General features: G+C 45.2%; 55 protein-coding genes (2 of these 55 cut by a window edge). 23 read left to right on the top strand and 32 right to left on the bottom strand.

The genetic code is table 11. The features are described 5' to 3' along the window. The 7 genes from VRU48_RS15595 to VRU48_RS15565 all read right to left on the bottom strand — a co-directional run. Nucleotides 1-263, bottom strand: partial view of a hypothetical protein gene (locus tag VRU48_RS15595; protein WP_330108853.1) — the 5' portion only. 184 nt of this gene lie to the left of the window's left edge; only the first 263 of its 447 coding nucleotides appear in the window; the start codon lies at nt 261-263; the stop codon falls past the left edge of the window. After that, on the bottom strand, nt 244-624 hold the full coding sequence (locus tag VRU48_RS15590; protein WP_330108852.1) for a phage holin family protein: 381 nt from the start codon (nt 622-624) through the stop codon (nt 244-246). The genes VRU48_RS15595 and VRU48_RS15590 overlap by 20 nt, the downstream gene beginning before the upstream one ends. 24 nt (nt 625-648) lie before the next feature. After that, entirely contained in the window at nt 649-915 is a 267-nt protein-coding gene (locus VRU48_RS15585; RefSeq protein WP_330108851.1) for a YtxH domain-containing protein, read from the bottom strand. A gap of 80 nt (nt 916-995) precedes the next feature. Then, a complete protein-coding gene (locus tag VRU48_RS15580; RefSeq protein WP_330108850.1) occupies nt 996-2048 on the bottom strand; it encodes an AI-2E family transporter in 1053 nt (350 codons plus the stop codon). Between the two features lie 91 nt (nt 2049-2139). Further along, nucleotides 2140-3567, bottom strand: coding sequence for a sigma-54-dependent transcriptional regulator (locus VRU48_RS15575; RefSeq protein WP_330108849.1), 1428 nt, complete (start codon nt 3565-3567; stop codon nt 2140-2142). 236 nt (nt 3568-3803) lie between these two features. After that, nucleotides 3804-4589, bottom strand: coding sequence for an enoyl-CoA hydratase/isomerase family protein (locus VRU48_RS15570; protein WP_330108848.1), 786 nt, complete (start codon nt 4587-4589; stop codon nt 3804-3806). A 3-nt stretch (nt 4590-4592) separates the two neighbouring features. Further along, a complete protein-coding gene (locus tag VRU48_RS15565; protein ID WP_330108847.1) occupies nt 4593-5012 on the bottom strand; it encodes a cobalamin B12-binding domain-containing protein in 420 nt (139 codons plus the stop codon). Between the two features lie 539 nt (nt 5013-5551). Here VRU48_RS15565 and VRU48_RS15560 point away from each other — a divergent pair. Together VRU48_RS15560 and VRU48_RS15555 are read left to right on the top strand one after the other, a co-directional pair. Continuing rightward, the gene (locus VRU48_RS15560) at nt 5552-7210 is read left to right on the top strand and encodes a glutamine--tRNA ligase/YqeY domain fusion protein (protein WP_330108846.1); all 1659 of its coding nucleotides are present in this window, start codon (nt 5552-5554) and stop codon (nt 7208-7210) included. A gap of 113 nt (nt 7211-7323) precedes the next feature. Next, nucleotides 7324-7788 (top strand): hypothetical protein, encoded by a 465-nt coding sequence (locus VRU48_RS15555; RefSeq protein ID WP_330108845.1) that lies wholly within the window; start codon nt 7324-7326, stop codon nt 7786-7788. Between the two features lie 42 nt (nt 7789-7830). Here the strand turns inward: VRU48_RS15555 and VRU48_RS15550 are convergent, their stop codons facing one another. From VRU48_RS15550 to VRU48_RS15540, 3 genes are all read right to left on the bottom strand, one after another. Continuing rightward, nucleotides 7831-8424 (bottom strand): hypothetical protein, encoded by a 594-nt coding sequence (locus VRU48_RS15550; RefSeq protein ID WP_330108844.1) that lies wholly within the window; start codon nt 8422-8424, stop codon nt 7831-7833. 24 nt (nt 8425-8448) lie between these two features. Next, a complete protein-coding gene (locus VRU48_RS15545) occupies nt 8449-9204 on the bottom strand; it encodes a hypothetical protein (RefSeq protein ID WP_330108843.1) in 756 nt (251 codons plus the stop codon). A gap of 77 nt (nt 9205-9281) precedes the next feature. Beyond that, nucleotides 9282-10118, bottom strand: a complete 837-nt coding sequence (locus VRU48_RS15540; protein WP_330108842.1) for an N-acetylmuramoyl-L-alanine amidase — start codon at nt 10116-10118, stop codon at nt 9282-9284. A gap of 131 nt (nt 10119-10249) precedes the next feature. On the opposite strand from VRU48_RS15540, the gene VRU48_RS15535 reads away from it, so the two are divergent. Then, on the top strand, nt 10250-11929 hold the full coding sequence (locus VRU48_RS15535) for a dipeptidyl-peptidase 3 family protein (RefSeq protein WP_330108841.1): 1680 nt from the start codon (nt 10250-10252) through the stop codon (nt 11927-11929). A 256-nt stretch (nt 11930-12185) separates the two neighbouring features. Further along, nucleotides 12186-14624 (top strand): TonB-dependent receptor domain-containing protein, encoded by a 2439-nt coding sequence (locus VRU48_RS15530; RefSeq protein ID WP_330108840.1) that lies wholly within the window; start codon nt 12186-12188, stop codon nt 14622-14624. A gap of 228 nt (nt 14625-14852) precedes the next feature. Here the strand turns inward: VRU48_RS15530 and VRU48_RS15525 are convergent, their stop codons facing one another. The 8 genes from VRU48_RS15525 to gltX form a co-directional block, all read right to left on the bottom strand. Next, entirely contained in the window at nt 14853-15215 is a 363-nt protein-coding gene (locus tag VRU48_RS15525) for a response regulator (protein WP_330108839.1), read from the bottom strand. Between the two features lie 13 nt (nt 15216-15228). After that, entirely contained in the window at nt 15229-15792 is a 564-nt protein-coding gene (locus VRU48_RS15520) for a chemotaxis protein CheB (RefSeq protein ID WP_330108838.1), read from the bottom strand. A gap of 18 nt (nt 15793-15810) precedes the next feature. Next, nucleotides 15811-16635: a CheR family methyltransferase gene (locus tag VRU48_RS15515; protein ID WP_330108837.1), complete on the bottom strand. Its 825-nt coding sequence runs from the start codon at nt 16633-16635 to the stop codon at nt 15811-15813. Beyond that, entirely contained in the window at nt 16635-17009 is a 375-nt protein-coding gene (locus tag VRU48_RS15510; RefSeq protein ID WP_330108836.1) for a response regulator, read from the bottom strand. Before VRU48_RS15510 ends, VRU48_RS15515 begins: the two co-directional genes overlap by 1 nt. 19 nt (nt 17010-17028) lie before the next feature. After that, entirely contained in the window at nt 17029-20622 is a 3594-nt protein-coding gene (locus tag VRU48_RS15505) for a response regulator (RefSeq protein ID WP_330108835.1), read from the bottom strand. 18 nt (nt 20623-20640) lie between these two features. Continuing rightward, nucleotides 20641-21762, bottom strand: a complete 1122-nt coding sequence (locus tag VRU48_RS15500; RefSeq protein ID WP_330108834.1) for an ATP-binding response regulator — start codon at nt 21760-21762, stop codon at nt 20641-20643. A 185-nt stretch (nt 21763-21947) separates the two neighbouring features. After that, a complete protein-coding gene (gene ypfJ, locus VRU48_RS15495) occupies nt 21948-22778 on the bottom strand; it encodes a KPN_02809 family neutral zinc metallopeptidase (protein WP_330108833.1) in 831 nt (276 codons plus the stop codon). Nucleotides 22779-22995: 217 nt separating this feature from the next. Then, on the bottom strand, nt 22996-24504 hold the full coding sequence (gltX, locus tag VRU48_RS15490; RefSeq protein WP_330108832.1) for a glutamate--tRNA ligase: 1509 nt from the start codon (nt 24502-24504) through the stop codon (nt 22996-22998). An 87-nt stretch (nt 24505-24591) separates the two neighbouring features. On the opposite strand from gltX, the gene VRU48_RS15485 reads away from it, so the two are divergent. Genes VRU48_RS15485 through VRU48_RS15475 form a run of 3 tightly spaced genes read left to right on the top strand, consistent with a single transcriptional unit; the run spans nt 24592 to nt 26706 of the window. Continuing rightward, nucleotides 24592-25821 (top strand): sensor histidine kinase, encoded by a 1230-nt coding sequence (locus VRU48_RS15485; RefSeq protein ID WP_330108831.1) that lies wholly within the window; start codon nt 24592-24594, stop codon nt 25819-25821. Next, on the top strand, nt 25781-26284 hold the full coding sequence (locus VRU48_RS15480; RefSeq protein WP_330108830.1) for a DinB family protein: 504 nt from the start codon (nt 25781-25783) through the stop codon (nt 26282-26284). Before VRU48_RS15485 ends, VRU48_RS15480 begins: the two co-directional genes overlap by 41 nt. Further along, nucleotides 26281-26706, top strand: coding sequence for a hotdog fold thioesterase (locus VRU48_RS15475; protein WP_330108829.1), 426 nt, complete (start codon nt 26281-26283; stop codon nt 26704-26706). The genes VRU48_RS15480 and VRU48_RS15475 overlap by 4 nt, the downstream gene beginning before the upstream one ends. 91 nt (nt 26707-26797) lie before the next feature. On the opposite strand, the gene VRU48_RS15470 is transcribed toward VRU48_RS15475, so the two are convergent. Both VRU48_RS15470 and VRU48_RS15465 read right to left on the bottom strand, forming a co-directional pair. Next, nucleotides 26798-27871 (bottom strand): serine hydrolase domain-containing protein, encoded by a 1074-nt coding sequence (locus VRU48_RS15470; protein WP_330108828.1) that lies wholly within the window; start codon nt 27869-27871, stop codon nt 26798-26800. A gap of 71 nt (nt 27872-27942) precedes the next feature. Continuing rightward, nucleotides 27943-28299 carry a DUF6249 domain-containing protein gene (locus VRU48_RS15465; protein ID WP_330108827.1) on the bottom strand — a complete coding sequence of 119 codons (357 nt, stop codon included), beginning with the start codon at nt 28297-28299 and terminating at the stop codon, nt 27943-27945. Between the two features lie 129 nt (nt 28300-28428). Here VRU48_RS15465 and VRU48_RS15460 point away from each other — a divergent pair, with 129 nt between their 5' ends. The 4 genes from VRU48_RS15460 to VRU48_RS15445 all read left to right on the top strand — a co-directional run bounded on the left by VRU48_RS15460 (nt 28429) and on the right by VRU48_RS15445 (nt 30527). Further along, on the top strand, nt 28429-29004 hold the full coding sequence (locus tag VRU48_RS15460) for a Crp/Fnr family transcriptional regulator (RefSeq protein WP_330108826.1): 576 nt from the start codon (nt 28429-28431) through the stop codon (nt 29002-29004). A 69-nt stretch (nt 29005-29073) separates the two neighbouring features. After that, nucleotides 29074-29400, top strand: a complete 327-nt coding sequence (locus VRU48_RS15455) for a DMT family transporter (protein ID WP_199137209.1) — start codon at nt 29074-29076, stop codon at nt 29398-29400. A gap of 57 nt (nt 29401-29457) precedes the next feature. Further along, nucleotides 29458-30039, top strand: a complete 582-nt coding sequence (locus tag VRU48_RS15450; protein WP_330108825.1) for an RNA polymerase sigma factor — start codon at nt 29458-29460, stop codon at nt 30037-30039. Then, complete coding sequence (locus tag VRU48_RS15445; RefSeq protein ID WP_330108824.1) at nt 30036-30527, top strand: anti-sigma factor family protein; 492 nt, start codon at nt 30036-30038, stop codon at nt 30525-30527. Before VRU48_RS15450 ends, VRU48_RS15445 begins: the two co-directional genes overlap by 4 nt. A gap of 34 nt (nt 30528-30561) precedes the next feature. On the opposite strand, the gene VRU48_RS15440 is transcribed toward VRU48_RS15445, so the two are convergent. Genes VRU48_RS15440 through VRU48_RS15430 form a run of 3 tightly spaced genes read right to left on the bottom strand, consistent with a single transcriptional unit; the run spans nt 30562 to nt 33953 of the window. Further along, the gene (locus VRU48_RS15440) at nt 30562-31131 is read right to left on the bottom strand and encodes a DUF2911 domain-containing protein (RefSeq protein WP_330108823.1); all 570 of its coding nucleotides are present in this window, start codon (nt 31129-31131) and stop codon (nt 30562-30564) included. A 23-nt stretch (nt 31132-31154) separates the two neighbouring features. Next, nucleotides 31155-31337: a hypothetical protein gene (locus VRU48_RS15435; RefSeq protein WP_199137217.1), complete on the bottom strand. Its 183-nt coding sequence runs from the start codon at nt 31335-31337 to the stop codon at nt 31155-31157. Nucleotides 31338-31394: 57 nt separating this feature from the next. Further along, a complete protein-coding gene (locus VRU48_RS15430; protein WP_330108822.1) occupies nt 31395-33953 on the bottom strand; it encodes a bifunctional glycoside hydrolase family 9 protein/polysaccharide deacetylase in 2559 nt (852 codons plus the stop codon). A 126-nt stretch (nt 33954-34079) separates the two neighbouring features. On the opposite strand from VRU48_RS15430, the gene VRU48_RS15425 reads away from it, so the two are divergent. The 7 genes from VRU48_RS15425 (at nt 34080) to VRU48_RS15395 (ending at nt 42761) form a co-directional block, all read left to right on the top strand. Further along, entirely contained in the window at nt 34080-34712 is a 633-nt protein-coding gene (locus tag VRU48_RS15425; protein ID WP_330108821.1) for a TetR/AcrR family transcriptional regulator, read from the top strand. Continuing rightward, entirely contained in the window at nt 34699-36015 is a 1317-nt protein-coding gene (locus VRU48_RS15420) for a TolC family protein (protein WP_330108820.1), read from the top strand. The genes VRU48_RS15425 and VRU48_RS15420 overlap by 14 nt, the downstream gene beginning before the upstream one ends. A 19-nt stretch (nt 36016-36034) precedes the next feature. Then, a complete protein-coding gene (locus tag VRU48_RS15415; RefSeq protein ID WP_330108819.1) occupies nt 36035-37072 on the top strand; it encodes an HlyD family secretion protein in 1038 nt (345 codons plus the stop codon). A gap of 11 nt (nt 37073-37083) precedes the next feature. After that, nucleotides 37084-38631: a DHA2 family efflux MFS transporter permease subunit gene (locus VRU48_RS15410; protein WP_330108818.1), complete on the top strand. Its 1548-nt coding sequence runs from the start codon at nt 37084-37086 to the stop codon at nt 38629-38631. Between the two features lie 227 nt (nt 38632-38858). Then, on the top strand, nt 38859-41444 hold the full coding sequence (locus VRU48_RS15405) for a phosphoenolpyruvate carboxylase (protein ID WP_330108817.1): 2586 nt from the start codon (nt 38859-38861) through the stop codon (nt 41442-41444). 522 nt (nt 41445-41966) lie between these two features. Next, complete coding sequence (locus VRU48_RS15400) at nt 41967-42272, top strand: hypothetical protein (RefSeq protein WP_330108816.1); 306 nt, start codon at nt 41967-41969, stop codon at nt 42270-42272. A gap of 36 nt (nt 42273-42308) precedes the next feature. Further along, on the top strand, nt 42309-42761 hold the full coding sequence (locus tag VRU48_RS15395) for a GNAT family N-acetyltransferase (RefSeq protein WP_330108815.1): 453 nt from the start codon (nt 42309-42311) through the stop codon (nt 42759-42761). Nucleotides 42762-43187: 426 nt separating this feature from the next. Here the strand turns inward: VRU48_RS15395 and VRU48_RS15390 are convergent, their stop codons facing one another. The 7 genes from VRU48_RS15390 to VRU48_RS15360 form a co-directional block, all read right to left on the bottom strand. Then, nucleotides 43188-43436, bottom strand: coding sequence for a DUF6952 family protein (locus VRU48_RS15390; RefSeq protein WP_330108814.1), 249 nt, complete (start codon nt 43434-43436; stop codon nt 43188-43190). Between the two features lies 1 nt (nt 43437). After that, nucleotides 43438-43746 (bottom strand): thioredoxin family protein, encoded by a 309-nt coding sequence (locus VRU48_RS15385; RefSeq protein WP_199137237.1) that lies wholly within the window; start codon nt 43744-43746, stop codon nt 43438-43440. A gap of 15 nt (nt 43747-43761) precedes the next feature. After that, entirely contained in the window at nt 43762-44394 is a 633-nt protein-coding gene (locus VRU48_RS15380; protein WP_330108813.1) for a peroxiredoxin, read from the bottom strand. A 192-nt stretch (nt 44395-44586) separates the two neighbouring features. Beyond that, nucleotides 44587-46983, bottom strand: coding sequence for a S9 family peptidase (locus VRU48_RS15375; protein WP_330108812.1), 2397 nt, complete (start codon nt 46981-46983; stop codon nt 44587-44589). A gap of 48 nt (nt 46984-47031) precedes the next feature. Beyond that, nucleotides 47032-48768, bottom strand: coding sequence for a M14 family metallopeptidase (locus VRU48_RS15370; RefSeq protein WP_330108811.1), 1737 nt, complete (start codon nt 48766-48768; stop codon nt 47032-47034). A gap of 10 nt (nt 48769-48778) precedes the next feature. After that, the gene (locus tag VRU48_RS15365) at nt 48779-50419 is read right to left on the bottom strand and encodes a M14 family metallopeptidase (protein ID WP_330108810.1); all 1641 of its coding nucleotides are present in this window, start codon (nt 50417-50419) and stop codon (nt 48779-48781) included. A gap of 94 nt (nt 50420-50513) precedes the next feature. Next, nucleotides 50514-51713, bottom strand: a complete 1200-nt coding sequence (locus VRU48_RS15360; RefSeq protein WP_330108809.1) for a hypothetical protein — start codon at nt 51711-51713, stop codon at nt 50514-50516. 110 nt (nt 51714-51823) lie between these two features. Here VRU48_RS15360 and VRU48_RS15355 point away from each other — a divergent pair, with 110 nt between their 5' ends. The 5 genes from VRU48_RS15355 to VRU48_RS19685 are packed head-to-tail and all read left to right on the top strand — an operon-like array spanning nt 51824 to nt 54741. Continuing rightward, nucleotides 51824-53227: an aldehyde dehydrogenase family protein gene (locus VRU48_RS15355; protein ID WP_330108808.1), complete on the top strand. Its 1404-nt coding sequence runs from the start codon at nt 51824-51826 to the stop codon at nt 53225-53227. 9 nt (nt 53228-53236) lie between these two features. After that, nucleotides 53237-53764 (top strand): YfiT family bacillithiol transferase, encoded by a 528-nt coding sequence (locus tag VRU48_RS15350; protein WP_330108807.1) that lies wholly within the window; start codon nt 53237-53239, stop codon nt 53762-53764. 21 nt (nt 53765-53785) lie between these two features. After that, nucleotides 53786-54265 (top strand): DUF6265 family protein, encoded by a 480-nt coding sequence (locus tag VRU48_RS15345; RefSeq protein ID WP_330108806.1) that lies wholly within the window; start codon nt 53786-53788, stop codon nt 54263-54265. After that, nucleotides 54234-54503 (top strand): DUF6265 family protein, encoded by a 270-nt coding sequence (locus VRU48_RS19690; RefSeq protein WP_488803459.1) that lies wholly within the window; start codon nt 54234-54236, stop codon nt 54501-54503. The genes VRU48_RS15345 and VRU48_RS19690 overlap by 32 nt, the downstream gene beginning before the upstream one ends. After that, the gene (locus VRU48_RS19685) at nt 54472-54741 is read left to right on the top strand and encodes a DUF6265 family protein (RefSeq protein WP_488803458.1); all 270 of its coding nucleotides are present in this window, start codon (nt 54472-54474) and stop codon (nt 54739-54741) included. Before VRU48_RS19690 ends, VRU48_RS19685 begins: the two co-directional genes overlap by 32 nt. A gap of 147 nt (nt 54742-54888) precedes the next feature. Here the strand turns inward: VRU48_RS19685 and VRU48_RS15340 are convergent, their stop codons facing one another. Then, on the bottom strand, nt 54889-57246 hold the full coding sequence (locus VRU48_RS15340; protein WP_330108805.1) for a multicopper oxidase domain-containing protein: 2358 nt from the start codon (nt 57244-57246) through the stop codon (nt 54889-54891). Nucleotides 57247-57288: 42 nt separating this feature from the next. Continuing rightward, a protein-coding gene (locus tag VRU48_RS15335) for a DUF3347 domain-containing protein (RefSeq protein WP_330108804.1) crosses the window boundary here: on the bottom strand, nt 57289-57671 show its 3' portion. It continues 106 nt past the right edge of the window; 383 of the gene's 489 nt are visible here — the last part of the coding sequence; its start codon lies off the right edge, out of view; its stop codon occupies nt 57289-57291.

Here is a 57671-nt window from a genome sequence, read left to right as displayed (position 1 = left end):
GAGCCCTTAAAAAAAGTACTGTTCATCAGCATCGGCAATACAATAGACATGATCTTGCTGCTGAAATGGGTTTTTTCGTCTAATTTGAGAAAACCGCTTGGGGTTGCATATTTTTTAATCAAGTTGCCAATAGAAAACCGAGCCACATACGCTTTCGAATCATGCTTTAGCATTTCGCCCCTTTGTTTGTAATCGGCCTTGAGGCGTTTGATTTCGCTCTGCAGGTCGTTCAGGTTCTGTATGTTACTTCTCTTCTTCATCATCGTCTTTATCGGCTACTTTATCGAAATATTTTTTGATGAACATGTTGATCAAATGTTTTTCGATGTATTTGTCCTTGGTTAAATAAACAATAATAGACAGGAACAGGTAAATTCCTGCCACGCACCCAAATCCAGCCGCATAGCTTCCCAAAACGGTTGACAGGTAGAGCGCCAATGTAAACGAAGCAAACAAAAATGCCAGTACAAAGCAAATAATTACTGCACCGCTTGTAATCAGGTCTGCAAATATTTTAGAACCTTTTTCTACCGCCGACAACCGGGTATATTCGATACGCGTATCAATATACTCCTTGGCATCTAAAAAGATATCCTCTAAGCCTTTTTCTTTGTTTTCTTCCATTATTTGTTCGTTTTGTTAAATCGCTCAAACGTTTTCTACTTCCGATGAGTACTCATCTTCCACATCTCTTAGTTTGCTTTTGATAGAGTTTACCACTTTATCTTTCAGCGAGGTGAGGTTGTTGATCTCATCGGCTGCTTTTTCCTTGATCGAATCGCCAAAATCTTTCAACGACTGTCCTAATTTATCGCGAGTTTCGCTTCCTTTTTCTGGGGCAAACAATAAACCTAATGCTGCTCCTGCAGCCAAACCGGCTAATAGCGCTACAACTACTTTTGAATTATCGCTCATGATCTTAAAATTTTATGTTTAACAATTTGTTTGTTTCAAATATAGCAGAAGAGATGTTATTGCATTGTTAAAACTCGTTTTTATAACTCCTCATGCTCCCGAATTGTTTTAATTCTTTCCAATCTTTCGGAAGCCAGCGAGCTGGTTTCGTAGATTTTGACGAGCAGCATAAAGTACGAGAGCAACAATGGTCCAAACACCAGTCCCAATATACCAAATAAAGGAATACCAATAACCACGCCAATTACAGTAATTATCGGATGAATATTTCCAACTTTTTTGGCAATCATGAAGCGCAGCACGTTATCGATGTTGATGATCACCACAAAACCGAAGATGAGCATGGCCCAGGCGGCAAAATTATTACCATTGGCCATTTGCAACAGGGCAGCCGGCACAAACACCACCGGTGGACCCAAAACAGGCACAAAAGAAATAAAAGTGGTAACCACGCCCCAAAACAGCGGGTCTTTGTAGCCCAGCACATAAAACGACAAGCTGACCAGCGAGCCCTGCACCAAACAGATAAAGCCCTGTCCTACTACATTGGCATAGGTGGTATTGCGCATTTCTTCGGCAAAGCGTTGCGCATTCTGTTCCCTAAACGGGGCATATTTGATGAGCGCCCGTTCAAAGGTTATGCGCTCTACCAACATGAAATAAAGGATAAAGTACATGAGCAACAAGCCCAGCACCGTATTAAAAATACTCGAAATAAGAGATGGGAAAAGCCCTGTTGCCCAAGCTCCGGCTTTTTTGAGGCCGTCTTCAATAATCACCTGCACGTTTTCCTCTACCGGCAAAAGATGCTTTACCTTGTACAGGATGTTCTTGAAATAAAGCTCGTCGTTTCGCAGCTCCGTTATTTTCTCGATCACCATGCTGCTTAAGGCGTAAAAAGGCAACACCAGCACCACCAGCGACAAAAACAGCAGGAGAATGGCCGTAAAGCTCTTGTTCCAGCCCCTTACCTCGGCCAAATAGATGTAGCCGGGCCGCAAGATGGTATAAAGTACCAATGCGCTTAACAAAGAACTAAAAATGCCGAGCAGGGAATAGGCAATTAAACAGCCCAGGGCAATAATAATGACCAGGTTGATGTTATTGCGCTGTTTGTAGTTAAATAAAGACATATAGAGCTTTAGCGATTAAAAGCAATAATAGCAAAAGCCCCCAAAATGTTTTTAGAATCTTTAAATTTAATAAGCTAAAGCCACAATTAGCCTAGCTGCCCAAATCTATCGCCTTCATTTTATTGTAAAGCGTTTTGCGGTCGATATTTAAAAGCTTGGCGGCTTTGGTTTTGTTAAAATTCACTTCGCGCAGCACATTTAAAATGGTTTCATATTCTGCTTCGAGTGCGGCATTTTTTAAATCGCGGGGCCTGTTGGTGCCTGCCGAACGGATAATGGTATTCTCTACGGCATTTTCGATAGCGGTTGCCTTGGCATAGGTAGAAATCTCCAAAGGCAAAGCTTTAAGCTGGATTTCTTCGCTTTCGGTAAGCAAGGTGGCTCTTCTAACCACATTCTTCAGCTCACGTACATTGCCCGGCCAGTTATAGGTTAAAATACATTCTTCTACCTCTTCAGAGAAGCGCTGCACGTTGCGGTTAAGCTCGGCATTGGCCTGTGCCAAAAACGTGTTGGCAAACACCATAATATCATTGCCCCTAAGGTGCAACGGTGGCAAATGGATAGAAAATTCGTTAAACCTGTGGTACAAATCTTCCCTAAACCTGCCCTTTTGAATAGCATCGCCCAGGTTTTCGTTGGTTGCCACAATAATGCGAACATCAAGGTCGATTTCCTTGGTGCTGCCAATACGCTTGATTTTGCGTTCCTGCACTGTTCTGAGCAAGGCCGCCTGGATATCGTAAGAAAGGTTCCCTACCTCATCCAAAAACAACGTACCGCCGTTGGCCATCTCAAAATGGCCTATTTTGGTGTAAAGCGCACCGGTAAAAGAGCCTTTCTCGTGACCGAAAAACTCGCTTCCTGCCAATTCCTTGGTTAGCGAACCGCAGTCCATGGCAATAAAGGGCTTGTCTTTTCGCGGACTGTTCATGTGGATGGTTTTGGCCACCGATTCTTTTCCAGTACCGCTTTCGCCGGTTAGGATAACGCTATAGGAAGTTGGGGCTACCAATAGGATCTGACGCATCAGATCTCTGGAAGCCGTGCCTTGGCCAACTACAAATTCGCCGGTTTCGGCTTGAACTTGTTTATTGTTGCTTTTGTCTTTTTTATTGCCGGTTTCAACAGGATCGTTGGCTGTTGCATTCAAGGCAATCTGTGTTTCGATAGCCTTGTTAATCGTATTGAGGATCTCATCGGGGTAGAGTGGCTTGGTAATGTAGTCGTAAGCGCCCAGCTTGATCAGCTCTACGGCCAGCTTGATATCAGAGTAGCCGGTAATGATAATCACCCCGGTTGTTGGGTATTTTTCCTTGATTTTGATGAGCATTTCTTTGCCATCGGTATCTTCCAAGCGATAATCGCACAATACCAGGTCAAAACTTTGCTTAGAAAGATAGTCCATGGCAGAGGCACCACTGGTAGCAGTTTCTACGGCAAATGAATTTCTGGTTAAGAATTTAGATAGCAAAAGACCTATATTCACCTCATCATCAACAATTAATATTTTTTTCATACGAAATATGCGCCAGTCAAATAATAGCTAAATATAGCTAAAAATTTACTGTGGGAAATATTTTCTACACCTTTTTTAAGTTTTTTTACAATTAATTCACCGCGGGAATTTTTTCTCGTTTAAATTAATCCTATTTTTCCTTTAGATTAAAAATCAGGCATTTGCAAAAGAATCTTACCCAAAAAAGAAAGCCCGTCTACATTTCTTGCAGACAGGCCATAATCTTTCAGTAAGTCTTATTTACCGCTAAAAACAGGTTTTCTTTTTTCTAAAAACGCCGTTACGCCTTCTTTAAAATCGGCCGTACCAAAGCATTTGCTAAATTCTTCTATTTCTACCTGAAAGCCATTGCCCGTTTTGTCGCCCCCTGCAGCATTGATGGCTTTAATGGCGCTGGCCACGGCCAATGGAGCCCTCAGTTTGATTTTGCCTAGAATTTCTTCGGCCTTGGCTAGCAGCATGGCTTGAGGCACCACTTCGTTTACCAAGCCCATTTGCGCTGCTTTTTCGGCGGTAACCATATCGGCAGTGGTAATCATTTCTATTGCCCTGCCCTTGCCTACCAGTTGTGTCAATCGTTGCGTACCGCCATAGCCCGGAATAAGGCCCAAGGTAACTTCAGGCAGACCCAATTTGGCATTTTCGCTGGCAATACGGATATGGCATGCCATGGCCAGTTCCAAGCCACCGCCCAGCGCGAAGCCGTTGATGGCCGCCACTACTGGTTTCGGACAGTTTTCGATGGCATTAAACACATTTTCCTGTCCTTTTTGAGCCAGTTCTTTGCCTTCGGCCAGGTTATAGTTTTGAAATTCGGAGATATCGGCTCCAGCCACAAAGGCCTTTTCGCCAGCACCCGTTAACAAAATACCACGCACTTCTGGATTAGCAACCGCTTGGGCAACTACATCGGCCAGTTCCGTCAGCACTTCCTTGTTTAAGGCATTGAGCTTTTGTTCGCGGTTAATGGTAATGTAGAGGATGTTTTCCTTGATCTCGGTTAACAGTTGTTGATAGGCCATAACTTAAAAATTTCGATTTGTAACTACCCAGTTTTCAATATATGCTACGATGCTTGTCATGGGAGTGCCCGGCGCAAAAAGCTCGCCCACACCTATTTCCTGGAGTTTTTTCATATCGGCTTCCGGAATAATGCCTCCACCGGTGAGCAACACATCGTTCAGTTCTTTCTTTTTCATGATTTCTACAATCTTCGGAAAAACGGTCATGTGCGCACCCGAAAGGATCGAAATTCCGATGGCATCCACGTCTTCCTGCAGGGCCGTATTCACTACCATTTCGGGAGTTTGGCGCAAGCCGGTGTAAATCACTTCCATTCCGGCATCGCGCAGGGAAGTAGCAATAACCTTGGCGCCACGGTCGTGCCCGTCTAAGCCTACCTTCGCCACTAAAACACGGATGGGCCTATTCAATATCTTGTTCATATTTGATTGTAAAATAGGATGTAAATGTAAAGAAATTAGCCGTTTTATCCGAAACTGTTTAAAAATGTGACTTTATCTCTTGCGATCAACTTATATATCTTATATGGTTATAAGGTTACCATTTAAGACATATAAGAGCATTTAAGAATGTTTCCGCTTGCCTGGTTCTGATTGGAAAGGCTAAACTAATTCTTTCAACCTGTGAAATTCTATATGCTATATTCTTTCGAAAAACCGGAGCAGGCTCTCCAAATGCATCCATAGCATAATCAAAAACCATATATTCTTAGACGAACTTAAATGTCTTATATGGTTATCTAACTACCATTTAAGACATAGAAGAGCATTTAAGGATGTTTTGTATTTGCTCCATCGCGGATATTTTAGATTGTTAGATTGCTATAGTAAAAACAGGGCCATTATCATGTCTGGTTTTAATTAGAAAGTCTTGTCTCATTCTTCAACCAACGAAACTGTTTAAAAACTGTAAGAAATCGCCTCATTCTTCGTAACTTTGATGTTTTAACACAGCTAATTTTATGAGTGAAGAGAAATCATTAAACTTTATTGAAGAGCTAATAGAGAATGATTTAAGCAGCGGCAAATACAAAACGTTGGTTACACGTTTTCCGCCCGAGCCTAATGGATACCTGCATATTGGCCATGCGAAAGCCATCTGCCTTAATTTTGGGTTAACCCAGAAATATGGTGGCTATACGAATTTGCGTTTCGACGATACCAACCCGGTAACCGAGAAAACCGAATACGTAAACAGTCAGCAGGAAGACATCCAGTGGTTAGGCTTCCAGTGGAAAAACGAACTGTATGCTTCTGATTATTTTGACCAGTTGCATGGCTTCGCCGTAAAATTGATAGAAAAAGGTTTGGCTTATGTAGACCATAGCACAGCCGAAGAAATTGCCATGCAGAAAGGCACACCTACCGAACCGGGTACGCCAAGTACTTACCGCGACCGCAGCGTGGCCGAAAATATCGATTGGTTTGCCCGTATGAAAAACGGCGAACTGCCCGATGGCGCCTGTACCTTGCGCGCAAAGATTGATTTGGCCAGTTCGAATATGCTGATGCGCGATCCGATTATTTACCGCATTAAGCATGCCCACCATCACCGTACCGGCGATGCCTGGTGCATTTACCCGATGTACGATTTCGCCCACGGCCAAAGCGACAGCATCGAGCACATTACGCATTCGATCTGTACCTTAGAATATGTGGCGCACCGTGAGTTGTACGATTGGTTTATTGAGAAACTGGAGATTTTCCCTTCTAAACAATACGAATTTGCACGTTTGAACCTTACCTACACCGTGATGAGCAAACGCAAGCTGCTACAATTGGTAAACGAAGGTTTTGTAAGCGGCTGGGACGATCCGCGTATGCCTACCATCAGTGGTTTACGCCGTCGTGGCTACACACCTGAGAGCATCCGCGAGTTTTGCGAACGTATCGGCATTGCGAAACGCGAGAATTTGATTGAGCTGAGTTTATTGGAATTTTGCATCCGCGAGGACCTGAACAAGCGCGCTAATCGTGTAATGGCGGTATTAGATCCGATTAAATTGGTGATTACGAACTATCCGGAAGGACAGGAAGAAATATTGATTGGCGAAAACAATCCGGAGGCCGATGACAAAGGCGGCACCCGCGAAATCCCTTTCAGCAACGAGCTGTGGATAGAGCGCGAAGACTTTATGGAAGAGCCTGCCAAAAAATGGTTCAGATTAGCTCCAGGAGCTACCGTAAGGCTTAAACATGCTTACATTGTACAGTGCCATGACTTTAAGAAAGACGAAAACGGTAATGTAACCGAAGTGCACTGTACTTACATCCCAGAATCGAAAAGCGGTTCTGATACCAGTGGCATCCATGTAAAAGGAACCATCCATTGGGTGAGCACCAAGCACGCACATACGGCAGAGGTTCGTTTATACGACAGGTTGTTTACCGTAGAATCGCCAGATGCAGAAGAAGGCGACTTTAAGGATTACCTGAACCCGAACAGTGTGGAAGTAATCAAAACAGCTTACATCGAGCCTTATTTGGCCAACGCAACCACAGGATTGGGTTATCAGTTTATCCGCAAAGGTTACTTTAGCTTGGACAAAGATTCGACCCCAGGCAAGCTGATTTTTAACCGTACAGTTGGCTTGAAGGATTCGTTTAAGGTGAAAGCGTAGTGCGCATGGAATAATGCGAATTGCGATGGGCTTCAGCCTCAGATTATCATATAAAAAAGCCCTCAAAATTTGAGGGCTTTTATGCTAGCACGCCATTTAAAGCAAAACAGTATATGTCAACAAAGCAAACCTATCAAGATAAGGCGAACGAATTAATCAAAATCATCGACATAGCCATTGAATCATTCAGAATTTATCCTCCGAGCAACACTCAACAGGGCAATGAGCAATTTATCAATGGTTACCTAGGCTTTAAACAAGATATATCAAATGCCGAAAATCGTTTTAAAAATCTTCAAAGCTTAGCTTATAAATGGAATGATGTTTTATTTTTTTTCCAAGAAGGTTCAGGAAAAACAGTTGAACTTTTTTGGAAAAAAATTGACGAAGAGAATATAGATTGTAAACGAGAGAATAAAATGGCAAAAATTCTTAAGCGCAGAAAAATCAAAAATCAAATTGAGTATGATTTTGTAATCGACTGTATTGTACCTTATCAGCAACAAGGTTTAATCAATGAAGAGGAAGCTTCGATTTTAAACCAGTTAATTGACGCTTACGAAAGCCGGGGGAAGTAGCTTCGTTTCATTCGGCTAGCCCAGCTGGTTGCTGAAATTAAATCATAGAAAGGTGCCCCTATAAGGCCTTAAGATGAAGCTATTGGAGTTGTTTGCATTTATCACCGCTGTCAAAAGCTCTTGATCTGTGCTCAACAAATCAATATTTGCATGTCCTGATATTTTGATAATAAATGACAGTTCGCTGTGTGAGACATCCAAGTTCTCATATAAATAGCCCGCTTCGTTAAATACAGCAAGCGGGTATGAAATCAATTCCTTGGCAAATTTTAATAAGTCATCTTTTGTAAACAGTAAGGCTCCTTTAAATTCATTTGAAATATGATTTTGTTTGAATAAGGCTCGTAAAGGGACTAGATTATTTTCGTCATTTGGAAGCCAATTCATGTCTTTGCCATCGTGATTAACTGTCCAAAATGAACCCTTGTCAAGTTGCGATATTATGGCTTTAAACCACTCCGCGTAAGCTTCAAGATATTCCGTTAAACCAATTTCCCTTCCTTCATAACCACCTGGCAGTTGAAATGAAACTCCGTACCATTTCGTAGTTGAATTAATATCTTCGTCTAAGAAATCGAGATATTGCTTCCTATCATAAGGAAGGGATTTCTTAACATTCTTCTTAAATTCTATCATCGATATTGATTATCCATAACAATTTTAGTTATAAGCATACTTGGTTAATTCGTTATTATCGGATTTAAAATACCAAGATCCATTGATATAATAATATTTATAGGTGCCAAGCTTAGCTATAGCGAAATTACCTTTAACATACTTTCTAATTTCTTTTTGCATTTTAGAATCCCACAAGGTGAAGTATCCAGAAATATCTTCGTGCAGACTGTAAAAAACACGGTCGGTTTTGTCAAAAGACAAAGTCTCAACTCCATTCTTGTTGTAATCTGTCTTTGGTGCATGCATCGAAGTTCTCTCATCGTGTATTTTAACGACTAGTTTATAATTGGCTATGCTATTTCCCAGCAAAGATAATTCTACATTATAAACGCTTTTTACTTCGGCTTTCATGGGAGAAGTTACATGGTTATCAAAATCTAAGAAGTCTTCACGAAATAACGAAGTTACTTCTAAAGACTTGATCAGCTTTTTCTGGTAGCCTGATAGCAATAGCGTTCTGGCAGAGCTTATACCTGTACCCGCACGGACACCGTAATTAATCATCAAGAACCTGTTTCCTAAAACCCTTGCTGATTTAATGTCCTTAACATCTCTTACATAAACAGTATCCGAGGCATATATTATCGATAAAATGTTTTGATCATTTTTTGACACCCGAAATTCGATTTTAGCGCCATCAAGCGATTGAAGTTTAAATTGCTGGCTTTTAACCGAGTTAGTCACGAGGACCACCAGCAATATAGCAACTATTGAAATCTGTTTTAGCTTGGTGTTCATCTTCTCTTTGCCTTTTTGAATGAGCAAAAGCCTAAATCATCTATTGGTTCGCGAAAATGTAGGATCAGGAAGCATGCCTACAAATACTTCTTATACACATTATACAGAATCAGCTTATCTGTATCCGTCAGTGTTTGCGAGATATCGGTTTGTACAAAATGGATCTTAAATGCCTCGATGGCGTAGTTCAGGTTCTTTACGTTATAACCGATAATCCGCAAGGCGTTAGTGGTATCAAAATCGGCAGGTGGCAACTGCAATACATCATCGTACCAATAACCGAAGCCTTTTTTGGCCAAGGTTTTCCAAGGGAAGTTTTTGGGGTCGTTTTTACGGCCCGGAGCATAATCGGCATGCCCTATAAAATTAGCCGTCGGGATGTTATATTTCTTTTTCAAGGTAGCCAGCAAAGCACACAAACTGTTGATTTGCGCATCGGTAAACACATCGGTAGTACCGTTATTGTCTAATTCAATGCCTATAGATGAGGAGTTCAAATCGGTATCGTTGCCCCATTTTCCCGCCCCGGCATGTTGCGCGCGCAGGTAGTCGTTTACCATGTGTACCACTTTGCCATCCCTGCCCACCACATAATGCGCACTCACCTGGGTTCGGGCGATGGTAAAGGTTTTGAGGGTTTGCTCGGTCGAGTCTTGTGCCGTATGGTGAATGACCACAAAATTAGGCTTGCGCATCCCCATGTTTACGGTACCCACCCAAGATTGTTGCTGGCTATTCAGCGAATCGATCTGCTGATTTACCGGCGGAGCCGCTTTGATGACCTTGGAAAAATCTTTAGCCATATTTTTATAAACCTTGTCTGTCGCGGCATATTTGCTGCTGCTGCAATTGGTTAGCAAGAGTACACCGGCAACAAGGGCTGCTGCTTTAGCATGGGTTGGTCTGATTAACATCTTTTGTATTTTAAAGAGTAAGAATGAGTTAGGTGCCCGCCATTAAATCTAAATTACGCAGGCTTATATTTTTTGCTAATTTAGTAGATTGATATAAAACGACGAACATTTTTTACCAAACGATAAATCGTATGCGGATTAAACCTATACATCAAACCATGGGCCTATTGCTTGGCCTTTCTGTAGCTACCGGCCTTACCGCCTGCAACCAGACCGAAAAAGCAGGAACAGACAAGAGCGCCAACAAGGCAAAAGATACCCTGCAAGAATATGTAGACCAGCGCCTAGCCGGTTATGAAAGGGTTAAACTAACCACCAACCTGAACCAGTTGAGCGCCAACGAACGTCAGGTATTGCCTTTGCTCATCCAAGCGGCAGAAATTATGGACGAGCTGTACTGGAAACAAGCCTATCCGCAACGCGACAGCCTGCTCAACACTATTAAGGACCAAAAAACCAAGGATTTTGTATGGATCAACTATGGCCCTTGGGATAGGTTGAACGGCGAAAAGCCTTTTGTGGCTGGTATTGGACCTAAATCTGAAACCGGCACTTTTTATCCAGCCGGCATGACCAAAGAGGAGTTGGAAAAATCTGATGTAAAAGACAAATTCGGGCTTTACTCGGTCATCAGAAAAGAAAAAGGCAAACTGATTTCGGTTCCCTACCACGTTGTTTTTGCTGCTGAATTACAGAAAGCAAGCGCCTTGCTGAAACAGGCCGCCTTGATTACTACCGACCCCGGCTTAAAAAAATACCTGAACCTGCGTGCCGATGCCTTGGTAACCGACGATTATACGGCCAGCGACTATGCCTGGCTCGACATGAAAACCAATGGCCTCGACATCATCATTGGGCCGATAGAAAATTATGAAGACAAGCTTTTCAACGCCCGCGCAGCCTTCGAATCGTATGTGTTGGTTAAGGACAAGGAATGGAGCAAGCGCTTGGCCAAATACGTGCAACTACTACCTGAGCTACAAAAAGGTCTTCCGGTTGCCGACAATTACAAAAAAGAGGTGCCTGGAACCGATTCTGAACTGAATGCCTACGATGTGGTTTACTACGCCGGCGACTGCAATGCGGGTTCTAAAACCATTGCCGTAAACCTGCCCAACGATGAAATCATCCAACAGAAAAAGGGAACTCGCCGTTCGCAATTAAAAAATGCCATGCAAGCCAAATTCGATAAGATCTTGGTGCCGATTGCCAAAGAACTGATTGACAAAGACCAGCAGCAATACATTAAATTCGATGCCTTTTTTGCTAACGTGATGTTCCACGAAGTGGCGCACGGCTTAGGCATTAAAAACACCATTAACGGCAAAGGTACCGTACGTTCGGCCCTGAAAGAGCAATATTCTTGGCTTGAAGAAGGCAAAGCCGATATCTTGGGCCTTTACATGGTTACCGGTCTGCTTAAAAAAGGCGAGCTTACCGGCGATATCAAGGATTATTACACCACTTTTATGGCCGGCATTCTGCGCTCGGTACGTTTTGGCGCCTCAGAGGCCCACGGAAAAGCCAACATGCAATGCTTTAACTTCTTTAAGGAAAAGGGAGCTTTTGAACGGTTGCCTAGTGGCACCTACCGCGTAAATTTCGACAAATTTGCCAAAGCCATGAACGAGCTGAGCGCCTTCATCATTATGCTGCAAGGCAATGGCGATAAAAGCGCTGTAGAAAAAGCCCAAAAAGAAAAAGGCATCATCCAGCCCGAATTACAGGCCGATTTAGACCGCCTGAGCAAAAAAGGCATTCCGGTCGACTTGGTTTTTGACCAGGGCGCCGATGTTTTGGGCATGAAATAACGAAAAAATATTTCTTCAATAAAGGCCTGTGTAGTTGAACTATACGGGTCTTTTTCGTTTAAAGAAAATCCTAAATCCAAAAAAAAGCCGATTTTCTTGTAACCTTTTAAACTTTGGGCTCGTCTATAAGACAACAAACTATAAAAAGAGCCTCCGGCTTTTTAAGCTAAATTAAAATTTATGGTAGGAGAAAAATTTGCGCGCGAGTGCAACAGGATTTTTTTGCCCTATTTTTTAAACCTTTAAACAACACAAAATGAAAACTATTTACTCTCTATTCCTTGTTTTACTAAGCTTTTGCTTGGGCAATGCAGCACTGGCGCAAGAAAAGCCGGCACAAGGCACCATTAACGGAACCATCCTCGACGACCAGAACAAACCGGTTGATTATGCTACCATTGGCCTTTTTAAAACCGCCGATTCTTCGCTGGTTAAAACGGCAATGACCACACCCGATGGCAAATTTCAATTCGTTAACATCAAAGCGGGCAACTACTACATCAAAACCAATATGATGGGTTTCGAAATCTATAAGGGAAAGCCTTTTAACGCTCCAGAAAGCGTGCTTAACCTCGAAAATATCCACCTGAAATCGAACAGCAAAACGCTGAACGCCGTAAGCATTACCACCACCAAGCCTTTAATTGAAAGAAAGGCCGATAAGTTGGTGATGAATGTAGAAAACAGCACGGTAGCTGTGGGTTCGAATGCGCTTGAAGTATTACAAAAAGCTCCTGGCGTAAGCGTCGATCAAAACGACAACATTTCGATGCAGGGCAAACAGGGCGTATTGATTATGCTTGATGGCAAACAGACTTACATGAGCAATGCCGATGTGGCCAACCTGCTTAGAAACATGCAGAGTTCTGAACTGGAAACCATCGAATTGATTACCAATCCATCGTCAAAATACGACGCTTCGGGCAATTCTGGCATCATCAACATCAAAACCAAGAAAAGCAAAAACGGAGGCACCAACGGCAACCTGAACCTAACCGCTGGCTACGGCAAAAACCTGAGGGGCAATGCGGGCATCAGCCTTAACCACAGAACCAAAAACGTAAACGTATTCGGTAACTACAACTATGGTCAGCAAGGCAGAGATAACCTCATTACCATCGACCGTATTTCGAACGGAACGCCTGATACCTATTTTATGCAGGTTGGCGAAATGTATCGCAAAAACCACAACAACAACTTTAAGGCGGGTGTAGATTTTTTCTTAGACAAAAAGAACACCTTGGGGGTGTTGGTAAACGGTTACTTTAACAACGGCAGGGAGTTTGACAACAACAATACCATTATAGGTCCTTCTTTTAGCCAAACAGATTCGACTTTGGTAGCCAAAAGCCTTCAAACCAACAAGTACAACAACGTTTCTTACAACCTGAACTATAAATCAATTTTAGATACCGCCGGCCAAGAGCTTTCGGCAGATTTAGACTACTCGAGGTACAACGGAAACGAAGGTTCTATGTACGATAATACCTATCGCTTTGCCAATGGCAACCTGATCAGGCCTACCGAGTACACCCGCAACGGAACACCATCTAACATCCAAATCAAAGCCTTTAAATTGGATTATACCTTGCCCATCAACAAAACCATGAGGCTAGAGGCCGGTGCCAAAAGCAGCTGGGTTAAAACCGACAACAACCTGATTGCCGAGGCTTATTTAAGCAATGCCTGGACAAACGATGTGCGTCGCAGCAACCGTTTTATTTACGACGAAAACGTAAATGCCGTTTATACCAACTTTAATAAACAGTTTAAAAACACAACGGTACAGGTGGGCTTAAGGATGGAACAAACCAATTCTAAAGGCAACTTGATTACCAGCAACAACGTGGTAGAACGCAGCTATTGGGATTTCTTCCCCACCTTTTTCTTGCAACAGAACCTATCTGAAAACAACCAGGTTGGCTTTTCTTACAGCCGCAGGATAGACAGGCCAAGCTACGACGCCCTCAACCCTTTTGTTTACTATCTAGATCAGTATACCTACAACAAAGGTAACCCTTTCTTGAACCCGCAATACACACATAGCTACGAGCTGTCGTACACCTTTATGCAAAAATACCTGCTCAGCTTGAGCTATAGCCGCGTAAATGATGTGATTACCGAAGTGCTCTTGCCGGATGCGGCGCAAAAAGCATTGTATCAAACCAATGCCAACCTTGCCAAAAACATTACCTATGCCGCCAACCTGAACGTGCCGGTTAAAGTGGCTAAATGGTGGAGCATGAACAACAACCTGAATGTGTTTTACCTCAGCTTTAAGGCCCCAGATCTTGCCGGACAAGCCTTGAGCACTGGCAAAACCTCGTTCCAGTTCAAGTCGCAACAAAGCTTTATCATTATGGATGGCTTAACCGCCGAATTATTTGGCAGCTACGAATCGCCGTTGGATTATGGTACCTTGAGCCTAGGCTCGCGCTACTCGGTTGATGCCGGCATCAGCAAATCGTTGCTGAAGAAAAAAGCCACTTTGAAATTGGCCATGAGCGATGTGTTCAACACTTACGAAACCAACCTGAAAAGTGCCTATCCAGGCTTAAAATATAGCGTTTATCAGAAAAACGAAACGCAAATTGGCAAAATCAGCTTTACTTACCGTTTTGGCAAGAACGAAATCAAACCAGCACGCCGTCGTTCTACTGGTACAGAAGACGAGCAAGGCAGGATGAAGAACTAAATGTATTGCGTACAGCGATGTGCGTATGGCGAGCGAAGCAATCTGTCCCAGCGATAGGTTGCTTTGCTGTTTGGGGCTAGGCGGAAAGCGTTGGACGTTTTGAGTTTGGCGAATGGCGTTAGGCGTTCTGCGAATAGCGCTAAGCGTTTGATTGTTATTGCTGCCAGACCGGCGCAAATCGGACGACGCCATCTTGCTCGGGGCCATTTGCTTGCCGACAGATTCTCCTTATTTGCCGATATAGCTGTCTACTATTTCTTCGAGCGCCTCGATATCAAAAGGTTTGGGCAGGTAAGTATCTGCACCAGCCTGCTGCGCCAAAGTCTTTACATCGTTATTGGCCGAAAAATAAATCACGGGAATATGCTTAAGGTCGGGATGGTTTTTGAGGGTCTGTGTAGCTTCTATGCCACCGATATCGGGCAACCAGTTGTCCATAAAAATCAAATCGGGCATAAAGGCCCTAACCTGGTCAACAATATGGTTCGAACTGGCCGAAGTCTTGATTTCGTAGCCCGCATCTTCCAGAATCACCGTGCACAGTTCTAGGATATCTGTGTTATCGTCAAAAATAAAAACCTTTTTATTCATCGTTTCGAACGTTTTAAGCCAACGCATTAATGTAAGTGGCCATTTCCTCTATTTTTAGTATTCGGGCTACCTCGGTTCTTGCAATGGCCTGTGCGGGCATGTACTCTACCTGTGCACTTTCCGGGTCTTGCACCGCGGTTTGTCCGCCATAACTGTTTACGGTGATCAGTCCGTTTACCCCATCGGCGTTAGAGCCTGACAGCAACAAGCATACCAAATCTTCTTGGTACACTTCGGCCGCCGACTGAAAGGTAACATCGATAGAAGGCCTCGAATAATTTACTTTTTCGGAATAATCCAAGGAAAAAGACCCGTCCCTTTCAATCAGCAAATGATAGTCTGAAGGAGCCAAATAAACCGTTCCGACCACTATTTTTTCCTTTTCTTCGGCTTCTTTGACCTCGAGTTTTGTTTTTTTAGAGATGAGGTCGGCCAGCAAAAAATCCGTTCCCTGTTTGCGGTGCACCACAATGATGATGGGAAAAGGCAGGTCTTCCCTAAGATCGGGAAAAACGCGGAGCAGCACTTCAAGGCTGCCTGCTGAACCTCCAATAACCAATGCCCTACAATTCTTCATCAACGTATGATCTGTTTTTTAGCTGGTTTTCCTCCATATTTTTTCGGTGCCCAGTCTTTTGTAGCGTTTGCTGATGGGCGAAAAATCTACCGTTTCTTTGGTGCCCAAGGCCAAATAGCCTAAATTATCCAGACTGCTGTCGAACAGTTGCAGCACCTTATACTGCAGTTCGCGGTCGAAATAGATGAGCACGTTACGGCACAATATAAGTTGAAATTCGTTAAATGAGTGATCCGAAACCAAATTATGGGTAGAAAAAATCATTTTTTCCTTCAAATCGCTATCAAACTTGGCCAGCGAGTAATTGGCGCTGTAGTAGGATGAAAAATCCTGCGGACCGCCAGAAGCAATATAGTTTTCGGAATATTGTTTCATCTGGCTTAACGGAAAGAGGCCTTGCGCCGCCTTTTCGAGTACGGTGGGGTTGATATCTGTAGCGTAAATCAGCGATTTTTGCAACAGGTTCAGTTCTTTGAGGATAATGGCAATCGAATAGGCTTCTTCGCCGGTAGAACAGCCCGCCAACCAAATGCGGATAAATGGATAGGTACCCAAATTAGGCAGCACCTCGGTCCGCAAGGCGCGATAAAAGCCCGGATCCCTGAACATTTCGGTTACGTTTACCGTAATCTGTTCTACAAAGCGTTTAAAATAGATGCCATCATTAATGATCTTATACCTGAATTCGGCAAAGCTCACCTGCTTGTCTAAGCCATACAACCGCAGCAACCTTCTTTTGAGCGAGGCCCTCGAATAGCCGGTAAAATCATAGCCGTACTGTTCCAAAACATCGCTAATCAGGATTTCAACCTGTTCGTCGGATATGGCAGTTAAATGAGGCACTAGATATATTTTTTTAATAGCACAATCAAGTCGTCTACGTTTACGGGCTTTGAAATATAGCCTGTTGCACCGGCATTGAGGCAACGTTCCCTATCGCCCAGCATGGCCTGTGCGGTAACCGCAATAACGGGGATGTTTTTCAGGGTTTCATCTGCCTTCATTTTGGCCATGGCCTGATAGCCGTCCATATCGGGCATCATCATATCCATCAACACCACGGCAATGTCGCTGTCGTTGGCCATCATATCGAAACCTTGTTGGGCACTGCTGGCCGCTACACAATTATATTTCTTCGCTTTTAAAACAGCTGTTAACGCAAATATGTTTCTGCTGTCGTCGTCAACAATGAGTATTTTTTTTGTCCTTGTATCCATAAAATACTAGCATACTATTTTACACTTTATCATATAACCAAACCCTTAACAAGGAAATCAGCTGATCAACATCAACGGGTTTCGAGATGTAATCGGATGCTCCGGCGGCGATGCATTTTTCGCGATCGCCCATCATAGCCTTGGCAGTAACGGCCAAAATAGGCAGCTGTTTGTAGCCTCCCATGGCCCTAATGGCCCGGGTGGTTTCGTAGCCGTCCAGTTCAGGCATCATCATGTCCATCAGCACCACATCTACCTTCGGGTTTTCGCCCAGCACTTTCAGGGCTTCCTTGCCGTCAATTGCCGGCAGTACTTTCATCTGGTGCTGCTCCAGGGCTTTGGTTAGCGAGAAGATATTGCGTACGTCATCGTCGGCAATGAGTACGGTTTTGCCCTTAAGCACATCGTTTAAGCCCCCCAGGTTATCTTTGAGCAATGGTTTTTGCTGTTTTTCCTTTTGTTCTACCAGGTGCAGAAACAGGCCGGCTTCATCTAAAATACGCTGGTAAGAATGGGCCGTTTTAACCACGATGGAATCTGCGTATTGCTTGATGCGGCTTTCTTCGCCTTTAGAGAGGTTCTTGCCAGTGAAGATAATGATGGGCAGGTTTTCCAGTCCATCGTTCTTTTTGATGGTTTCGAGTGTTTCGTAGGCATTTTTATCGGGGATGCCCATATCGAGGATTACGCAGTCTACTTCTTTCTTTTTCAGCGCTTCGATGCTTTCGTTCACATTACGGGCAACCATGGTATGGATGTTCGAGTTGCTGAGGAAATAGCTTAGTGCCTTAGCGTGTTGCTCGTTTTCTTCAACAATGAGCACTTTTTTAGGATAACGGCTCAGCGCATCTTCCAGTTTTTCGAAAATCTGTTTCATGTGCTCGAGCGCCACCGGTTTGTTGATAAAATCGACCGCACCTTTGAGCAAGCTTTCTTTTTTAACCGAAAGCGACGACATGATGTGTACCGGAATTGGACGTGTGGTAGGGTTCGATTTCAGTTCTTCCATCACCTGCCAGCCATCTTTTATCGGCAATTGGATATCGAGCAAAATAGCCAGCGGGTTGTATTGGTTGGCCATTTCTATGCCCACATCGCCCCTAACGGCCACAATGCCTTTGTAATTGCGCTTACGGGTAAAATCGAGCAGGGTTTTGGCAAAGGCGGTATCGTCTTCTATAATCAGGATGACCTTGTCTTTTTCGCCAATGCTGTTGCGGTCGTCGGCCACTTCACCTGGAATCACATCAACGGTATAGCTCGGCAAAGGTGCCACAACGGGCTCAATGTACCGGTTCTTATCCTGCATTTCGCGGTTAGCCAGCTGCCCTTCCTGATAAGCTTCTTTATCTACATAATTGAACGGAATGGTAAGCGTAAACTCGCTGCCCACGTTTTCTTCACTTTCCAAGTGGATATCGCCACCCAGCAATTTAGCCAGTTCGCGACTGATCGAAAGGCCCAAACCGGTACCGCCAAACTTGCGTCGGGTAGAGCCATCGGCCTGCTGAAAAGCTTCGAACACCATGCCCAGTTTGTCTTTGGCAATGCCGATTCCAGTATCTTTTACCTTAAAAACAAGTGTTTTATAGTTGAGGTTTGCTGCTACGGAAAGTCTTACTTTTCCTTCGTTTGTAAACTTAAGCGCATTAGAAAGCAGGTTTTTCAAAATCTGCTCCAAGCGCATTTTATCGGTTTCGATAAGGGCAGGTACCTCTTTCGCTACCTCTATTTCCATCGTCAGTTTCCTGTCTTTGGCAATTGGCGTAAACAAGGCGCGCATATCGGTAATCACTTCTTCCGTTTGCACTTCGGCAATATCGAGATCCATTTTACCGGCTTCGATTTTAGAAAGATCCAGTATTTCGTCGATGAGGCTCAACAGCCCCTGCCCCGAACTTTGGATAACTGCAGCATATTCGGTGTATTCCTTGTCGAGCTCCTCGTTATCGGCCATGAGCTTAGAAAGCAACAGGATAGAATTTAAAGGCGTACGCAGCTCGTGGCTCATATTGGCCAAGAATTCTGATTTATAGCGGGTGCTTTGCTCCAGTTCTGCCGCTTTTTGCTGGATATCGAGGTTACGCTCCTGGATCAGCTGGTTCTTTTCTTCGAGCAGGCTGGTACGTTCTTCCAGCTCCTGATTGCTCTGCAACAGTTCTTCCTGCTGTACGCGCAACTCTTCTTCCGAAGCCTGGATTTTCTGCGTTTGCGCTTCCAATTCGGCATTTAAGCCTTCGAGTTCCGAATGCTGGGCCTGCAGTTCTTCGGCTTGGGCCTGTGTTTCTTCCAAAAACTCCTGCAGCTTTTTCCGGTTCTGCGCCACATGGATGGCCGTACCAATATTGCCCGAAATGCTGCTTAAAAACTCGAGCTTACGTGGCGTATAGGCATTTAAGGATGCCAATTCGATTACGCCAATCAACAAGCCATCGCGATGCAAGGGAAAGGCGACTACGTTTTTGGGCTTGGTTTGGCCGGTAGCGTAGCTAATGGTGATTTCTCCTTCTGGAATTTCGTCGAGCAAAATGAGCTTATCCATCTCCATGCATTGGCCGATCAATCCCTCGCCCATGGCAAACTGCGCTTTCATTTCGTTGCCCATTAAGGCATAGCCTCCGGTGAGGTATAGTTTTTTGTCGTCTTCTAAGAGGTAAAGGGCGGCCACATGGCTTTTGGTATGTTCTACAATGTTGATGAGCATATCGTTTGCCAAGGTTTTGATGTCTTTTTCGCCCACCATCTGATCATTCAGCTTGGCGATACCCGATTGCAGCCATTCCTTGTCTTCTAAAAGCCCGAATGAATACTGCAGCGACTCGGCCATGTTGTTGAGCGAGCCGGCCAGACTACCAAGGCCATCCTTAACGGCATCGTCCATCCTGATTTTATAGTCGCCTTTAGAAATTTGCTGGGCAATGCCTTGAATAACGTTGATCCTTTCGGCAGTTTCGTAGTTGATGGCCTGCAGTTCTTGTTGCAGCAATTGGCGTTCGTCGAAATCTGAAGCTACCTTGCGGTAAAAGAAAATGGTAATGAGCAGCGAGAGAACGGCCGCCAAAATAATGAGCAGCGGCGTATAGCCCGCCAAGGTATTCATATCGGCGGTGCGTACGGCCAAGAGGCGCCTTTCTTCGGTCTGCATGTCTTTAATAAGTTGCCTCACGTTGTCCATGTACGATTTACCATCGAGCAGGGTCTTTTCGGTAACCGTACCCCCATTCATTTTCTGATCGACGGTTTTTTCGAGAATGGTTAACCGGGTATCCAGGATCTGTTTCAGCTCGCTTAGTTTGCGTTGCTGGTAGTTATTGTCTTTGGTGTTGTCTTCCAGTTGCCTAAACAGGGCATTTACTTTTTCTTTCGCGCCCACATAAGGCTGCAAAAAAACCTGGTTATTGGTCAGCAAAAAGCCTCGCTGACCGGTTTCGGCATCTTTAAGGGTAGAGATGATGTTGTCGAGGTTGTTCATCACCTCGTTGCTATGAGATACTAAATCTGACGACTTGATGAGGTTCCTGATGCTTACATACGAGGCCAAAGAGCTCAGGATGAGAATAATCAGCGACAAGCCCAGACCTAGTCGGAGGTTACTTTTAAGGGATAATTTCATTAAATAACAGTTTTAGCATTAAACTTCGGTTGTTGAATCGACAGGTATGATAAAGTAAAACTCCGAGCCCTCTCCATAGGTGCTGTTTACACCCACTTTTCCGCCATGGCGCCTAATAATTTCGGCCGAAATGTAAAGCCCGATCCCCAAGCCCTGAAAGCGCTGCGAGGTTTCTTCTACGCGGTAAAACTTATCGAAAACATGGGGCAGCTGCTCTGGCGAAATGCCGATGCCCGAGTCTTTAACGGCTACATAAAGCGCTCCTTCGTTTACATTTACCGTTAAATGGATTTCGCTGGTTCCGGGCGAATATTTGATAGCGTTGGTGAGGAAATTGACCAGCACCTGTTCAATCCGCATTTCGTCGCCGAAGATTTCGCAGCCTGCACTTCCTTTTTTATGCACCTTAAACTCTGGATTTGATTGGTGCATGACCTCAATAACATTATCGATGAGGCAATCGATGGCAAAATGCTGCTTGTTGAACTTGAGCTTACCACTTTCGATTTTAGAAATATCCAAGAGGTCGGCAATAAGGCCATTGAGCTTTTCGAGCTGTACCTGGGCCTTGCCCAAATGTTTTTTAACGGTTTCGATATCGCCTTTGTTTACGCTGCGTTCTAAAAGCTGTACATAGCCTTTTACGCTGGTAAGGGGCGTTTTGAGTTCGTGGCTGGCAATGCTGATGAATTCATCCTTTTTGCGTTCGGCCTCTTTCCTGAACTCGATTTCTTCGAGCAGCGATTCCTGCATCTCGTTCAGCTTCCGGTTCTGCTCGTAAATTCGGTAAAAGGTTTTTACCTTGAGCAGCAAGAGGTTCATATCAACCGGTTTGGTAATGTAATCAAGCCCTCCCGAAGAGTAGCCTTTGGCAATAAACTTGAACTCGGTATTAACGGCCGACAAGAAAATAATGGCGGTTTCTTTGGCCTTGCTGTAGCCCGATATGGCCTCGGCCACTTCGAAACCATCCATGCCCGGCATCTGCACATCTAAAATAATGAGCACATAAGAGTTTTTGAGGACTTTTTTAAGTGCTTCTTCGCCAGATGAGGCTGTATCGATTTCAAAATTGTGTTTCTCCAGAACCTTTTTTAAGGAAATCAGGTTCTCGGGCGTATCGTCGACAATAAGGATCATTCCCAAAAATAGTTAAAGCTAGGTAACATTTGCTATGGCGTTGTACCGATTTTTTGACAACAACCAGTATTAGGCAAAGAGAACAAAAAATGGGCTAGCTTTGTTTGAATAGGCTTGTAAAATATTTGGTCGACAAGCTTTTAATCCATAATCACCCCTACTAGACTTTAAAATCTCGAAAGTGTCTACAGGTTACGGGCGTTAAAGGTATCGCCTTGTTTTATATCGCCGGTATCGAAGCCCTTCTTGAACCAGTATACTCTTTGGGCTGATGTGCCATGGGTAAAGGCATCGGGCACCACTTCGCCCTGGGCCTGTTTTTGCAGCTTGTCGTCGCCAATGGCATTGGCCGCGGTTAAGGCTTCTTCCAAATCGCCTGGATCTAGGCGAAAGTCTTTGAGGTTCTGGGCATGGTGGGCCCAAAGGCCGGCATAAAAATCGGCCTGAAGCTCTAGCTTAACGGATAGCTTGTTGTATTCTACTTCGCTCAGCCTTCTTCGGGCTTGCTCCATTTGAGCCGATACGCCCAACAGGTTCTGTACGTGGTGGCCCACTTCGTGCGCAATGACATAGGCCTGGGCAAAATCGCCGGCCGCGCCGAAACGGTTTTTAAGGTCGTCGTAGAACGATAAATCGATGTATACCTTATGATCGCCTGGGCAATAGAAAGGGCCTACCGCCGAAGTAGCGCCTCCACAAGCCGATTGAACAGATCCAGTAAACAGCCTTAGCTTAGGGTATTCATATTGTGCGCCAAGTTCTGCAAACTGCTGGTCCCAAACCTGCTCCGTCGATTTGAGCACGCCTTTTACAAATTTAACCTGCGGATCATCGTCAGAAGCCTTGGTTGCAGTTTGTTCTGTTGCGGGCAACTGGCTCACCAAGCCGGTTAAGTCTTTGCCAAAAAGCAAGCCTACGATGACGATGATGATACCTACGCCACCACCCAAAGCTATTCGTCCACCGCCGCCTCTGCCATCTTCTACATTATCGCTTCCTTTACCGAACCACTGCATAATTTCTGTTTTAGGTTAAAAAAAATGATGAAACAATTTTGATACCAATTTACTGATTATATCTATATCCCAAATAAGGTTGGCAGATTTTTAAAAAAGAGATTTCCCAATGGCCTATTTAAAGCTCAATCCGCGAATCCGTAGCTAATGATAATTAACAAAAAGGCCTCAATTAATGTTGAGGCCTTCTTTATAAGTCTGTTAAACTGTGACTAAACTAACTAAACGCTTCCACGCCTAGTGCAATTCTGCGTTGCGTTTCGGTTTTGCCCAATACGTTGGCGATATCGAATACACCTGGGCCAAATTTGCCGCCCACCAGCATTACGCGCAAAGGCAACATCAGTTCGCCGGGTTTAAAGCCTTTGTTTTCGGCCAAAGCCTTAAATTGGGTTTCCCAATCCATAGCTGTTGCGCCATCTTGTAGTCCTGTTGCAAATTCTTGGAAAAACTCACCCTTTTCTGCCGACCATTTTGGCTTTACTGAGGCTACGTCGTATTCAGCCGGAACCGCAAAAAAGTAAGCCACCTGCGTAGCGAAATCGCCCAAAAGCGTGCAACGGTCTTTTACCATATCGATTACTTTAAATAGATACGCTTCGTCGGCCACCTGAATGCCCAAGGCTTGCAAGTCGGTTTTAACACTTGGTGCCAAACGTTCGGCACTGGCGGTTTTGATCCACTCGTGGTTGTACCATTTGGCTTTTTCGAAGTCGAATTTAGCCCCGGCTTTGCTGATCCTGTCTATCGAGAACGAAGCAATCAGTTCTTCTAAGGTAAATATTTCCTTATCGGTGCCATCATTCCAGCCCAGCATAGCCAACAGGTTGACGAATGCTTCGGGCATGAAGCCCATTTCCTTAAATCCTTTGGTTACGTCGCCGGTTTTAGGGTCGGTCCAGTTCATGGCATATACCGGGAAGCCGAGGCGGTCGCCATCGCGCTTGCTCAGTTTGCCGTTGCCGTCGGGTTTTAAAATCAAAGGCAGGTGTGCCCATTGGGGCATGCTGTCTTTCCAGCCCAGGTACTCCCACAGCAAAATATGGATTGGCGCCGAGGGCAGCCATTCTTCGCCTCTAAAAGCATGGCTTATTTCCATGGCCTTATCGTCAACTACTACTGCCAAATGATAGGTAGGCATGCCATCGGCCTTTAGCAATACTTTATCGTCGACCAAATTGGTATCAAAGCTCACTACGCCACGAATCATGTCGTTAAAAGACACTTGTTCGTCGGCAGGCATTTTAATGCGGATGGTATGTGGCGTACCGCTAGCCAACAATTCGCTGATCTCGGTTTGCGAAAGCGTTAGCGAATTGCGCATTTGCATGCGGGTTTGCTGTCCGTACAAAAAGTTAGGTTGCGTGCTGCGCCTTTCGTTAAGTTCCTCGGGCGTATCGAAAGCATAATAGGCATAGCCACTGGCCACCAACTGTTCGGCATATTGCCTATAGCTGGGTTTGCGCTCGCTTTGGCGATAAGGGCCAAAGGCACCCGGCTGTTGCGGACTCTCATCGGGCCTTAAGCCGCACCAGTTTAAACAATCAACGATATATTGTTCGGCCCCCTCTACAAAACGGGTCTGATCGGTATCCTCAACCCGGAGTACGAAGGTGCCATTGTGCTTTTTAGCAAATAAATAATTAAATAAAGCTGTGCGTACACCGCCTAGGTGCAAGCCTCCTGTTGGGCTTGGCGCAAATCTTACTCTAACTTTCTTTTCCATTACAGCGCAAAGATATATTTTTTAGTCCGTTTACGTTTCTGTAGGTATATTTTTGATTGCTATTTTGTAATTTGCCTCCACTCCTTTATGAACCCGTATCAAAAAAAGCGCCGCTGGAAATTGTTTCTCCTTGTTTTTGCCATTGTAATTGGCGGAGCCTCTGTGGTTTATTCGAATTTTTTCGTGAAGAAAATGGAGCGCGAAGAAGCGGCACAGTTCCAGTTACGACTCAAAGTGCTCGAACAACAGATGCGGGTATACGAAAACGAACGGTTGACCGGCATTTTTGAGACCATCAAGAAAAACAATACGATGGATATCATCATTACCAAAACCGATGGTTCCATTTACCTCTGGTACGGCCTTGATACCACCAAAACCCTCTACCCGGATATCAAAACCAAGGAATACGATTCGCTTTACTTTGCCAATCAACTGGCCAAAATGAAACGGCAACACAAGCCCGCCATGATGAAAGACCCCGACGATACGCCTCTGATTGCGTATTACAAGGACTCTTTTATCCTAACCCAGCTCAGGTATTTCCCTTATATTCAATTAGGTGTAATTTTCCTCTTTTTGTTAACGGCCTACGTGGCTTTCAGCTCGGCCCGCCGGGCCGAACAAGACCAGGTTTGGGTAGGCTTGGCCAAAGAAACCGCCCACCAGCTAGGCACGCCCATTTCTTCGCTCATGGCCTGGGTGGAGCTGATCAAATCGAAATTCGATGCCGAAGACGATGCGTTGATTGCCGAAATGGAAAACGATATCCACCGGCTGGAAATCGTGACCGACCGTTTCTCTAAAATCGGTTCAAAACCTATTCTTGAAGACCATATCGTGTATATCGTGATCCAGAATTTTGTGGATTATTTCAAGATCCGCACTTCCGATAAAATCAACTTCTCGGTTATTGGCGATAAACAGGTAAGAGCCATGCTGAGCATCCCTTTGTTCGACTGGGTGATTGAAAACCTGCTTAAAAACGCCGCCAACGCTATCGAAAACGAAGGCAACATTACCATCAATATCATCGAGAACCTGGCTAAGGAAGAAGTTTTTATCGATGTAACCGATACCGGCCGGGGCATTCAGCGTTCGAGGTTCGATACCGTTTTCCAGCCGGGCTACACCACCCGCAAAAGGGGCTGGGGCTTAGGTCTTTCGCTAACCAAGAGGATTATCGAAAACTACCACCGCGGACAGATTTTTGTAAAGGATTCGGAACTCGGCAAGGGCACCACATTCAGGATTGTATTAAAAAGCAGCATAACTTATGAACCGACCACAAACACAGGAGTACCCCGAGTGGTATGACAAATACATCAGTCTAGTTGAAGGCGATGTAATCGAGATTTTGGAAAAACAGGTAATCGAATTTTCAGACTTCATCAACAGTTTGGTAGGCAAAGGCGATTATGCTTATGCACCCGGCAAATGGACAATCAAAGAGCTGATTGGCCACATTATCGATACCGAACGCATCATGGTGTTTAGGCTGTTGTGCTTTGCCAGGGGCGAAAAGGCAAGCATCCCGGGTTTTGACGAAGACGAGTATGTGGCGGCCGCACATTTCAACGACCGCAGCTTGTTGAGCCTCTCGGAAGAGTTTTCCCTGTTGCGAAAATCAAACCTTTACCTCATTAAATCCCTCAACGACGAGGAATTGGCCAAATCGGGCACGTCTAATGGCAACAGCATGACGGTAAAGGCTTTTGTGTATGTTTTGGCCGGCCATATTATGCACCACGTTAACGTAATTAAAGAGCGCTACCTATGATCTGGTTTAAGGAATTTACGCCAGCCATGCTCAACGACAGGCCCAAAAACCATATCGGGGCTTTGCTGGGCATCGAGTTTACGGCAGTGGGCGAGGATTACCTTGAAGCCACCATGCCTGTTGACGAGCGCACGCACCAACCCGCCGGCATTTTACACGGCGGCGCATCGGTAGTATTGGCCGAAACTTTGGGCAGCATTGCTTCGTACATGTGCATCGATCCACAGCAATACATTGCCGTTGGTTTAGAGGTTAATGCCAATCACCTGCGTTCGGTAAGTTCAGGGTTGGTTAAAGGCATTTGCAAGCCCCTGCATATTGGAGGCAAGACCCACATTTGGGAAATCAAAATGTACAACGACAAAGGAAAAATGAACTGCGTAAGCCGTTTAACGGTAGCCATTTTGCCGAAACCGTTATAGTTCACTGGTTCATCAGTTCATTGGTCATTGGCTCATTGGTTCATTAATTGATTGGCTGATTAGTTGGGTTGTCCATTAACTCAACCATGGGCTATAGACCGTTGGCCAAAACCAGCGTTGCAATATCTTTGGTTACCTGCGTGGGCGAGTTGCATTCGCAATTGCTTAAACCGATTACGTAGATATCTTTGCTCGGTATATACACGCCCATCGTTTTGAAGCCGAAAACGCTACCTCCATGCTCTCTGGTAGGCACACCGTTTATTGCTTTCAAATGCCAGCCGTAGCCATAAGTAAATTCTTCCCCGTTGTTCAGTTTGTATGTGGTAAAAGCCAAATTAGCGGTACTGGCCTTAAGCAAGAGGTTTTGGTTCAAGGCATTTTGCCACAGCAGCATGTCATCTACGGTAGACATCAGTGCGCCCGATGAAAAAGGAATGCTAAAGCTGATGTTTGGCTTGTTGAAGTACACCTCCCCTTTTTTACGATAGCCATAAGCCCTTTTGTTAATCACGGCAACATCGCTTGCATAGCGCGAATGGCTCATCCCTGCTTTGTCGAAAATATGCTTTTGGATATAGTTTTCATACGTTTCGCCCGAAACCAATTCGATGATGTAGCCCAAAACCACATAGCCCGAATTGTTGTAGTCGAACTGCTCTCCCGGCGCGAAATCAACGGGTTCGTTCTTAAAGAAATCGACCATTTCCTTGGGCGATAAATCTTTTTGGGCGATGCTGTTGAGTGATTTCATTTTGGTAAAATCCTTAATGCCGGAAGTATGCGTCAGCAAATGGTGGATGGTGATTTTATTGCCACCAGGATAATCAGGAATATAGTTGGAAATAGGAATGTTGAGCTTCAGTTTCCCCTGTTCGGCCAGCTGCAGTATGGCTACGGCGGTAAACTGCTTGGTCATCGAGCCCAACTGAAATACATGGTCGGGCTTTAAATCAACATCCAGTTCTACATTGGCCCTGCCAAATGCCTTACGGTAAATGGGCTTGCCGTTTTTGGCTACCAAAAAGGCAGCTCCGGGACCGTTTTTATCTTTGAAAACGCCGCCAAGCAAACTGTCTATTTGTTTTTCTAGCTTTTGCGCCGAGGCCAGCAACGGGATGAACGCCATCAAGAGCAGCAACCAAATTCGTTTAGAATATTTCATATAGGAATCGTTTTTACAAAAAAGTCCGATAATCGTTTTGACTATCGGACTTTCCATTTTAATTTTCGGGATTATTGCTGCTCGTCGAGCCATTTCTTTTCAATGGCATAGGAAACAATCAGGCCCAAGCCTCCAAAGATGCCAATACAACCAAAATAAATGGCTACTGCTTGCCCTTGTTCGTTATGGTTCATGTCGTTACTGAACATCGCTCTCGACAAAAACAAGGCAACAATTAGTCCGATGCCCAAGCCCACTAGCAAAAGACCGAATTTTAAGCTTAAAAAAGGTTTGGGTGTAGCTTTGTGGATGCCTGGATCGATGCCACGCTCAATCATGGCCATTTTTTCTTTGTTAGAAAAATACCTGATGCCGAATACCATTGCAAAGGCACCTAAAAAAAGTGATATTGGGATTAACTCTTCCATAATTTTATTTCTTTATTCGATTTATAATCTTTTAATTCTTGAACCGTGTTCCGTATCCTATGACAACATCATTTTTTTTTAGGTTACACCCTTGGCGAAAAAATTTTTAGCATTTGTTATCTTTAGCCAATGCAAGCCGAATTAGCGCCAATTACAGCCAAAATAAACAGCATCTATCCTTTGCCACAGGCAGAGTTGCAATTGCTTGTCGATTCGCTGGAGCGCGTAACCTATCCTAAAAACCAGCTGATTATCTGTACCACCAAAGTAGAGAACCATCTCTATTTTATTGCCAAAGGTATCGCGCGCGCTTATTGCCATGGCGAAAACCAGCAGGTTACCTTTTGGTTTGGCCAAGAAACCGATATTATTCTTTCTTACCATAGCTACATTAACCAACAACCGGGCTACGAAAACATCGAGCTGCTCGAAAATGGCATCCTGTACCGCATTTCTGATCAGGCTTTGCAGGCACTTTACCAAAACCATATCAATTTGGCCAACTGGGGCCGCAAGTTTGTAGAGCAGGAACTCATCAAAACCGAAGAAAGGCTCATTAACCGTCAGTTCAAGTCGGCTTCAGAAAGATACCAGGAGCTGTTGGCTCAAAGCCCAAGCCTGCTTAAGCGTGTGCCCCTTAAGCACATTGCTTCCTACTTGGGCGTTACGCAGGTTACGCTAAGCCGCATCAGGGCCGAGCGATAAATGCAATTATTTAACATTTGTTAAAGGATGCCCGTTTAGAGATCTCGACCTTTGTCAAAAAATTACACAATGAGTTGGTTCTATTTAATTATCGCCGGACTTTTAGAGATCGGCTTTACGACCTGTTTAAAATTATCAGACAATTTTACTAACCTGAAATGGGGTGCAGGTTTTTTGGTTTGTGCAGTGATGAGCTTTGTTTTTTTGAACAAGGCCACCGTAACCCTGCCTATGGGCACGGCCTACGCCGTATGGACAGGCATTGGCGCCATCGGTACCGTATTGGTGGGCATTATCTTTTTTAAAGAGTCTTATAGCTTCTGGCGCATCTTCTTTTTAACCACCCTGATCATTTCTATTTTGGGCCTCAAGTTTTTTGCCGAAGCCAAAGCCTAATATTTTTGTAAATTGCTGTAACCTGTCGGCAAAACATCGCGTCATAGCCGATAACGTATGCAGCAAAAGGAAACAGATTTAGCGTTAATCAATGCCGTTTTGGCGGGTAATACCTCGGTTTATGCCGATTTGGTAAAACGCCATCAGCGCTTTGTGTTTACCTTGGCCCTACGTTTTGCCAAAAACAGGGAAGACGCCGAAGAGATTGCGCAAGACTGTTTCGTAAAAGCCTACAAGGCACTGGGTGCATTTAAGCAGGATTCGAAGTTTACAACTTGGCTGTATACCATTACCTATACTACAGCCATGACTTTTTTGCGCAAGAAAAGACTGGCCACCAGTTCTATCAACGACGAAGAGCAGGTATTTCAGGTAGCCAACAGCGATGCCAGTTTCGATGCCAATCTGGTAGAGAAGAAGTCGAGCTATGTTTACCTGAACCAGGCCATCGACTTGTTGCTGCCCGACGATGCCGCCATTATTACCTTGTTTTACAAAGGCGAACAGAGCCTGGAAGAAATTGGCCAGACCCTGCACATGGAGCCCAACACCGTTAAGGTTAAGCTGCATCGCGCCAGACAAAGGTTAAAAGAGAAATTACAATATTTGTTAAAAGACGAAGTTAAGGAGCTGATATGAATACAATAGAAGAACAACTTTGGAACTACATCGACAACAACTGCACGCCCGAAGAACGCGCAACTGTTGAAACCAGGCTAGCCTTGGACAAAAGCTACCAGCAAGTTTATGAGGAATTGTTGGCTGTACACCGCGAATTGGGCAGTATAGAATTAGACGAACCGTCGATGTCTTTTACACGCAATGTGATGGAACAGGTAAAACTTGAGCCCAGGCCCATTGCCTTAAAAACCAAGGTAGACCAGCGCATCATCGGCTTTATTGGGGCATTTTTTGTGCTCTCTATCTTAGCCGTATTTGTACTGGCTATTGCCAACAGCAAAGCAAGCTTTGATTTCAGCATGCCTAAATTCAACTGGGATCTCGGCGCCGGCAAATTGGCCAATCCAACCGTTTTAAACGTATTCCTATTGGTCGATCTGGTACTGGCTTTGATTTATATAGACAGCCTGCTCAGGAAAAAAAGGATACAAAAAAAGGGAGTTTAAGCTCCCTTTTTTTGTAAATTTCTGTTTGGAAATTTTATTTTTTGAACAAGATAGGCAAGCTTACCTGCGTAGTATCCCAAGCCATAATCAGGTTGGCACCGTCGGTACGGTCGGTAAATGTCATCGAAAAAACCTCTAAAGGCTTATCCAGCTTGGCTATTGGTACCTCTACCCTTACCACGTCTTTACTTTGGTCGTAGGTAAAAGCGCCCCACCTATCGGTTTGTTTGTTTACAATAATGGTCCATTTGTCTTTGCTAGGGATAGCGAAGAGGCTATAACGGCCTTTTTTCACTTTCTTGTCGCCAATGGTTACGTTTTCATCGAAATAGATTTCGGTGTTTTCGTTGGCTCCTAAGCGCCAAACCTTGTCAAACTGCTCTAAGATGCCGAAAATTTCTCTTCCTTTTTTCTGCGGACGAGAATAAAGCACCTTGATCAAAGGCATCGAATTGTCTTTAACCTTGGTCGCATTTAAGGGATAGTAGAGCGCGTCCATCGGGCTATCGTCTGGTTTCGGAAACTTAATTGCTGCTTCCTGGGCATTGGCTGCAAAAGCGAACAAGGCCAGGCATAGGCATAAACTCCATTTTTTCATACTCATCTAAGTATATTTTTTGCGGAAGACTAGTACTCGCGTCCCTTTACGATCTTGTTTAGGAATAAACCTGCGAAAATCAGGCCTAAGATGCCACCTAAAAGGATCCAGCCCAAGCTAGTGGTTACGGCAATAACAGCCAACATACCGGTTAATAAACCTAAAACGTAGTAAACCCACTCAAAACTGTTTTTATTTTCTTCTGTGCTCATTTTGCTATTATGATTTGCGCCAAAGGTAAATATTTTATTTTAAAATTTTTGTGCTGTTTATGGCTCCGTTTTCAATAAATCGTTGACCCTGACCATTTCATAGCCTTGTTTTTTCAGGTATTTAATCAAGGTCGGCAGCTGTTGATAAAACTTGTCCTTTCTTTTCGGGTCGGTTCCAATATGCAGCAACAACATAAAGCCGTTCAGTCCGTTGGCCTGCTTCTGGTCGTAGTCAACTATCGATTGGTAAATTTCTTCGCTGCTCCGGTAAGATTTACCCATTTCAGGATAGGTATAATCGGCATTGGAACGGGTTCCGGGGCTAAAATTAACCAATTGCAAACCCATTTCGCTGGTCCAGCTGGCAATGGTTGCATTGTACCACTCGTAGGGAGGCAAAAAGAAAGGCGCGTCTTTTTTCGCGATTCCAAACCGGGCCATGGCTTGGTAATTGGCCGTCAGATCGTTTTTAAACTGCGTTTTGCTGACCAATAAACTATCTCTTTTGTTCCAATCGTTGTACAGCAAATGTTCGTTAGAATGAGCGCCCAAGTAATGGCCATTAGCCTTCAGCTTTTTAATGAGCGGTGTAAAAGCAGGGGTGCTGTAAAATCTGCCCGTCAAAAAGAAAGAGCCTTTAACCTTGTTTTGCGCCAGCGTTTGGGCAATGCTTTGGCCTCCATCGGCAAATTCATCGCCGGTAAAAACCAAGGCTAATTTCTTTTGCTTGCTGTTGCCCCGAATAATGCCCCCAAAGGATTGGGTAACATTCGGCTTTTTGGCTTCGGCTTTCGAATCGAATGCGGCCAACAGGTAAACCAAAGAAGCCGTACCGTCCATGGTAGGTTCGTTGGTGCTGTAATCGCCATAATCATCGTGATAAACGGCCAAATCGCTCTGAAATTCGGCATATTCGTCGGGCTTGCTTAGTTGTATGCCAATCAAGCCTTTGTAAATATTGGTATAAACCGGTCCGTCTACCAAACCGCCATCAATGGGATATTGTTTAAGATGGGTAAAGGCCGAATGGGGATCAACCGGTGTATCGCCCCAGCTAGGCAGGCCGTATACCATGCTGGTTCCCCAGGGGTTGCAGCCAAACAGCCAGTCGAAATTGGCCTGCTCCAATGCCGAAAAGCTCGCATCGCCACTCAATTGCTTATACCAGAAACACTGCATGGCAAAGGCTACCGTAAGGTTGTTGCTGCACCAAATAAAAGGCACGCCACGGTAAAAAGCATTTTGCCTGGCCCTGTCCCATACCTGTTCAATGCCTTGTTTGTAATAAGCAATCAGCTGCTGTTTATTGGCACCGCTACTTTGTTTAGCCAATTCGTAATGTCCAATGTTTATAAAAGGATACCATTGGTAATGCTTGGCGGTATCGTCTTTGAGCCAAGGTGTAACGGGTTCTTGTTTGGCATAAAAAAAGGCTGAATCTAGCGTGCCTTTGCCCTGTTGAGGACTGTATAAATCGGTAACTTTAGGTTGGGGGTTCAACATCGCCAAAGCCAATTCCATATCGTCAACCCAGTTGTCTTCGGCGTAAATGTAGGGCGATTTTACAGAAACCGTTTGGGTTACCCCCTTTTTACGCAAGGCAAACTGGTAAGCGCTGTTCGATTTGGCATGAAGCAATTCCGAAAAACTGGTATTTAACGGATAAAAAACCCGACTGCCCAACGCAAAGGCACTGGCAAACTTGGCGGCCGTAGAGCTGGTGCCGGTAGTATTGTTCATGAACTTACCTCTTTGTTGGGGCTCGCCATCAATAAAATACAGGGGCCTTTCAAAGCCTTTGCCGTATTGGCTGTCTTCTTTCGGGATGCGCATGGTCAGGTGGTCGCGGTCGTCGGCCAGCTGGTTAAACATCACCTGGGCCGAAGGGTGCATTTTCAGCAACCAATCTAGGCCCCATTTGGCTTCATCGAGCACATCGGGCAAGCCGTTTTTGCCATCCAAGCCGTTGGCCTGTTTCTCGTCGCCAAAGACCTGCGGAAAATCGCGGTAAGCCATCAGCAAATGGTACGTGGCATTAGCCGAAGTGGTCGAGTACTGCAAATAATCACTGGCGTCGTGCCAACCGCCCGAGGCATCGAAATGCGTACTGTCTTTAATTCCAGCCTTGGCACCGTAAAGCGCAAAGCCGTCGTGCGTATGGCAGCTGTCCCTTAAAAAAGGATTGAAGCCGCTGCGTTGCTGGCGCAGGTAGCGCAAAGCGAAATCGGCCGTATGCCGATAAACTTCGTTATTGATGATTACCGTAGGCGAAACAATGGTTCCTACCCTGATCAAATAGCGCCCAGGCGTTTTAAAACTCGAAAAATCAAGCCTCGCCGTACTGGTAAACGGACCATAGGCGCCAAATTTGGAAATTTTAGCAGAAGAAAAAACAACTTTGCCGCTCTGTTCGTCAAGCAATTCGAAACGATGGGGTGGCGACTGTTCCTTGCTGGCCCACACTGCTACTTTTATCGCGTTTGGCAAATAGCCCAACAGATTGATGCGTATCCAGCTCTTGGGACTGTCATTTGCCGATTTTTTGCCGCTAAACGAGAGCAAAGGCAAGCAAAAGGCAAGCGAGAACAATAATAGGGCGATTTTTTTTCTCCTCATAAAACCTCTTTTTAGCTATGTCAAGGGCATTAAAGGTAATCAATTATCATCCATTTGTAAAACCGGAAAAACTATATTTGGAAATTAATCAATCGATTGATTAATTTTGCTCCGTCAAAACAAGAAATGGAAAAAACAGATAAAAGAACTGATATCCTGAGGGCGGCCGAAAAGCTGTTTGCCGAATTTGGCTACGAGGGTACTTCTACCCGTCAGATCTCGAAGGAATCGGGCGCCAACATGGCGATGATTAATTACTATTTCGGTAGTAAGGAGGGGGTTTTCTTGGAAATTATGGAAGATAGGATTTCTGGTTTCAAATCGCAACTGAATTTGATTGCCGACGAGCAGATCCCAGCCAAGGAAAAATTGCTGAAAGTGGTAGAACAATATACCAACCGTATTTTTTCTAATGTATGCTTCCATAAAATGATGCACAGGGAACTGTCGCTAACGCAACGCCCCGAAATGTTTACGCAGATTAAGGAGGCGATGGCGCAAAACCTCAACGTGATCGAAAACATCATTAACAGCGGCATTAAAGAAGGCCATTTTAGGCCGGTCGACGTGCGCATGAGCATCGTGAGCATTATGGGCACCATCAGCATGGCCGCTACCTCACCCAATAAGGTAAACCCCGATATAGATTTCGACATCAAAAACGACGAACAAAGAGCCGAACTCGAAAAGAGATTGGTCAACCATTTAAAAGATCTCATCATTACCCATTTAACAATCCCAAAAAATGATAAACAATAAATTCAAAATCCTGATTGCGACGTTATTGCTGCCCGCGGCTTTACAGGCGCAGTCGCTCAGAAAGCTCAGTTTGCAGGAGGCTATCGATCTAGGCGTAGCCAACAGCAAAAACCTGAAGCTGGCGCAGAACAAAATAGACGAATCGGTGGCTAAACTGGCGGTCATCAAAGACAATTCGCTGCCAACAGCAACGGCCAGCTTTTTGTACAACCATGCCGAAATTCCGACCAATACGCTGAGCATTGGTGGCGGCAACCCCATCCATTTACCTAACCGTGCCGATGCCTTTGTAGGTACCGCAGCCGTACAGGAATTGGTTTATGGCGGCGGCAAGTACAAATTGGCGCAAGAATCGACCAAGCTTTTAACCGAAGTGGCCAAATTGGATGCCGATAAAAGCAAGGAAGAAATCAGCTACGCCGTAATCAATACCTATTTTTCGCTGTACAAGGTCATGCAGAGCAAAAAAGTGGTGGCCCAAAACCTCGAAGCTATTGCCAGTCAGCTGAAACAGGCCCAACGCTTTTTTGAGCAGGGCATCGTCACCAAAAATGACGTGTTGAGATTCCAGCTGCAACAAGCCAACATCTCTTTAACCGACATGGAAATTGAGAACAATCGCAAAATTATCAACTACAACCTGGATATTCTGCTGGGCTTGCCCGAAGATACCGAGATTGCCTTGAGCGAAACCGAATTGCCTTTGCAAAACGTCGAGCCCTTGTCTAGCTACATCAGCCTGGCCATGGCCAACCGTCAGGAATTGCAACAGCTAGATCTGCAAAACAAAGTGGCTGGCGTCAACATCAAATCCATCAAAGCCAATACCTTGCCTACTGTAGGCGTAGGCGCCAATTTGTATTACATTAACCCGAGTGGCAAATTTATTCCGCCATCAGAGCAGTACATTATGCCGGTTACCGTAGGCGCTACCATTTCGTGGAACGTGGCTTCCTTGTGGACCAACAAGAATAAAGTATCGGAAGCCAAAATCCAGCAACAGGAAATCGGCATACAGAAAGATATTTTGAGCGATAACGTGAAAACAGAGCTGAACAAAAACTACCAGAACTATAAGTTGGCCGTTCAGAAGATCGGCGTATTGGAAACTTCCATTGCCCAAGCTACTGAAAACGACAGGTTACTGGAATCGAAATACAAAAACAACATTGCTTCGGCCACCGACAGGATCGATGCCGAAACCTTGCTTTACCAAGCCAAAATCAACCTCGAATTGGCCAAGGCCGATGCCCGTTTGGCTTACTATACCTTATTAAAATCAACAGGAAAAATTTCTCAATAAAATCTTAACCCAACAAATAATGACAACACCGAAAAAAAAGAAAAACAAAGTTATTCCCATTATACTTGGCGTACTGATCTTGATTGGTGCCATCTTCGGAATTAACGAATACCTGTATTTCAGCAAGCACGTGGATACAGACGACGCCCAAATTGACGGCGATATCAGTCCGGTGGTAGCGCGCGTTGGCGGCTATGTAAAGGACATTAACTTTGAAGAAAACACCAAAGTTAGCCAAGACCAGGTTTTGGTTACCTTAGACGACCGCGATTATAAAATCAAGGTAGAACAGGCCGAAGCTGGCCAAGTTGGCGCCCATGCAGGCGTTGGCGTATCGCAGGCGCAAATTGTAGCCACCCAAGCCAATACCAGCACGGCCAAAGCCAATATCGAAGCCGCCAAGGTAAAGCTTTCCCTAGCTCAAAAAGACTACGACCGTTATGCCAACTTGATTAAAGATGGTTCGATTACTCAACAAGCCTTTGACCAAGCCAAAGCCTCGAAAGAAACTGCGCAAGCGGCCTATACCGCAGCGGTAGACCAATACAATGCGGCTGTTAAGCAAGTGGGCACTACCCAATCGCAATTGACCGTAAGCAGCTCTGGTGTTACCCAACGCCAATCTGATGTAGATTTCGCCAAGTTGCAATTGTCGTACACCCAAATCAAAGCCCCAGCTACAGGTATCGTTTCCAAAAAGAATGTGCAAAAAGGCCAATTGGTACAAGCCGGGCAATCGTTGTTTGCCATTGTAAACGAAAACAGCCTTTACGTAACCGCCAACTTTAAAGAAACCCAGTTGGAAAAACTACACTCGGGCCTAAAAGTTAAAATCGTGGTTGATGCTTATCCGAAAGACGAGATTGAAGGCGAAGTATACAATTTTGCCCCAATTACGGGTGCAAAAGGATCGCTTTTACCTCCTGATAATGCTACCGGCAACTTCGTAAAAGTGGTACAAAGGGTACCTGTAAAAATCAAAATCCAAACCAAAGACAAAGCAATTTTAGAAAAACTTCGCCCAGGCATGAGCGTTAAAGTTTCTGTGTCTATTTAAAAAATCATCAGATGCCTGAAGTAGGTTTAAAAAAATGGGTAATTACGTTTACCGTGATCACGGCTTCATTGCTGGAGCTGATTGATACCACAATTGTAAACGTAGCCATACCCCAAATACAAGGTAACCTGGGCGCTACGCTTGAAGATGTGGCCTGGTTATCTACAGGATACGCCGTTGCGAACGTTATCGTACTGCCCATGTCGGGTTGGTTGGGTAGCCGCTTTGGCCGAAAAAATTATTTCCTCACCTCTATTATTGTTTTTACCATTGCTTCCTTCCTCTGCGGCAACGCAACCTCGTTAGAAGAACTGGTGCTTTTCCGTATCCTGCAAGGCTTGGCCGGTGGGGGCTTGATTTCTACTGCACAGGCTATTCTTTTAGAAACCTGGCCTAGGGAAGATGTGGGTATTGCCACGGCCCTGTTTGGCTTGGGTGCCGTTGTGGGCCCAACCGTAGGCCCAACCATTGGAGGTTATATTTTAGAGGTAAGCGACTGGCCTTGGATTTTTTACGTGAATATTCCTGTCGGGATACTGGCTGCCTATTGTACGTACACCTTTGTCAAGGCCACGCCTAAAGACGGCAAGGGCCTACCTGTCGACTGGTGGGGCATTGTCCTCTTGGCCATTGCCGTAGGCAGCTTGCAAACCGTATTGGAAAAAGGCGAAAGCGAAGACTGGTTTGCCACCCCTTACATTATCGTGCTTACCGTTAGCTCGGTACTGGGGTTGCTGCTCTTTATCTGGCGCGAGCTGAGTACGAGCCATCCTATCGTGAACTTTAAGATCATGCGACATCGAAGTTTCTCCATTGGGATGTTCACCTCCTTTATTTTAGGCTTTGGACTGTACGGTTCGGTATTCGTGTTTCCGGTGTTCTGCCAAAATTTGTTGGGCTTCTCGCCCCTCCAAACCGGCGAGCTCTTGTTCCCGGGTGGTTTGTGTACCATTGCCATGATGCCGTTTATCGGGATGTTCCTGAAAAAGGGAATCCCAGCACAGTTTATGGCGACCATCGGGATGTTCCTGTTCTTTGTTTTCTGCGATATGTTGAGCAAATCGACCCTATCGTCGGGAACCGGACAATTCTTCCTGCCATTGGTGATTAGGGGTATCGGTATGGCACTTTTGTTTGTGCCTTTAACCACTTTGGCCATCCAGGATTTGAAAGGTCCTGAAATTGGACAAGGTTCTGGCTTGAACAACATGATGCGCCAATTGGGCGGTTCGTTCGGTATTGCCGCACTAACCACTTTGATCCATACCCGTCAAGGTTTCCACAGAAACAATCTTTTAACCAACGTTAACGAATACAACCCTGCGTTTACTGAACGCCTCAATGGTTTGATTCATACCTTTATGGCGAAAGGCGCGAGCTTTTTAGATGCCAAGTTAATGGCCATGAAAGCCATAGAAGGCGCCGTTGTTAAACAAACGTTGCTGTTAACCTACAGCGATGCCTATTGGGTAGCTGGAATGATCCTTTTATGTTCAATTCCTTTACTGTACCTGCAGAAGTTCAAAAAGAACGTAGAAGTGCCTACAGATGCCCATTAATAAACAAAGCCGGTCGATTGACCGGCTTTGTTTTTCCCAAAAAATTAACAATTAATTACAAAATTTTTCTTGCGAGAAATTCTGCTGATACTTTTAAAAGATTTGATTAACCTTTAATGAGATACAAGGTACGGATTTTTTACATAAGTCCAAAATTTATCCTTGTCATCTTTTTCCGATTTCCGATTTTTTTTGTTCATAAGGTCTAATATGTGTACCTTTTCAGCATGCAAGCACTTCAACCTACCAGTCAGCGCGAAACAATTTTTAATAACGAAGTTATTTCCCGCTTCGAATTATACAATAGTTTATTCCTTACCCTTCCTTTTTATAAAGTAAAAGATACGGGCACCTTATTGCCTTTGTTTATCAAAAGTTGCGAGGATGGCGTAAAAAACCACGAAACGCCGCACAAGCTTATTGAAGAGTTCTTTGCCAAGTATACACCCAACACCAATCCTCAGGATATCATCGACCTGCTGTTCAGGTTTATCCAGTACATAGAGCGTCAGGTTGTGCTTTTTGATGCCGTTGAAGACGCTTCTTTCAACAAGCTGAACGTGGCCGACGAGCAGACTTCCTTAAGGGCGCTGTTCCTCAAAGCCAACGACGATAAAAAACTGCACCGCAAGGTCGACCACCTGATCGAAGAATTTTCGTTGCGCCTGGTGCTTACCGCCCACCCAACCCAGTTTTATCCGGGCAGTGTGTTGGCCATTATCAACGACCTTACCACCGCCATCAGAAGCAACGACATCAGTACCATTAACCAGTTGTTGCAACAGCTAGGCAAAACACCGTTTTTCAACAAGAAATCGCCAACTCCGGTTGATGAAGCCCTAAGCCTGGCTTGGTACCTCGAAAACGTGTTTTACTTTGCAGCAGCCAATATCCAAGCCGGACTGAACCAGCTGCTGAGCGAATATCATATCGATCCCAAAAAAGTAATCGAACTGGGCTTTTGGCCGGGTGGCGACAGAGATGGCAACCCGAACGTGCACCCCGAAACCACTTTGCAGGTTTCGCGTATGTTGCGCCAAATCTTGTTCCGTTGCTATTACCGCGATTTCAGGAACCTGAAACGCCGCATTACCTTTAGGGGCGTTGAAGACCATATTGCCACCCTGCATGATGTGCTGTACAAAAACGCCTTCGACAGTAATATCGAGCTGAAGGACATTTCGCCATTTATCATCGAAAACCTTAACAAGATTAAAGAAACCTTGGTTAATGACCACGGTGGCTTGTTTAGCGATTTGGTTGACGATTTGTTGCGCAAGGTAGAACTGTACCGAAGCCATTTTGCCTCGCTCGACATCAGGCAAGACAGCCGTATCCTGCGCAAGGTACATGCCTATTGCCGGGAGCAAAAACCGATTAACTCTTTGTTCAGCAAAGATTATGATCAATTGCCCGAAGCCGAGAAACTCAAGGCGCTCACTTTTAAAACCGCCAAAATCATTTATAGCGGTCAGCAAGACAACCTGATTGAAGATACCCTGCAAACCATTGCCCAGTTGCAACAGATGCAGGCCGAGAACGGCGAAGAGGCTTGCCACCGCTTTATCATCAGCAATTGCCAACAAGCCAGCGATATTTTGCAGCTGATGGAGCTGTTTTTATGGAACGGTTGGGAAGCCGACAACCTCACCATCGATTTTGTGCCATTATTTGAAACCGTAAACGATTTGGCCGGTGCCGATCGTATCATGGAAGCACTTTATACGCATCCTTTTTACCTGCAGCACCTGAAACGCCGCGGAGGCAAGCAAGACATCATGTTGGGCTTTTCTGACAGTACCAAAGACGGCGGTTACCTCATGGCCAACTGGTCTATTTTTAAGGCCAAGGTGGCATTGACCAAAATATCGGAAGAGCATAACATTAAACTGGCCTTTTTTGATGGCCGTGGAGGTCCGCCTGCCCGAGGTGGAGGCAAAACCCACCGCTTTTATGCTTCCATGGGCAAGGAAATTGCCAACAAGAATATCCAGCTGACCATACAAGGACAAACCATCAGCTCGCAATACGGTTCGGTAGATAGTGCCGCCTTTAACATCGAGCAGCTCATCAATGCAGGTATTTCTTCGGGCGTAAAGGAAAAACACAATGTATTGCTCGATAAAGCCAACTACACCATTTTAGACAACATGGCTAAAGACAGCTACGATGCCTTTTTGGCGCTACGCCAACATCCTTTGTTTTTGCCTTACCTCGAAACCTTATCGCCATTGAGCTTGCTGTCTAAAATCACCATCAGCAGCCGACCTGTCAAAAGAAATGCCGGCGAAGCCCTCAAACTCGACGATTTAAGAGCTATCAGCTTTGTAACCTCCTGGAGCCAGCTGAAACAGAACATTCCGGGATTTTATGGCGTGGGTACGGCTTTGAAAAACCAAGAAGATGCCGGAAACTGGGAGCAGGTTAAAAATACATATCAGGAATCGGGCTATTTCAAAACCATTGTTGACAACTGTATGATGTCGATGAGCAAGTCTGATTTTGCCATTACCGCTTACTTGGCCAAGGACAAAAAATTCGGCGAATTCTGGAAAGTACTGCACAACGAATTCGAATTGAGCAAGAAAATGCTCCTCAAACTGTCGGGCCACCATGCCTTGATGGAAAACTATCCGGTTGAGAAGCGTTCTATTGCCATTAGAGAGAAGATTATATTGCCTTTGGTGCTGATCCAGCATTTTGCATTAGAGAAGCTCCAGCACGACCTAAACGACGAAAAAAGGCAAGCCTACGAAAAGCTGGCCATCCGTACGGTTTATGGCATTGTAAACGCAGGGCGGAATTTGGCTTAATTGAGGCGGAAGGCGGGAAGGTTGAGGGTTAAAGGGGATGAAAGACTAAAGACCAAAGCTTAAAGCTATATCTGGCTATGGTCTGCCCATTGCCCTTGTTGGTGTTTTGCCTTTGTTAGTGTTCTTCACCAACAAGATGAAGAAAAAAAGTTAAACATCATCATGAACCACCCCGCCTTGCAGGCACCCCTCCAAGGGAGGGGAATTAAGCATGATTTTTTGTAGCTTTCCATTAAAACGCTATGATGAAAACATTGCACCATTTGCCCTTGTTGGTGTTCTTCACCAACAAGCCAGAGAAAAACTTCTATGATGGACCATCCCGCCCAGTGAGCATCGTACACCGGAGGGGAATTAAGCATCGTTTGCCAACGTTAGTCTTCTTCGCCAACAGTTAAAGGCAACATGGCGAAGTTTTAAAAACGTGGCAAACCGCCTATTGTAAATATCATCAGTGCAAAAGCAAAGTGTAACAATAAGTTAGTAAATTTATCTTATAGTTAACCTAAAACTAATAAACCGATGAAACACTACAAATTTTTGATAGCCGTTGTGCTATTGCTTTTATGCATAACCAATATTGCCTGGTGGTTTGCCATTACCGACCGCGACATTAGCTACGAAGCGATGCAGGCCACCTATGTTTCTGTTTTCCCATCGTTTTTACAAAACCTCTCGTTGTTGACCTGGCTCATGTTTGCCGTCCTGGTTACGGCTGCTGTTTTGTTTATGCAGTCGAGAAAAGAAAAGAGCCTAAAACTGATCGCCAGTAGCGGCATGATCTTAAGCTTTGTGCTGGCCTTTTGGCAATTGTTTTCGCTGATGTAGCCTGAAGCCCGTATCTTTAGGGTTCAAGCCTAAACCATGGAGCTAAACTGGATCTATAAAAATTTTGACGACTTAAGCGTAACCGAACTGTACGCCATTTTACAGCTGCGAAGCGAGGTTTTTGTAGTTGAGCAAAATTGTGTTTACCTCGATATTGACAACAAAGACAAGAAATCGATGCACTTGATGGCTTGGCAAGGCGATGATTTGGCGGCCTATACACGCTTGGTACCACCGGGCGTTTCTTTTGCCGAAGCCAGCATTGGACGGGTGGTTACTTCGCCACGCTACAGGGGCACAGGCATTGGCATTGAACTGATGCAAAAAAGCATTGTGCATTGCCTGGCCACCTACCAAACCCAAAACATCAGGATTGGCGCACAGCTTTATCTTCAGAAATTTTATACCAACCTAGGCTTTGTACAAAACAGTGAGCCCTATGATGAAGACGGCATTCCGCATATCGAAATGATACTTTCGAAGCCTTAACCTGTTCGATTAACATTTGCAAAGTTTTTAGAACCCCTTCCTGTGGCTTTCGTTGGTGTTCTTCACCAACGGGTTTAATTAAATAGCTTTCCATAGCTTGTTGGTGAAGAACACCAACAAGTGCACTGGGCTTTGTGCAAAGCAGTGAGCCTCGTGATGAAGACGGTATTCCGCATATCGAAATGATACTTTCGAAGCCTTAACCTGTTCGATTAACACTTGCAAAGTTTTTAGAACCCAGTAAGCGTCATTGTTCTTTTGGCCTTCGTTGGTGTTCTTCACCAACGGTTTAAATAGCCTTCTATGGCTTGTTGGTGAAGAACACCAACAAGTGCATAAAACTAACAAGTGCACAAAGAAATGTACCACACATAAAAAAGGTCCAATCCTTACGGATCGGACCTTTACGGGATAATACAAAAATCTTTATTTGTCTATAGACCCCATTACACGTTGTGCAAAGGCATTTAGGGCATCTTTTTCGGCCATGCCTCCGTTTACTTGTGCATGTACTTCGAGTGCGCCACAAATATTGGTGATCAGTTCGCCCGCCACATCAATCTCTGCTTCGTGTACGCCCCTAAACTCGCAGAAAGCCTCTAGTACTTCTAAGGTAGCTTCCAATTGCTCAGGGCTGCTGCTTTGAAACAGCTGTCTTATCACTGGAACTTTCATCTTATTTTATCTTGTCGAACAACTCGGTTAAAACTTCTGCTTTATTGGTTTGTACCTGCCCTACCAAAGCTCCGCCATCAAAGGCTGCGAAAGTTGGCAAGTTATCTACATTGGCCAATTTGCGCGAGTCTGGTAGTTTTTCAGCATCAACAATCAAAAAAGCAACGTCTTCGTTTTCGGCCGCCAACTTTTTGAACTTAGGCTTCATGATCCTGCAGTTGCCGCACCAAGATGCTGCATACTGAACCATTACCTTTTTGTTGTCGGCTACGTATTGCTGCAAATTATCTTCTGTTAATTCTAAAAACATGTGATCTGATTTAAATTAGTTAGCGCTTAAGTACTCCGCTACGCCGGTTCTGTTAGCATTCATGGCTTGTTTGCCTTCTTCCCAGTTTGCTGGACAAACCTCGCCGTGTTTTTGTACGTGGCTATAAGCATCGATCAAACGCAAGTACTCTCTTACGTTTCTGCCCAATGGCATATCGTTTACGCTTTCGTGGAATACCTTACCCGTTTCGTCGATCAGGTAAGTAGCTCTGTAAGTTACGTTTGAACCTGAATAGGTTTCGTTGCCTTCTTCATCATACTCTACCTCTTGGTCTAAAATACCCAAGATGTTGGCCAAATGTCTGTGTGTATCGGCCAAAAGCGGATAAGTTACGCCTTCGATACCGCCATTGTCTTTTGCGGTGTTTAACCAGGCAAAGTGTACTTCGTTGGTGTCGCATGAAGCGCCAACTACGATGGTGTTTCTGCTTTCGAACTCAGGCAAAGCCGCTTGGAAAGCATGTAGTTCTGTAGGGCAAACAAAAGTAAAATCTTTAGGATACCAGAATAATAAAATCTTGGTTTGTTTATTTACCGCTTCTTCAAATAAGTTGATCTTTAAATCGTCTCCCATTTCTGAGATCGCATCGATACTAACGCTCGGGAATTTTTTACCTACTATTGCCATAATTTTTGATTTTTTCTAAAATTTGATGGCGCAAAGGTACGGCTATTCGGCTTCAAAAACAACCAAGTTCAGCTTATTGTGCATCTATAATATTGATGGCCATATAGAAGAAAACTATATGACCATCAAAACAAATTAGAGGATGTCTATTTTGAATAGCCGCGCTGTTTAAAGGCGGTCAAACTCATTGAGCTACTTTTTCAAGGTCGTTTCAAACAGCTTGAAAATACGCTTGTACTCGTCGGTCCAGCTGCTCGGTTCAACAAAGCCATGGTCTTCTACCGGATAAACGGCCAATTCCCAATTGTCTTTGCCCAGCTCGATCAGGCGTTGGCTCAGGCGAACAATATCCTGAAAATGTACGTTCACATCAACCATACCGTGCAACATTACCAAATCGCCTTTCAATTTGTCGGCATAATAAATCGGCGAGCTGCGCTTGTAGGCATCTGGATCGTTGAAAGGTTCGTTCAGGATATTTGCGGTATAGCCGTGGTTATAATGCGCCCAGTCTGTAACCGAACGCAAGGCCGCTCCTGCCGAGAAAACCTCCGGTTCCTTAAACATGCCCATCAAGGTAATGAAGCCTCCGTACGAGCCTCCGTATAGGCCCACATGCTTAGGATTCACGCCGTATTTCTCTACCAGCATCTTCACGCCATCTACCTGATCGGTCAGATCCTTACCACCCATGTTGCGGTAAATGCCCGTGCGGTGGTCGCGACCATAACCCGAACTTGCAGTATAATCAATATCGATTACGGTATAGCCATTATCGGCCAACAGGTTATTGAACATGTACTCGCGGAAATATTGGCTCCACCAGTAATGCACATTCTGTAAATAGCCCGCGCCGTGTACAAATACCACGGCCGGTTTGTTGGGATGTGGCTTGGTGGCCGGATAAACCCTGGCATACACATCGGCGCCATAACGGTTCTTGAACGAAACCAAGTCTGGCTGACGCCATTTGTAGCTATCAAATTCGGCGCTGGTTGATTTGGTGATCTGTACCGCTTTAGCGCCCGGCTTGTTCGGCTGGATGTACAGTTCCCAAGGCTTGTCCATGTACGAATAGTTGATGGCAATCCATTTCTCATCGGGCGACATCGTGATTTCATTGCCGCCTTTCATCGAGGTAATCTGCACCAAATCGCCACCATTTACGCTCAGTTTATAAAAATGGGTAATACCCGGATGCTCTTTGTTGGCCGAAATGTAAAAAGTGGTCTTGTCTTTCGAAAGGTCAACGCGTTGCACCTCCCACTTGCCTGAAGTCAGCTGTTTTTTCTCGCCCGTAGCTACGTTGAAGGTATACAGGTGCGAATAGCCCGTAGCTTCGCTTTGGAAGTAGAAGCGGTTGTTGTCTATCCATTGGATGCCACGGCCTATGCCAGGTCCGCCAATCCAGGCTTCGTCGCGCTGACGATCAATGATGCTCACACTACCTGTTGCGGCATCAAGTTTCAAAATCCAAAGGTCTTTGTTGTCCTGCGCATCGGCCACGATAACCGCGGTAGAACCTGTTTCGTTCCAAATTGGTGCGCCTAGACTCACTTTACGGTCTTCGTTTTTCTTGGTGCGTTCTTCCAGTTCTTTAGGATAATCCTTTACATAATCTGGCAAATCTTTAATGCCTGGTATTTGAGCGGTTTTTACGGTGTAAACACTGTCTTTATCGGTGTTGTAGATAAAAGTTTCCGATACGTTAAGGTTTTCGCCCACTTTGCTGCGCCCCGGAATGTCTTCAGTATAACCCGAAGCAGTAACATAGTTGGGTACAATGGTATTGTGGTTGGTGGTAGGCGTAGTGAGGCGATAGCTCACATATTTGCCATCGGGACTTACCACAATCGCCGAAAGGAATTTATCGTCTAAATAAACCGGCTTCATCACGCGCTGGCTGGCATCGGCACCGCCAAAAGCACGACGCGGACCGCCTCCGTTAAACCCGCCTCTTGGACCTTGTTTGTTTCTTTTTTTAATGATATCGAACAAATCGGTCTGTTCGTTTCGTAGCCAGGTATCCTGAACGCTTGGTGCCGTACTGCCCGGCGTGCTGCCCGGCGCACCCGGCCCCGGTCTTTTGCCCTTTACAAAATTGGTGAGTTGCTTCAATTCGTTCGTGGCCATGTTAAGCTGGAACATATTGTCGCCACGCTGAAACACCACGTCGTTGTTGTACAGAAAACGGGCGCCATTTTCGCGGTCGACCGTATTGGTTAGCCTCGATTCTTTTTTGGTTTTGAAGTTATAGAAATAGATGTCGCCACCTTTTTCATACAAGCCCAATGATTTGTCTTTGTTGTAGGCATAATTGGTTTCGGCCGCTTTTTCGGCGGCGTTGTCTTCTGTTGTTTCTGGCTTATTGGTTAATACGCTAACCTTGTAGGGCTGGTCTTTTTCCTTGTTTTCCGGGTTCCAGCTAAAGAAAACGGTTTTGCTATTGGCCGACCAACGGTAATTGCTGGGCGAAGTGCCCATCCACTTAGGGTCGCGCATGATTTTTTGCACGGTTAACGGAGCCAATTGCTGCGCCTGTGCAATAGTAGCTCCCGATAGTAAAAAGAATACGAAATACTTTTTCATTTTTATTTTTTTGTGCCCCAAGCCGAACTCAACCTGGGGCGTTTATGCTTAATTTGATTTGCTGGCTACGCCACCTTTTTTGCTGCTTACGTTTACGGTAAATTTGCTGCCACCTTTTACCAACCAACGTACAGTTACGTAAGAATTGCCCGCAATGTTGCCTACCTTGATATTGGCCGGATCTAGTTTTTGTTCGGTAGTTATCCCCAAATCGCGGTTGTTTACCACCATGCCCGCTACGACGGTGCCACCGGTTAGCGAAATGATATCAGGGGTTTCGATATTGTTTTTCACATCTTGGCTCGAGTGGGTAGGAATCATCCTTTCGTTGCTTACTACGGCCGTTACTTGTGTTAATCCGCCGCCAATTTCTTTCACCTCAATTTCGCCAACACTTAGCTTAGGGGTGTTGTAGGCATGAAAAATACTGAAAGCCATGTTGCGGTGCGCATCGCTTTCGAGCAGGAAGCCTGGGTGTAAGCGTGTGTAGGTTTTCTTGAATCCGCCGATTTCGATATCGCCGTATTGCGGGTGCTTAAACGGATGCCAATCTACAAAGGCATCTTTCATCAGCAGGTCTTTATCAAAGCTGTACAGTTGTGCCTGGCTGTCTTCGCCATCGGCTTTGTTGTACATCGAATAGCCTGTCCACAACTCGTTAGAGAACGTGTAGATGCCTCGGCCTCCGTAAAACCAATCAAGCTCGCCACCAAAAACCGAATAGAGGTCTTTGTAAACCACCAAATACTTATAACCTGGTAGCATTTCTTCGCCTTTTTTGCCCAAGGCATCGTATACGCGAACGTCTAAGGCATTGTAGGTGTCTAAATCTTCCAATGCGCCCGGGCCTCTTAAAATCATACCACCATTGTTGTGGTACGACTGTGCCGCAGCGATGTTCGGATGTTTCATCACAAAATCGACAATAGCCCTGTTTTCAGGCAAAGAGAAAGGATATTTGTAGGCGCCACTTTGGATATAATTAGGTTGCCAGTTCCAGCCCCAGTCGCGGTTCGGGTCATAGGCACCTTCGCCGTCTTCGTTCACGAAACCGTCGCCATCATTGTCAATTCCTTCTGAACCCAAGAGTTCATAAAAATCGCCTTTTTCGTCGTTGCCTACCATAATCATCCGGCGTGGATCGCTTGGATCTACCTTGAAGCGTCCGGTTGGACTTTTGCGACGCATCATTACAATGTGGCCGTCGCCATCCAAATCGTCGAAACCATCTTCGTTGGTCGCCCCATCGCGGTCGTTATCAATTGGGATCATACCCGAGCGTGGCGAGTGCGCGGTATTGGCTTGGTGGATAAAGTTATCCCTCGCATCGGGGTTAATCGTTGGTGCGATGTAAAATGTTTTATCGGCCAATAGCGATTGAATGGTTTTATTGCCCGCATTGAACATCTCAGCCAAGTACCAAGCGGTGTACAAGGCAAATTCGCTACCCTGAATTTCGTTAGAGTGGATATTACCATCGATGTACATGGCCGGTTTTTTATCGGCATTGCCTACTTTGGTATCGGTAATGGTCATCACCCAAAGGTCTTTGCCCTGGAACGATTTGCCCATCGATTCGAGCTTAACCAAGTTAGGGTGCGCGGCCGCCAGTTTTTTGCAGATATCGGTAATAGCCGCATAGTCGTTATAGCGGTTCCAGCTTACGGTTACTTTGGGATTGGGCGGCGTACCTACCGCGGCCAATATATTTTCGGGCTTTTGGGCCCTCGAAACTCCGGCACACAAAATCATTGCAGCCAGAAGAATAGTCTGTTTAATTCTCATTGTGTTTTGATTATAGTGCTACCTCAATTGATTTGCTGCCTGTGGTTGGACTACCGGCATCGATGGTTACCTTGCCTGTACCTTTGATTAACCAGGTCAGTTCTTTAAAATCTTTGCCGGCAATGCTTTCCAAGGTTTGCGACTTACGGCCACTCACCACGGTTTGGTTGGCATTGGTATTTACTTTTACGGCAATTTTTTTGAGGAAATAGCTGCGGTCGCCCACTTTGGTATAGGTTGGCAAATCGCCATTGTTCATCACCTTTAGGGTTACACGGGTCAAGCCATCAGCCAATTTTTCGGTTTTGAGGCCGATCAGTTCAAGCTGTGGCGCCATAGCCGCCAAGCCGATCAGGAAATCGGTGTGCTTGCTCACAATACCATCTACCATTTTGTAGGGCGGATTATTGAGTACAAACGGATCAAGACCACCTACTTCGACGGTCTGTCCCGGAAAATCTGGATGTTTAACCTCTTTCCAAGGGGTAAAGGTATCGGTAATGCCTTGGCTGGCTGCCCAACGCAGGTAAGAAACTACGGCATCGTCGTTAGTCAATTTCTTTTCTTTTTTAGTTGAATCCGGGGCTACTTTGGGCACCCACCATCCTGGCGTGCTCAGGCTCAACCTGCCATAATGGAAATAGGCCCATTGCGAAAAATCGCCACTTTCGGCTTGTGTTTTGGGCGCATCTTTGGTCTTGGTGATTTTATTGTAGCGTTCTGAAACCAGCGCGTTGCTTTTCACATCGGCATCAAACCAGCTGGTGATTACGCGTTTGGCCACGCCAGCAGGGTTAAACGTTACCGGAGCCGAAAGGTTGTTTACCGGGCCGAAGGTAACCACGGCATATACGTTAAAAGCATCGAACAGGAAATCGAATAAAGCCCTATTCTCTTTTTCTGAAACGGCATATTCGCCGGCACCTGGGATAAAGTTTTTGTAGTTATAGCTCGAGTTTTTGTTGAAATGCACTCCTCCTTCGCCGTCTTCGTTAAAGTCGCCGTCTTTATCATTGTCGATGCCTTCTGGCAACAAAATGTACTTGCCGTTTTCGCCTTTGTTAGGGTCGGCCAAAATCAGCGAACGCGGATCGTCTGGGTTGAGTTTGTATTTGCCGGTTGGATCCAGCACGCGCATCCAGGTAATTTTGCCATTGCCATCCAAATCGTCAACATCGTCTTCGTTCAGTTTGCCGTCGCGGTCGTCGTCGGTTTTGGTGGCATTGCCGCTACGCTCCCATTTTACCTTGGCAAAATACTGCTCGGTAGCATCGGGGCTCATATTCGGAAAAACATAGAAAGTCTGTTTGCCAAGTAGGTTTTTGATGCTGTCTGTTTGACTTGACGCCATTAGTTTTTCGGCAAAGCCGATGGCCATTTCAACACCCAAGAGGTGCTTGCCTTCTACGCCGCCAACTACGGCAATAGCCGGCTTCTGATCGGCATTTGCGCCACCAATGGTGAGCATCCAGATGTCTTTGCCACCTGCAGTTTGGGTAAGCGATTTTGATTTAACCCATTGCGGGTACTTTTCGGCCAAGGCTTTAACCCTTTGGGCTAAACGGGCGTTGTTACTGTAATCTTGGTTCTGTGCAAGGACAGGGCACAGCAAAGCCAGAAAAAACAGCTGAAAAAGGTAAAGTTTCTTCATATTTGTTTTAGGTTATGCGTGCAATTTATAGAAAAAAGCATTGACCTAACCTAAAGTACGGCAAGATTTTACAAATGTTACAGTGTGGCTTTTTCTAGCGCACTACTTTGCCTTTGGGGTCTACGTTTACATTAAACGGAGGCATGTAATCCTGTAGCAAAACCGCAAGCTCCCGGCGACTGATCTGCCTGGCCAAATCGAGCGTGGTGGCGAACTTGTAGGTGGCGCTCCATTTCTTTTCCAGTTCTTTTTTGGTGGTTTCTGGCGATTTATTGCCCACGTAGCAAATCATTTCGATGGCCGCGCCAATGGTCAATTGGCTCGACCTGTAATCGTCGAACCAAATTTGGGCCTTGTAATAGAAATCCTTGATGGGTTGCTTCACTTCTTCGGTGCTCACCAGCTCATTGGGCAAAAATTTGGCGCCTGTGCTTCCGATTTTGGCTTTTAGCACACCAGTGAGGCCCACCATTTGGATGGCTTTCCAGTTCGGATCATTATTTTTGATATCTTCGAATGGCATCAGGTTCAATTTGTAGCCGATAAGTTCGCCTTGTATCTTTTTTAAATCGGAAAGCGAGGTTTTGGTTTTGAAAAAGGCCGCATAGGCTGCGGTTGCGCCACCAGCCTGTCCGAGCAACATGCTTTGCTCGTCCTTAATCCAAATCAGGTTTTCCTGTTGGGGCACCAACAGCTGATAGAGCGAAAAAATATGGTCTGTGATATCGCCAAGGCTTTTGCCAGCGGCGATGTTTGTTCGGTAAATGGTATTCGAATAATCGAGTTTTTCCCAATATTGGGCCGGAGCCGTAATTTTAAGGGCAGCATTAAGTTTGGTGTCGCCGGGATTGATGAGCACTTGTGGCTTTACCGTGCGACCATCGCTCAGCTTAAAATACCAGTTATTACCCGAGCGTTCGGCTTTGGTCCACATCACGTTTTTGATGACCGTTAAATTCTTGATGCTGTCTGTCCACTTAACCAGCACTTCGTTGGCGGTTTGCTTATCGAAAGCAACAGTTTGGGTGCTGTCTGTTATTTGTTTGGCTGTACGCAGTTTTTTAAGGAAAGCGGCTTGAATGCCCGAACTGAGGTCAGATCCGATTGGCGAAATATCAAAACCTCCGGCCTGCAACAAAATAGTGGTTTTTACACCCGAATTGGCCGATTGCACCGCGGCGGCTACCGCAGCATTGCCATTGCCAACCACCAATACATCTGGCTTTAGCGTCTGCGCTTTTACGGTAACGGTGGTGATCAGCAGGCCAAAGGCAAAAAATAAAAGTTTCTTCATGCTCAAAAGGGAGTGTATTATTTATGCAATATGCTGTAATAAGATGTATTTTTCATGAATTTACTACGCGTTTAACTATATTTAACAAAGTCAACCCCTAGCTATAAGGTATGATGCACCAAAAAATAAATTTTGTTTTTGAAGCACAACAAGTGTACAAATATACGCTTAGAAAGCAAAATGCGGCCTCGCGAATGGCCAAACTTAAACTGCTGAAAGAAGCCATAGCCAGGCACGAAGACGAGATTAACCTGGCCCTGCACAAAGACCTCAGAAAAAGCCAGTTCGAAACTGCCGTTACCGAACTCCTTTTTGTATACGGCGAACTCGATTTTGCCATTAACAACCTTCGCGATTGGATGCGCCCCAAACGGGCAGGCAAAACCCTGAGCAATCCCTTTTCAAAAAACAGGATTTATTACGAACCCAAAGGTGTTTGCCTGATTATGGCGCCATGGAACTATCCTTTTCAGCTGACCATGGGCCCACTCATTTCGGCCATTGCCGCCGGCAACTGTGTCATGCTGAAACCTTCCGAAATTAGTCCGGCCACCAGCGCCGTGGTGGGCAAAATCATAGCCGATGTTTTTGAAGAACAAGAAGTGGCCTGCTTTGAGGGCAATGCCGATTTGGCTACGGCGCTGCTTAAGCTCCCATTTGATCATATTTTTTTTACCGGAAGTACGGCTGTCGGCAAAATCGTGATGGAAGCGGCCGCCAAAAACCTGTGCTCGGTTACGCTCGAGCTAGGTGGCAAATCGCCAACGCTCATTGACCGGGATGTTGACCTGCCGAAAGCGGTGGAGAAGATTGCCTGGGGCAAACTGATCAACAGTGGCCAAACCTGTATTGCGCCCGATTATGTTTTTGTACCCCAAGAACGCGTTGACGAATTTATTGGCCTATACAAAGCCGCTACCGAAAAGCTGTTTTTCAAAAGTGAGGCGCAAATTGAGCCTAGGGCTTATGCCAAAATCATTAGTCCCAAACATTTTAGGCGTTTAAAAACCTTGGTTGACGAAGCCGTTGAAAAAGGGGCAAGAATTAACTGGGGCGGTACTTTCGACGAAAAAAGCCAAACCATTTATCCAGTACTGCTTAGCCAGCTACCAGCCAACACGCAAGTCATGGAAGAAGAAATTTTTGGACCTATCCTTCCTATCATCTCTTACCAAGATATTGACAAGGCTATTGAACAAATCAATGCAAAAAGCAAGCCTTTGGCACTTTATATTTTTAGCAGAAACGCTAAAAACATCAAGAAAATCATTAAAAGTACCAGCTCGGGCGGGGTATGCGTAAACGATGTGTTGGTACATATCGCCAACCCCAAACTGCCTTTTGGCGGTGTAAACAGCAGTGGCATAGGCAGCAGCCATGGTTTTTTCGGATTCAGGAATTTTTCGCACGAACGGGCCGTTGTTTTTCAGTCGAAGCTCGATTTTAACCGCCTAGTTTATCCGCCCTACCAAGGCAAGGAATGGGTGCTTAAACTCTTACGGAAAATTATGTAATTTGGCTTTATGCAAGATTTAGAGCTTCTCAGGTATCCCATCGGAAAATATCTGCCACCAGCAACAATAAACACTGGACATATTCAGTTATGGATAGAAGATTTAATCGAATTGCCACAATTGATTGTACAAGCCACTATTCATTTAAGCGAAGAACAGCTCGAAACCCCATATCGCCCAGGCGGTTGGACGGTTAGGCAAGTGGTGCATCATTTGGCCGATAGCCACATTAATGCCTACACCAGGACAAGGCTTACGCTAACTGAAGATAATCCAGCCATCAGGCCGTATTTTGAAGAGCGTTGGGCCGAATTGCCTGATGCCAGAACCGGCGATATCGAGCTTTCTGTCGCTATTTTAAAGGCCATCCACCAAAGATGGGTTGCGCTTTTAAAAACTTTGTCGCCCGAAGATTTTGAACGTACGTATTTCCACCCTGAAACTAAGCATCAAAATACCTTAGGCTACCTGATAGGCAATTATGCTTGGCATGGCAAACACCATTTGGCTCATATTCAAGCAGCCCTAAAAAATTAACTATCCACAAAATATAACCCGATGAAAAAAAGCTTTTCTATTGCCCTTACCGTATTAGGCCTTTGCATTTGCCAGCTTGCCCAGGCACAGACGTCTTCGCTAAAGCAGTTTAATTTTATGCTGGGCTATTGGCAAACCAAAACGCCAAAAGGCAAAATAACCGAAAACTGGCAGACAACGCCCGAAGGCCTGATTGGCAAAAGCTACCGCTACGACCTAAAGGGCGACAGCACGATGATGGAAAGCGTGGAGCTTAAAAAAGCAGGAAACGATATTGTTTTTGTGGTTACCGGCATGGAGAAAGACAACGAAGGAACCACTAGCTTTAAATTGATTTCTAGCGCAAAGAACCGCTTTGTTTTCGAAAACAAGGCCCACGATTTCCCGCAGCGCATCGTATACGAAAACCAGGGAAAAGACAAGCTCCTGGCCTGGATTGAAGGCAGCGTAAGCGGCAAGCTGATCAAATCTGAATTTAACTACAAAAGGAAAAAGTATTAAGACGAATCTCTTTCATGGTCTGTGGCTCACAGACCATTTTTATTGTAACGTCCTGTGCGACACAGGACATGGATGGGCCGTAAAAAACCGCTTCGTTTTTAAAAATAAAACCCACGATTTTCCGCAACGCATCGTATACGAAAACCAGGGAAAAGACAAGCTCCTGGCCTGGATTGAAGGCAACGCAAGTGGCAAGCTGATCAAATCTGAATTTAACTACAAAAGGAAAAAGTATTAAGACGAATCTCCTTCATGGTCTGTGGCTCACAGACCATTTTTATTGTAACGTCCTGTGCGACACAGGACGTGGATGGGCCGTAAAAAACCGCTTCGTTTTTAAAAATAAAACCCACGATTTTCCGCAACGCATTGTATACGAAAACCAGGGAAAAGACAAGCTCCTGGCCTGGATTGAAGGCAGCGTAAGCGGCAAGCTGATCAAATCTGAATTTAACTACAAAAGGAAAAAGTATTAAGACAAATCTCTTTCATGGTCTGTGGCTCACAGACCATTTTCATTATTCCAATTTATCGTAACGTCCTGTGCGACACAGGACTTGGATGGGGAAAGGCTAACCAAATGGAGAAGCCCCCTAATCGACCCCCGGTATGACGAATCTTCCCTAATAGCTCAACGCCAGTCCGGCTCCAAAGCCCATATCGCTATCATAGTGCGCACCCACTGCAATGTTCCTGGTGGCAATAAAGCGTAATCCGCCCATATATTCTTTATCGGTATTGACCATAAAGCTTGCCCTTAGGCGTTTAGAAACCGGAATATCTTCGCGCATCAGCTGCAGGCGTACATTTCCATCGTGGTACACTTCGGCCCTGGCCTGCAACAACATAGGCAATGTGTACTGAACACCGAGGCTCACCACCGCCCTGTTGTCTTTGGTGTTTTTTTGGCCAAAAATGTTTTTTTCCTCTTCATCTTCACCCATCCTTCGGTAACGCCAATCAAAGCCTACAAAAGGCATCAGCCATTGCATGCGATCAAGATACCGGCCAATGTGGGTTTCCGTTTCGAAGCCGTGCATTTTGTTATAGCCCAAACGCCATTCGGTGCTGATGTTCCAGCGGGTATTAGCCAACATGGCCATCCCGTCGTTACCGTTGCTGGCAAAATCGTTTTCGGCCATAAAATGGAACATCCTGTCGTCGGCAAAAAGCTTACGCTGCGCCAGTTTGGGGTTTGGTATTTCCGGATTAGGTGGCGAGTTTTCGTAGCTGAAAACCCGTCCCATGCCACTCATCATGTGGTACAAAATATGGCAGTGGAAAAACCAGTCGCCACTTTCTGAAGCCGCAAATTCTATGGTATCTCTTTCCATCGGCATAATATCGAGCACGTTTTTCAACGGCGCATACTCGCCCTGCTTGTTCAATATCCTGAAATCGTGGCCATGCAAGTGCATCGGGTGGCGCATCATACTGTTGTTATAGAGCACAATGCGTACGTTTTCTCCTTTTTTAATCAAAATCCTGTCTGATTCGGAAACTGTTTTATTGTCCATGGTCCACACGTACCTGTTCATGTTGCCCGTGAGTTCAAATTTGAGCTCTTTGGTAGGCCCTTTGGGCAAGGTGGTTTTAACCGGCGACCGTAACATTTCGTAATTGAGCGTAACGATGTTCGAATTGCCCATGGGCATATCCATGCCTTCCATGTCGTGACCAGCCATGGGTTCATCCATTTCGGGGTACATCACGGTATTCATGTCCATGACCTGATTCTGCATTTTCATGCCCTTCATCTCGATCATGTTGCCGTTCATGTCCATCATGTCGTTCATCATTTTCATGCCTTCAAAATACTTGAGCTTAGGCATTTTTTTGGCGCTTACTTTTTCGCCCTGCCCCAGCCAAAGCGAAGCCGACTTGGTACGATCTTCGGGGGTAACCAAAAACTCGTAGCTTTTATTTTCGGGTATGGTAACGATTACATCATACGTTTCGGATACGGCAATAATCAAGCGGTCTACTTCAACCGGCACCACATCGTTGCCATCGCTGGCCACTACGGTTATTTTGCCACCGGCATAATTGAGCCAGAAATAGGAAGAGGCGCCAGCATTGGCAATGCGCAACCGAACCTTATCGCCAGCCTTAAAGTTTTGGGCATTAAATTGTTGCTGGCCATTGATGAGGAAGCGATCGTAGTAAACATCGCTCACGTCCATGGCGTTCATGCGTTTCCATTCGTTGGTCACTTTCGTGCCAAAATGGCCTTCCCTGATGGCTTCGGCATAGCTTTGGGTGGTTCCTTTTTTAATGGCAAACCAGTCGGTAGCATTGTGCAGGCCACGGTCTATCTGCTCGGGTTTCATATCGGCCCACTCACTCAGCACAACTGGAAGAGTCGGAATATCGGGTTCTTCGCGCTTGTTCAAAATCATGGCGCCATACATCCCTATCTGTTCCTGCAGCTCGGTGTGGCTGTGGTACCAATGTGTACCACTCTGAATAATCGGGAACCTGTACACATAAGTGCTATGAGCCTTAATGGGCATTTGCGTTAAGTTGGGCACGCCATCGTAGCGATTGGGCAAAAATAAGCCATGCCAATGCAGCGACGTTTCCTCGTCGAGGTTGTTGTGCACATAAATTTCGGCGGTATCGCCTTCGGTAAAGGTTAAGGTGGGCATCGGGATGCTCCCGTTTACGGCAATGGCGCGCTTAGGCTTGCCAGTAAAATTAACGATGGTATCGGCCACATACAGGTCGTAGCGAACGGTACGGGGCTTATCGCCGTTCTTCACCGTTTTAAAGGTTAACGGCGGCGATGCCACCGTTTCCTTTGCTGTTGCTTTTTCAGGCACCAGCTTCATGCCGCACTTCGGACATTTGCCGGGCTTGCTTTCCCTAACTTCGGGATGCATGGGGCAGGTATATATTGATTTTTCTCGCGCAACAGCCTGTTGGGCCATCGCAAAGACGCTGATAATAGAGATTAAGCTTAAAAAAACGAGCTTTTTCATATACAATTGAACGCGCAAGATCAACCTGCCGCTATGGATGTTTTAGTTAATGGTATCGGTTACTTTGCCACAGGTAAGCATGCTTTTTCCATAATACGGATTTTTGATGGTTTGTTCGCTGCTTAGCCAGTACATTTTTTTCATGGGGCAATATTCTTGGTAAATAGGCTGGCCCGATAATTTAACGGCCTTGGCCAAAGCATACAAGTTGGTAGAAAAAGCAGCAAAATGATCGCGCTGATGGGCAATGTCTTTGCTTTCTGAAATGTGTTCGGCATCAAAGGCTAGTTTTTCTTTCAGCTCCAGAAAGGCTTTTCGGTTAGGTTCTGCCAGGCTTTTGCCATCAATGGCCTTAACCACAGCCAAAAATTCGGTTGCTTTGGTACCTGCCTCAGCAGCATTACCATTTACCAGGGCATCTTTAA

This window comes from Pedobacter albus (genome assembly GCF_036324255.1).
Classification (GTDB): Bacteria; Bacteroidota; Bacteroidia; order Sphingobacteriales; family Sphingobacteriaceae; genus Pedobacter; species Pedobacter albus.
This window is presented reverse-complemented; position numbering and strand designations above follow the sequence as displayed.

Coding starts and splice junctions, on each gene's coding strand:
- VRU48_RS15590 (WP_330108852.1), bottom strand. CDS start 624: ATGGAAGAAAACAAAGAAAAAGGCTTAGAGGATATCTTTTTAGATGCC.
- VRU48_RS15585 (WP_330108851.1), bottom strand. CDS start 915: ATGAGCGATAATTCAAAAGTAGTTGTAGCGCTATTAGCCGGTTTGGCT.
- VRU48_RS15580 (WP_330108850.1), bottom strand. CDS start 2,048: ATGTCTTTATTTAACTACAAACAGCGCAATAACATCAACCTGGTCATT.
- VRU48_RS15575 (WP_330108849.1), bottom strand. CDS start 3,567: ATGAAAAAAATATTAATTGTTGATGATGAGGTGAATATAGGTCTTTTG.
- VRU48_RS15570 (WP_330108848.1), bottom strand. CDS start 4,589: ATGGCCTATCAACAACTGTTAACCGAGATCAAGGAAAACATCCTCTAC.
- VRU48_RS15565 (WP_330108847.1), bottom strand. CDS start 5,012: ATGAACAAGATATTGAATAGGCCCATCCGTGTTTTAGTGGCGAAGGTA.
- VRU48_RS15560 (WP_330108846.1), top strand. CDS start 5,552: ATGAGTGAAGAGAAATCATTAAACTTTATTGAAGAGCTAATAGAGAAT.
- VRU48_RS15555 (WP_330108845.1), top strand. CDS start 7,324: ATGTCAACAAAGCAAACCTATCAAGATAAGGCGAACGAATTAATCAAA.
- VRU48_RS15550 (WP_330108844.1), bottom strand. CDS start 8,424: ATGATAGAATTTAAGAAGAATGTTAAGAAATCCCTTCCTTATGATAGG.
- VRU48_RS15545 (WP_330108843.1), bottom strand. CDS start 9,204: ATGAACACCAAGCTAAAACAGATTTCAATAGTTGCTATATTGCTGGTG.
- VRU48_RS15540 (WP_330108842.1), bottom strand. CDS start 10,118: ATGTTAATCAGACCAACCCATGCTAAAGCAGCAGCCCTTGTTGCCGGT.
- VRU48_RS15535 (WP_330108841.1), top strand. CDS start 10,250: ATGCGGATTAAACCTATACATCAAACCATGGGCCTATTGCTTGGCCTT.
- VRU48_RS15530 (WP_330108840.1), top strand. CDS start 12,186: ATGAAAACTATTTACTCTCTATTCCTTGTTTTACTAAGCTTTTGCTTG.
- VRU48_RS15525 (WP_330108839.1), bottom strand. CDS start 15,215: ATGAATAAAAAGGTTTTTATTTTTGACGATAACACAGATATCCTAGAA.
- VRU48_RS15520 (WP_330108838.1), bottom strand. CDS start 15,792: ATGAAGAATTGTAGGGCATTGGTTATTGGAGGTTCAGCAGGCAGCCTT.
- VRU48_RS15510 (WP_330108836.1), bottom strand. CDS start 17,009: ATGGATACAAGGACAAAAAAAATACTCATTGTTGACGACGACAGCAGA.
- VRU48_RS15505 (WP_330108835.1), bottom strand. CDS start 20,622: ATGAAATTATCCCTTAAAAGTAACCTCCGACTAGGTCTGGGCTTGTCG.
- VRU48_RS15500 (WP_330108834.1), bottom strand. CDS start 21,762: ATGATCCTTATTGTCGACGATACGCCCGAGAACCTGATTTCCTTAAAA.
- ypfJ (WP_330108833.1), bottom strand. CDS start 22,778: ATGCAGTGGTTCGGTAAAGGAAGCGATAATGTAGAAGATGGCAGAGGC.
- gltX (WP_330108832.1), bottom strand. CDS start 24,504: ATGGAAAAGAAAGTTAGAGTAAGATTTGCGCCAAGCCCAACAGGAGGC.
- VRU48_RS15485 (WP_330108831.1), top strand. CDS start 24,592: ATGAACCCGTATCAAAAAAAGCGCCGCTGGAAATTGTTTCTCCTTGTT.
- VRU48_RS15480 (WP_330108830.1), top strand. CDS start 25,781: ATGAACCGACCACAAACACAGGAGTACCCCGAGTGGTATGACAAATAC.
- VRU48_RS15475 (WP_330108829.1), top strand. CDS start 26,281: ATGATCTGGTTTAAGGAATTTACGCCAGCCATGCTCAACGACAGGCCC.
- VRU48_RS15470 (WP_330108828.1), bottom strand. CDS start 27,871: ATGAAATATTCTAAACGAATTTGGTTGCTGCTCTTGATGGCGTTCATC.
- VRU48_RS15465 (WP_330108827.1), bottom strand. CDS start 28,299: ATGGAAGAGTTAATCCCAATATCACTTTTTTTAGGTGCCTTTGCAATG.
- VRU48_RS15460 (WP_330108826.1), top strand. CDS start 28,429: ATGCAAGCCGAATTAGCGCCAATTACAGCCAAAATAAACAGCATCTAT.
- VRU48_RS15455 (WP_199137209.1), top strand. CDS start 29,074: ATGAGTTGGTTCTATTTAATTATCGCCGGACTTTTAGAGATCGGCTTT.
- VRU48_RS15450 (WP_330108825.1), top strand. CDS start 29,458: ATGCAGCAAAAGGAAACAGATTTAGCGTTAATCAATGCCGTTTTGGCG.
- VRU48_RS15445 (WP_330108824.1), top strand. CDS start 30,036: ATGAATACAATAGAAGAACAACTTTGGAACTACATCGACAACAACTGC.
- VRU48_RS15440 (WP_330108823.1), bottom strand. CDS start 31,131: ATGAGTATGAAAAAATGGAGTTTATGCCTATGCCTGGCCTTGTTCGCT.
- VRU48_RS15435 (WP_199137217.1), bottom strand. CDS start 31,337: ATGAGCACAGAAGAAAATAAAAACAGTTTTGAGTGGGTTTACTACGTT.
- VRU48_RS15430 (WP_330108822.1), bottom strand. CDS start 33,953: ATGAGGAGAAAAAAAATCGCCCTATTATTGTTCTCGCTTGCCTTTTGC.
- VRU48_RS15425 (WP_330108821.1), top strand. CDS start 34,080: ATGGAAAAAACAGATAAAAGAACTGATATCCTGAGGGCGGCCGAAAAG.
- VRU48_RS15420 (WP_330108820.1), top strand. CDS start 34,699: ATGATAAACAATAAATTCAAAATCCTGATTGCGACGTTATTGCTGCCC.
- VRU48_RS15415 (WP_330108819.1), top strand. CDS start 36,035: ATGACAACACCGAAAAAAAAGAAAAACAAAGTTATTCCCATTATACTT.
- VRU48_RS15410 (WP_330108818.1), top strand. CDS start 37,084: ATGCCTGAAGTAGGTTTAAAAAAATGGGTAATTACGTTTACCGTGATC.
- VRU48_RS15405 (WP_330108817.1), top strand. CDS start 38,859: ATGCAAGCACTTCAACCTACCAGTCAGCGCGAAACAATTTTTAATAAC.
- VRU48_RS15400 (WP_330108816.1), top strand. CDS start 41,967: ATGAAACACTACAAATTTTTGATAGCCGTTGTGCTATTGCTTTTATGC.
- VRU48_RS15395 (WP_330108815.1), top strand. CDS start 42,309: ATGGAGCTAAACTGGATCTATAAAAATTTTGACGACTTAAGCGTAACC.
- VRU48_RS15390 (WP_330108814.1), bottom strand. CDS start 43,436: ATGAAAGTTCCAGTGATAAGACAGCTGTTTCAAAGCAGCAGCCCTGAG.
- VRU48_RS15385 (WP_199137237.1), bottom strand. CDS start 43,746: ATGTTTTTAGAATTAACAGAAGATAATTTGCAGCAATACGTAGCCGAC.
- VRU48_RS15380 (WP_330108813.1), bottom strand. CDS start 44,394: ATGGCAATAGTAGGTAAAAAATTCCCGAGCGTTAGTATCGATGCGATC.
- VRU48_RS15375 (WP_330108812.1), bottom strand. CDS start 46,983: ATGAAAAAGTATTTCGTATTCTTTTTACTATCGGGAGCTACTATTGCA.
- VRU48_RS15370 (WP_330108811.1), bottom strand. CDS start 48,768: ATGAGAATTAAACAGACTATTCTTCTGGCTGCAATGATTTTGTGTGCC.
- VRU48_RS15365 (WP_330108810.1), bottom strand. CDS start 50,419: ATGAAGAAACTTTACCTTTTTCAGCTGTTTTTTCTGGCTTTGCTGTGC.
- VRU48_RS15360 (WP_330108809.1), bottom strand. CDS start 51,713: ATGAAGAAACTTTTATTTTTTGCCTTTGGCCTGCTGATCACCACCGTT.
- VRU48_RS15355 (WP_330108808.1), top strand. CDS start 51,824: ATGATGCACCAAAAAATAAATTTTGTTTTTGAAGCACAACAAGTGTAC.
- VRU48_RS15350 (WP_330108807.1), top strand. CDS start 53,237: ATGCAAGATTTAGAGCTTCTCAGGTATCCCATCGGAAAATATCTGCCA.
- VRU48_RS15345 (WP_330108806.1), top strand. CDS start 53,786: ATGAAAAAAAGCTTTTCTATTGCCCTTACCGTATTAGGCCTTTGCATT.
- VRU48_RS15340 (WP_330108805.1), bottom strand. CDS start 57,246: ATGAAAAAGCTCGTTTTTTTAAGCTTAATCTCTATTATCAGCGTCTTT.